The following is a 55,592-nucleotide window of genomic DNA, read 5'->3' as shown; positions in this document are numbered from 1 at the left end:
GTAGCCAGAAAGGTGCAGAAGCCGATAAGCACTGCCCATAGCGGAGCAATTTTGTGCAGTGAGAACCCGCCGTGACTTAAGAACAGGCACAGCGCCTGATAAAAGAGGTTGGCTATCGTCATGGCCAGCGTGAACTTCAGCGCATAGCGCCAGCGGGTGGTGAAGCGGAAACACCATGTGAAGGCCATAAACGCCAGTACCCAGAAGAGAAAACCGAGCGGATGGCCGGGCAAATCGTTTTTGTAGGGCGCATCCGACGAAGCATACCAGGTGAGCGGCGGAGTGGGCTGCTGTAATAGCGCCGCCTGTAATACGTCCAGCGCGGTATTGAGTCCCTGGAACCACAGACTATTCTGCCAGTAGGCGAGGGTGTGATTCTCAATGATTAAGGCCGCGTGACTGTCCCGTAGGCGTGACTGTGCTTTCGGGTCGCCAATCAGTTCAATCTGGCGGCTGTCGGTAGTGATAATCAGCAGAAGGAAGCCCTGATTTTCGTCAGCCAGTCGTTTTGCCGATTGCAGGAGTTGTGCTTTTTTCGCCAGCAAAAGGGTTTCTTGCGTGGTTAACAGAATAAACGGCGCGATCCCCGTTTGCTTTTTGAAAAGCTCAGCGCGCTGGATAATGTCGCTCTTACTGGAGACCGTATTGGTAGTATCCGTAAAGTATCCTTCGATGTCAGGCGTTGACGCTGCGAAACCAGGATGAAATATCGAAAGACAGAACAATAGGGTAATTAACTTCCTCACTGGACTACCCTCCGTTTCTTTTTAGAGGAAGGGCGAATAAGCTGGCTACCCGCAGTAAAAATGATGCCAATAAGACCTAAAAAACCCCATTTAAAAAAATTCATCCATGGGCTATGGATTCTGGCCTGATGCGGTTGTCCAGGAGGGTAAATAACGTCGACGGTTTCTCCTTCACTGTTTTCATAAAGGGAATTTCCGCTCTTTGATTTAAAAATGAGCGTGTAATCCGGCGTCGGGCGGAAGGCGACAACGGGACGCCAGGTGGCTTTGTTGCGTTTTGTCCCTTTGGCGTTGGGGTTGCTTCTGCGCAATTCGGTATCAACGATAATACCGGTAGTATGGATAACGTTGCTGGTAGAGCGATATTGATAATAAAAAATAGCGGCGGAGATGAGCATCATCACGATGCCAATGCTGAGGAAGATATAATAAAGGACTTTACTGTCTTGTTTCATGTGTACTTATCCTTGTAACACATTAATACCCGTCATATTTCAAGCCGCATCTTTGTTGGCTGCCTGCACTTACCCCGGTCACGTACTGTTTGTACGCTCCCGGGGATGCGTTTAGTTGCCGCCGTGATGCAACTCGAACTATTTTGGGTATTAAACTTAACCGAAGCCCGGCAGGCTGGAGCGATTAACGACCCGCTTTCAGCTTTTGATAATACTCTTCATACAAGGTGCTGGCGCCGCCGACGTCGTTCTGCCACTCGCCTTTTTGAATCGTCTCGGCGTCCGGGTAGAGGGATTTATCGTTAGCGACTTCCGGGCTCAGCATCTTACGCGCGGCGAGATTTGGCGTCGGGTAGCCGATAGTTTCCGCCACCTGTTTGGCCACTTCCGGGCGCAGCAGGAAGTTGATCAGCTTCAGCGCGCCGTCGACGTTTTTGGCGTTTGCCGGGATCGACAGGCTATCCATCCAGAAGATGCCGCCTTCTTTCGGCCATACCACTTCCAGCGGCGTACCGGCCTGGCGCGCCACCCATGCAGAGCCGTTCCACACCATGCCGAGATTTACTTCGCCTTCCATATACGGGTTCGCCGGGTTATCGGAGTTGAACGCCGCCACGTTAGGCATCAGTTTTTTCAGCTCGTTATACGCCGCTTCAATCTCTTTCGGATCGGTGGTATTGCCGGAGTAGCCCAGTTTACGCAACGCGACCTGGAACACTTCGCGCGCGTCGTCGGTCAGCAGAAGGCTGCTTTTATACTCGGGCTTCCACAAATCAGCCCAACTGGTGACGGTCTTTGGATCGATTTCGTCGCTATTGATGCCAATCGCCGTCGCGCCCCAGATGTAGGGGATCGAGTAGTCGTTATTTGGATCGAACGGTTTGTTCAGCATTTCAGGATCGAGATTGCCGAAGTTGGTCAGCTTGCTTTTGTCGATCTTCTGTAGCATGCCCTCTTTGCGCATTTTATCGACGAAATAGGTGGACGGCACCACTAGGTCATAAGCGCCGTCTTTATAGGTTTTGAGCTTGGCGTACATGGTCTCGTTCGACTCGTAGGTCGAATAGATAACCTTGATGCCGGTCTCTTTGGTGAACTGCTCCAGCAGGCCCGGTGGAACATACTCGGTCCAGTTATAGAAGTAGAGCGTTTTGCTATCGTCCGCGTGCGCGGCGCTCATACCTACTGCCAGAGCCCCCGCAGCGAGCAGGTGGCGTGACCATTTTTTCATTTTAACGTCCCCTGAGTTTTATCACGTGCAATTAACTGGCTGGCAATCACCATCACCAGCGACAGAACCAACAAAATGGTCGCCAGCGCATTGACCTCTGGCGATACTCCAACTTTGACCATCGAATAAATTTTCAGCGGCAGGATTTCATAACCTGGACCGGTAACGAACGAAGAGACCACCACGTCATCCATCGACAGAGTAAAGCTCAGCAGCCAGCCTGCTGCCACTGCGGGCAACGCCAGCGGCAGAATAATCTTGCGCAGAATGGTTATTTCACTGGCACCGAGATCTTTTGCCGCTTCCAGCATCCGCACGTCGAAGCCCTTCAGGCGCGAGAATACCGTGACGACCACAAAGGGCAGGCAGAAAGTGATATGCGAAAACAGCAGCGACCAGAAGCCGAGCTGAATACCGATCAGCATAAACAGCACCAGCAGCGAAATCGCCATCACGATATCTGGCGACATCATCACCACAAACAGCATCCCGCTGACAAACGGCTTACCGCGAAAGCGATAGCGATACAGCGCCACGGCGGTCAGCGAGCCGATAAGCGTGGCGAAAGTCGCCGACAACACCGCCATGGTCAGTGAGTGCTGCGCCGCCTGCAGCAGGCTGTCGTTGTTCATCAACAGGCTATACCACTTGGTAGTGAAGCCTTGCCAGTTAATGCCGAAGCGTGAACTGTTAAACGAGTTGACGATCAGAATAATAATGGGGATATAGAGGTACGCGTAAATGGCGGTCATAAAGCCGCCGCGCAGCAGTCGACCGATCATTCCAGCTCCACCTTTTTATTCAGTAAACGTGCCGCGCGCCAGTAAATCAGCAGCATCAGGCCCATCACCAACGTGAGCGTAATGCTCGTCGCTGCGCCGAATGGCCAGTCGCGAATGTTGAGGAACTGGCTCTTAATCACGTTACCGATAAGCAGGTTTTTCGCGCCGCCCATCAGGTCAGAAACGTAGAACAGCCCCATCGCCGGGAGCATCACCAACAGGCAGCCAGCAATAATGCCCGGCATGGTCAGCGGAATGATGATGCGGATAAAGGTTTGCAGCTTGTTGGCACCCAGATCTTTCGCTGCTTCCAGCAGCGGGCGGTCGAGTTTCTCGATGCTGGAGTAGAGCGGCATTACCATAAACGGCAGCAGAATATAGACCAGGCCGATAATCACCGCCGAGGGAGTGTACATGATGCGCAGCGGCGTATCGATAACGCCTGACCACAGCAGAAACTCGTTGAGATAACCTTTGGTGCTGAGAAAGATCTTCAGTCCGTAGATACGAATCAGTGAATTGGTCCAGAAAGGCACGATCAGCAAAAACAATAGCAGCGGACGCACTTTCTCGGGCAATCTCGCCAGAAACCAGGCAAAGGGATAGCCGAGCGCCAGACAGGCCAGCGTTGCCAGCAGCGCCATATTCAGCGAGTGCAGAAGCACATCGTAGTAGAGCGGGTCGAGCAGGCGCGCGTAGTTATCCAGCGTAAAGACCAGCTTGACGAAATTGGTATCGTCGCGGGTCAGGAAGCTGGTGCCAATAATCATCAGGTTGGGCAGAAAGACAAACAGCACAAGCCAGCCCACGATGGTGGCAATCACCACATTTTGGAATCTACTTGTGTTCTTCATCGGCCAGCACAACCTCCCAGCTTTCTACCCAGTTAATGGCCATTTTCTGGTCGAGAGAGTGGTCAAAGTCAGGATCGTCTTCATTAAAGAATTCACTGACCATCACCATCTTGCCGTTTTCCAGCTCAACCACCGACTCCAGCGTCATGCCTTTATAGTTGCGTTCACGGATATAGCCTATCAGGCCATCTGCCTCGTTACTGTGGTGAATCTCATCGACGCGTAGATCTTCCGGGCGCAGTAACACATTGAGCTTCTGGCCATTTTCGACGGCAAAGTTGACATAGATATTGCATTCACGACCTTCAACGCTAGCACGCACTCGCTGTTCGTCGATACGTTCGATGACCGTGGCATTGAAGAGGTTGATTTCGCCGATAAAGCTGGCGACAAACAGGTTTTTCGGCTCTTCGTAGATTTCACGCGGCGTGCCGTCCTGCTCGATTTTTCCGTCGCGCATCACCACGATGCGATCGGACATGGTTAGCGCTTCTTCCTGATCGTGAGTGACGAACACGAAAGTAATACCGAGCTTACGCTGGAGGGCTTTCAACTCGTTCTGCATCTGCTTGCGCAGTTTGTAGTCCAGCGCGGAGAGGGATTCATCAAGCAGCAGCAGACGCGGTTTATTAACCACTGCTCGGGCAATCGCTACGCGCTGCTGTTGCCCACCGGAAAGCTGATGCGGTTTACGCTGGGCAAACTCTTCAAGCTGGACCATGCGCAAAGCGTCATGGACGCGGGGGGTAATTTCCGCCGCCGGGGTTTTTTGCATGCGCAGGCCAAAGGCGACGTTCTCAAATACCGTCATGTGCGGAAAGAGCGCATAGCTTTGAAAAACGGTGTTAACGTGACGGTTTTCCGCCGGGATATGGGTGATGTCGTGATCTTCGAGATGGATATGGCCGCTATCGACGTTTTCCAGTCCGGCGATAAGACGAAGAACGGTTGTTTTACCGCAGCCAGAGGGGCCAAGCAGGGTGAGAAACTCACCGTTGTTGATGGTCAGATTGAGGTCGGATATTACCGTTTTACCATCAAAGCTTTTGCGAACTCCCGCCAGTTGAACCAGCGGCGAACGCGAACGCGGTTGTATATTCAATTTTTGACTCTGTCCCATGTAGACGCAGCGGAAAGCTTACCGATGCGGGGTTTGTGGTTAACCACCTTTGGGTTTGCACATGAAATAATAAGGGCAAGCATTCTACGGCAAACGATTGTAATCGCCAATGATTGATGCGCCACGATGAACTACCTTTACAACATTATCGTTCGAAATGTATTAAATTCTCATTTGCCGGGCTAAAAATGACCTGACGCAATATTTGTCTTTTCCGGCTTATCAATAATGTTGTCACAAAAGAAGAGGGTGGCTACATGGATAAATTGCTTGAGCGTTTTTTGCAGTACGTTTCTTTGGACACGCAATCGAAGCCTGGTGTGCGTCAGGTTCCGAGCACCGAAGGGCAGTGGAAGCTGTTACGCCTGCTCCAGGCGCAGCTGGAAGAAATGGGACTCGTCAATGTGACGCTAAGTGAGAAAGGGACAGTCATGGGCACCCTGCCGGCTAACGTCGCGGGCGATATTCCGGCCATTGGCTTTATTTCTCACGTTGATACGTCGCCAGACTTCAGCGGCAAGAACGTCAATCCGCAGATTGTTGAAAACTACCGCGGCGGCGATATTGCTCTTGGTATTGGTGACGAGGTGCTTTCTCCGGTGATGTTTCCGGTGCTGCACCAGTTGCTTGGACAGACGTTAATTACCACTGATGGTAAAACTCTGCTCGGCGCTGATGATAAAGCGGGTATTGCCGAGATTATGACCGCACTGGCAACGCTAAAGGCGAAGAACATTCCCCACGGCGATATTCGCGTGGCCTTTACCCCGGATGAAGAGGTCGGAAAAGGGGCGAAGCATTTTGACGTCGCCGCGTTTGACGCCCGCTGGGCCTATACCGTCGATGGCGGCGGTGTGGGTGAGCTGGAGTTTGAAAACTTTAACGCCGCATCGGTGACGATTAAGATCGTCGGCAATAACGTGCATCCCGGCACCGCAAAGGGCGTGATGGTCAATGCGCTGTCGCTGGCGGCACGCATTCATGCCGAAGTGCCCGCCGATGAAGCACCGGAAACCACCGAAGGCTACGAGGGCTTCTACCATCTGGCCAGTATCAAAGGTACGGTCGATCGCGCAGATATGCACTATATCATCCGCGATTTTGACCGTAAGCAGTTTGAAGCCCGCAAACGCAAAATGATGGAGATCGCCAAGAAGGTTGGCAAAGGGCTGCACCCGGATTGCTATATTGAGCTGATCATTGAGGACAGCTATTACAATATGCATGAGAAGGTGATGGCGCACCCGCACGTGGTCGAGATTGCTCGTCAGGCGATGGTTGATTGCCATATTGAGCCGGAAATGAAGCCGATTCGTGGCGGCACCGACGGCGCGCAGCTCTCTTTTATGGACTTACCGTGCCCGAACCTGTTTACCGGCGGCTATAACTACCACGGCAAGCATGAGTTCGTAACTCTCGAAGGTATGGAAAAAGCGGTGCAGGTGATTGTGCGTATCGCCGAGTTGACGGCAAAGCGGTAAACCGGAGCTCGGCCGTAGGCCCGGTAAGGCGTTAGCCGCCACCGGGCAAACTGGGGGATCAGTCCTCGAAGAACCAGTAACCGCTGTTGACCAGCGCCGCCAGCAGGGCGAGGAATGATGGGTCTTCCAGCGCATCGCCGAAATGGTCTGCCTTGAGCGAAAGGTGCGTTGCCATGGCATCCAGCGCCGGGCGGTGCGGGGAGTTAATTTGTTCGCCGTTGACGAACACTTCGCCATCGATACGCAGCACGCGCAGGCCACCGAGGCGCGCCAGCTTATCCCCCTGCTGCAGAGCGTCGTAAATCTCATCGGGCTGATACGGCGGCTCCGGCGGCGCGACGTCCAGCTCGTGACGGGACTGAGTAATAAACTCGCCAAACCACTGCTTAAAATGCTCCGGCTGGTTAATCAGCCCGAGCATCATTTCGCGCAGGCGATCCAGCTCGGCAGGCAAAATATCCGCCGGATGATCCCGCGACGGCACGTCCGGATCGGCGTAACGCTGGCTACCTAACTCGCGCTGTAAAACATAATCAGCAAAGCCGCTGAACAGCTCGCGGGCGTTAGGGGCGCGATAGCCAACGGAATAGTTCAGCGAGTTTTCCAGCGAATAACCCTCATGCGGGAATCCCGGTGGAATATAGAGAATATCGCCTGGCTCCATCTCTTCATCAATAATCGCGTCAAACGGATCAACCTGCAGCAGATCCGGGTGCGGGCAGTGCTGCTTCATCGGCACCTTTTCGCCCACACGCCAGCGGCGACGACCGGTGCCCTGAATGATAAATACGTCGTATTGATCGAGATGGGGACCGACGCCGCCGCCAGGGACGGAAAATGAGATCATGAGATCGTCGATGCGCCAGTCGGGCAGGGCGCGGAACGGAGCCATCAGCGCCGCTGATGGCTCGTGCCAGTTGTTTACCGCCTGTACCAACAGCGACCAGTTATTCTCGCTCAGGTGATCGTAGCTCTCAAACGGACCGTGGCTGACCTGCCATTTGCCGTCCTGGTGGCTAACCAGGCGGCTGTCGACTTCGCTCTCCATGGCCAGCCCAGCCAGCTCATCCGGGCTTAAAGGATCGACGAAATTAGCAAAGCCACGTTTCAGTACTACCGGGCGTTTTTGCCAGTAGCGCTCGATAAAGTCGGGCCAGTTCAGCGTTAATTGATAATCCATAATTATATTCCACAGCAGGTGTTTGTTAGGGATTATAACGGATGCGGCACCTGCATGATGCAGGCGCCGTTAAAAAACTGATTGTTTTAGCTTTCTTTATCGTCAGGGAGCTGGTGACCAAAAATGACTTCCATGCAGGCTCCGCCGAGTAAGCTGTCCTCGGTCAGGATGCGGCCATCATACTGTTCAACAATATCGCGGGCGACGGCGAGGCCTACGCCTTGTCCGGGGCGCAGGGTATCGGCGCGCTGACCGCGATCGAACACCGCGTTACGCAGGCTCTGGGGGATCCCTGGACCATCATCTTCAACCAGAATATGCAGGTGGTTGTCGTTGGACTGACGCACGGAGACTTCCACAAACTCCAGGCAATACTTGCAGGCGTTGTCGAGCACGTTGCCCATGACTTCCATAAAATCATTCTGTTCGCCGACGAAGCTGATTTCCGGTGAAATATCGAGGGTGATATTCACGCCTTTACGCTGATAGACCTTGTTTAGCGCCGAGGTCAGGCTATCAAGCAGTGGGGCGATTGGGTGAAGTTCGCGACTGAGGAGAGAACCGCCGCTGCGCATGCTGGCGCGATGGAGATAGTAACCAATCTGCTGCGAGATACGACTAATTTGTTCCAGCATCACCGGTTCGGCTTCATTGACGTTGAGCTTCCCGCCGCGCATCGAGCGCAGGGTGCTTTGCATCACCGCCAGCGGCGTTTTCAGGCTATGGGTCAGGTCGGTCAGGGTGGTGCGGTATTTGTCGTAGCGCTCGCGTTCACTTTTCAGCAGGCGGTTGAGGTTACTGACCAGCCGGGTGAGCTCGCGAGTGGTGTTCGGGTTGAGCATCTCACGGTGATGCTCTTCCAGTTCACGCACCTCTTTTGCCAGCGACTCGATAGGTCGCAGGCTCCACCATGCTGCTACCCATAGTAACGGGATCACCAGCAGCAGGTTGGCCGCCAGCACGTAGATAAACCAGCTCCACACCATATAGGAACGCTTAAGTTCCACCGGAATGGTATCGACGACCACGATACTCAACTGCGGCATCGTGCTGGTGGCGGGGTAAAGATTGATCGCCACCGAGTGGGTCATCTCGGAGTCGTCATCCTCTTCACGGATAGCGTCCAGCTGTTGCTGCACTTCCAGGTTATTGTGTTGCAGCATGCTACTGCTGTCGACATCGGCCTCAATCTCATGAAAACCGTTGTTTTTCAGCCACTCCGGCTGAATGCGTTTGGTGAGCCACGGCACGTCGTGCTGTGCCCATAAGAGTTTGCCGTTGGCGTCGTAAATCAGCGTCACTGTGGGGCTTTGCATATTGAGGTTTTCGGGAATATCGACCTCAATTGTGTTGTTTTCCCACTTTGCCAGCATATAGAACAGGTTACTCTCGCCACGTAGCAGGCGAAAAGTGGTTTTATCGAAGCTTACGCTATAGCCGACCAGAGCCACCATTCCGTAAGACAGCGACAGCACCAGCACCACAGCGGCTGTCGCCAGCAGAAAGCGGACGCGAAGCGACAGCGGCAGAATATGCCGTAGCACGCCTTTCATCCGCGAAGTTCGAACAGATAGCCCTGGCCGCGGACCGTCGTAATCACATCCTGCGGATGCTCGGCCTGGATTTTCTTGCGCAGTCTTCCCATAAGTACATCAATGGTGTGGCTTTCGCGCAGTTCGGCGTCGGGATAGAGTTGCAGCATCAGCGAGTCTTTACTGACCACTTTGCCCCGGTTACGGATCAGCGTTTCCATAATGGTGTATTCGAAAGCGGTAAGCTTGATCGGCTGGTCGTTGACCGACAGCTCGCGACGCGACAAATCAACCTGGAAAGGCGGGATGGAGATAACCTGTGAGGCCAGGCCGCTGTTACGCCGCAGCAGAGCCTGCATGCGGGCGGCGACCTCTTCGATATGAAACGGTTTGGTGACGTAGTCATCGGCCCCGGCGCTGAGAACTTCGACCTTGTCCTGCCACCCTTCACGCGCGGTGAGCACCAGAATCGGCACCGAAACGTCGTGACCGCGCCAGCGGCGGATGAGCGACAGACCGTCTTCATCCGGCAGGCCAAGATCAACAATAGCGATGTCCGGAACGTGTTCACCCAGATAGTAATCTGCTTCCTTCGCATCTTCTGCCGCATCTACTTGATGGCCCAATTCCTGCAACTGAACTTTCAGGTGATGGCGCAGCAGAGCGTTGTCCTCAACCACGAGTACGCGCATGCCAGTTCTCCATTTTATTTATGATTTGAATAGTTTAGCTCTAATTATACACCTTTAATATAAACAGCTGTTAAATAACGAGTTTTATTTAATTTTTTGGACCTCTGTTTCATGAGGCGTTAGCGGCATTCCATCCTGGGCGACCGGCATCATCAGGGGAAGCGCGTGCTGCGTTCGTTTATCGATCAGTACTGAATGACGCTCGCTGTCGGCGAAGAGATATTGTTCTCCCCACTGGCGTAACGCGACGACGATGGGGAACAGGCGCTCTCCTTTTTCCGTCAGTACGTATTCTTGATAGGCCGTACCATCTGAAGCAGCCTGAGTGGTCAGAATACCGGCATCCATCAGCTTGTGCAGACGATCGGAGAGAATATTACGGGCCATTCCGAGGCTGCGCTGGAAATCGCTGAAGCGGCGCATGCCATCAAAGGCGTCGCGAACAATCATCAACGACCAGCGGTCACCGATAATATCCACACTGCGCGCCACGGGGCAGGTCTCATTTCTCAACTTTTCACGCGACGACATTCGCTCTCCTGACATTTGGCTAATCTGGTTGCATTTTAAAACTACATCATCTAGCCTTCAACTGGTTTTGTTTTGAAACCAGAATAGTAAGGTGGAATCATGAAAGCGTCATTAGTATCGCCATCATTAATGGACCCGGTTGCAGTGATGCCACGCAGTCTGGTCTGGTTATTTGCCATCGCCAGCGGCTTGAGTGTGGCAAATGTGTATTACGCGCAACCGTTGCTCGACGCGTTAGCACGGAATTTTGCTATTAGCCATGCTGCCGTCGGGGGCGTGATTACGGCGACCCAGATTGGCTGCGCGCTGGCGTTGTTATTGCTGGTGCCGCTTGGTGACCGGGTGGATCGCCGCCGCCTGATGGCGATACAATTGATACTACTGATTGCCGCGCTCGCTGCGGTAAGCATGGCATCTTCTGCCCTGATGTTGTTGGGCAGCATGCTTGCCGTTGGCCTTTTGGGGACCGCGATGACTCAGGGATTAATTGCCTACGCAGCCAGCGCCGCTTTGCCCCATGAGCAGGGGCGCGTTGTCGGTGCCGCGCAAAGCGGAGTGTTTATCGGACTGCTGCTGGCGCGGGTATTTTCCGGAGGCATCAGCGATCTGCTCGGCTGGCGCGGAGTTTACATCTTTGCTGCTTTGCTGATGCTGAGCATCGCGCTGCCGTTATGGCGTCGGCTGCCAGTATTAACGGCGGTGCCAAATACCCTGAGCTACCCGCAACTGCTGACATCAATGTTGACGCTGCTGCGCGAGGAAAGAGTGCTTCAGATTCGCGGTGTGCTGGCGTTGCTGATGTTCGCTGCGTTTAATATTTTTTGGTGTGCGTTGGTGCTACCGCTAAGCGCACCGCCTTTTAGCTTTCCCCACACCGAGATTGGCGCGTTAGGCCTGGTGGGGGTTATTGGGGCGCTGGCGGCGGGCCGTGCCGGGAAATGGGCCGACAGGGGATATGGCCAGCGTACCAGTGCTGCGGCTTTGGTGATTCTGCTCCTCGCCTGGTGGCCGTTATCGCTGATGGTGTGGTCACCGGCGGCGTTGTTAATGGGCATTGTGCTGTTGGATCTCGGGGGCCAGGCGCTGCATGTCACTAACCAGAGTATGATTTTCCGCACTCGTCCCGAGGCGCACAGCAGGTTGGTCGGACTCTATATGCTGTTTTATGCCGTTGGCAGTGGTCTGGGGGCTATAAGTACAACTGCGGTGTATGCAAACGGAGGATGGCAGGGTGTTTGCCTGCTGGGGGCGTTGGTCAGCCTGTTGGCGCTGGTATTCTGGTTTGCAACCCGGGGCCAGATGGCAGGCAAATGACGGGGCGAAAATCCCCCTCTTTCCTGCAGGAAAGAGGGGCGAAGGGCTTATTTCAGTTCGTCAACCATGGTGGTCGCGCGGCCGATATAGTTGGCCGGAGTCATCGCTTTCAGGCGAACTTTCTCATCTTCCGGCAGCGCCAGGCTGTCGATGAACTGCTGCATGCCTTCAGCGTCAACGCGCTTGCCGCGGGTCAGTTCTTTCAGCTTCTCGTACGGCTTCTCGATGCCGTAGCGACGCATCACGGTCTGAATCGGTTCGGCCAGAACTTCCCAGTTGTGGTCCAGCTCGTCCAGAAGACGGTCCTGATTCAGCTCCAGCTTGCTCACGCCTTTTAAGGTGGACTGATAGGCGATCAGCGCGTAGCCGATACCCACGCCGAGGTTACGCAACACGGTGGAGTCGGTCAGGTCGCGCTGCCAGCGGGAAACCGGTAGCTTGCTCGCCAGGTGCTGCATCATCGCATTAGCCAGACCGAGGTTGCCTTCAGAGTTCTCGAAGTCAATCGGGTTCACTTTATGCGGCATGGTTGAAGAGCCGATTTCGCCAGCAATGGTTTTCTGCTTGAAATGGTTGAGCGCGATATAGCCCCACACGTCGCGATCGAAATCGATCAGGATGGTGTTGAAGCGTGCCATGCAGTCGAACAGCTCGGCGATGTAGTCATGTGGCTCAATCTGGGTGGTATACGGGTTCCACTGGATGCCCAACGAGGTCACAAACTCTTCGCTGAACTGGTGCCAGTCCACTTCGGGGTAGGCGACAATGTGGGCGTTGTAGTTACCGACCGCGCCGTTGATTTTACCGAGGATTTCAACCTGGTTTAGCTGACGATACTGGCGTTCCATACGGTAAGCGACGTTTGCCATCTCTTTACCCATGGTGGACGGCGTGGCCGGCTGACCGTGGGTACGGGAGAGCAGCGGGATATCGCGATACTGTACCGCGAGGTCTTTAACCGCGTCGATAAGCTTACGCCAGTAGGGCAGGATCACTTCGTCGCGCGCGGTTTTCAGCATCAGCGCGTGGGACAGATTGTTGATGTCCTCAGAGGTGCAGGCGAAGTGGATAAACTCGGAAACTGCGTGCAGCTCGGCCACATTAGCGACCTTTTCCTTGAGGAAATACTCAACCGCTTTAACGTCGTGGTTGGTGGTGCGCTCGATAGTTTTGATGCGCTCTGCATCTTCGACGCTGAAATCGGTGACAATTTTATCAAGGTAACCGATTGCGTCGGCAGCAAAAGCAGGAACTTCCTTGATCGCTGCGTGCGTGGCCAGTTTTTGCAGCCAACGAACTTCTACCTGAACACGGAATTTCAGCAAACCGAATTCGCTGAAGATACCGCGCAGCGCGCTGACTTTATCGCCGTAGCGTCCGTCGACTGGGGAAACGGCGGTCAGTGAGGATAATTCCATAGATCATAACTCCGGGGTTAAATGAGCAAGAATTTGTTTTGCCTGGTTAACCAGACGATTACGAGAAAACATTAGCTGCAGCCGTCCGCCGCCTACCTGGTGCCAGAGCACGGCGGCGCGAATGCCCGCCAGCAGGGTAGAGCGAACTTTGGCCTGTACCTGTGGGCTTTGCAGCACGGCAGGGGAGCCGGTTACCTGAATCCGCGGGCCCAGCGGGCTAATCACATCAACGTAGATGCCCGCCATCGCGCTGAGCAGGGTTTCAGATTGCAGATCGAAATGTTCCAGCTGACGGCGCAGGCCGCCAATGCGGTCACCGAGGGTATTCATCGCCCCTTTGCTGGCAGCAAGCTTACGCTCCAGCACCATCAGGCTTAAAGTATAGCGGGTGAGTTCGGCATTCAGTCCCTGACGGCTGCTGGTGTTCAGCACGCCGATGAGGGTTTCCAGCCCGAGGCGAAGATTGGCTTCACTGCCACCGAACACCGCCAGAGTCGAATCCGGGTCGAGATCGATGATGCTGTTCAGCGACACATGCAGGGCATCGCCATCGCAATGCCCCTGGTGCGCCAGTTCCTGAACCAGACGCGCGGCCTGGCAAACTCCGGCCAGCGCCAGCGTAATGTCATAATAATTCTTCGCCACACATTCTCCTTGTAAACCGCCGGACGCCCGATTGGTACATCCAGCGGCAAAAACGTCTGTCAGGCCTGCAGCGGCAAGCGTTGTTCAATAATACCGCCACCGAGGCAGATTTCGCCGCTGTAGAAGACCGCTGACTGGCCAGGCGTAACGGCCGCGACCGGTTCGTCAAAGATAACTTCGATACGTTCGTCATCCAGCGCCTTCACGGTGCAGGGGATATCGGTCTGGCGATAGCGGGTTTTTACCGTGCAGCGCAGGGTGCCCGTTACCGGCTCGCGGTCGACCCAGTGCAGCTGTTGGGCAATCAGGCCAACTGACATCAGACGCGGATGCTCGTGGCCCTGGGCCACGATAAGAATATTATTCTCGACATCTTTATCGACCACGTACCACGGGTCTTCGCCACCGTCTTTGATGCCGCCAATACCCAGGCCTTTACGTTGCCCTAGCGTGTGGTACATCAAACCCTGATGCTCGCCGACTTCATCACCGTCAACGGTGATGATTTTACCCGGCTGAGCAGGCAGGTAGCGGCCAAGGAACTCGCGGAATTTACGTTCGCCGATAAAGCAGATGCCGGTGGAGTCTTTTTTCTTCGCGGTGATTAAATCCAGTTCTTCAGCGATTTTGCGCACCTGCGGTTTTTCCAGCTCACCCACCGGGAACAGGCTTTGCGCGATCTGCTCGTGACCCAGAGTATAAAGGAAGTAGCTCTGGTCTTTATTGCCGTCGAGGCCGCGCAGCAGCTGACTCTTACCGTTGACATCGGCGCGACGCACGTAATGACCGGTGGCGATGTAGTCAGCACCGAGGTCTTCAGCGGCAAATTCGAGGAAGGCTTTAAATTTAATTTCTTTGTTACACAGAATATCCGGGTTCGGCGTGCGTCCGGCTTTATATTCTTCAAGGAACAGTTCGAACACGTTGTCCCAATATTCTGCGGCAAAGTTAACGGTGTGAAGCTCAATGCCGAGCTTATCGCAGACGGCTTGCGCGTCCGCCAGATCTGCTGCTGCGGTGCAATATTCCTCGCCGTCGTCTTCTTCCCAGTTCTTCATGAACAGGCCTTCCACCTTATAACCTTGCTGGAGAAGCAGGTAAGCGGAAACTGAGGAATCAACCCCGCCGGACATGCCGACGATCACTTTTTTCTGGCTTTCTGACATTGGAATACTCACTACATTGAACTTCGAGGCGGCGTATTCTAGCACGCGTCTCCCGTTCAGGCACCCCCTGTGAACGGCCAGTTAAATTCGCCAATTAACGACAGAGGGTGACGTGGATCTTGCTGATAGCTGCGGATGCTCTCGGCAACTAATTGAGAACGCAGGTTTGCCGCGTTAAGGATTTCCTCAGCACTAAGCCACAGGCAGCGGTCAATATCGCTGTCATGAGGTTCAGTGGCGCACGTATCGTTAAGCTCAATGGCGAACAAAAAACGCAAAAACGGCGTGCGATCCGGGGCTATCCACTGATGCATGCGGATAAAATGCTGTGGTGTCGCGCGGATGCCGGTCTCTTCCCACAGTTCGCGTTCTGCGGCCTGCACCAGCGTTTCATCGGCCTCCAGATGCCCCGCAGGCTGGTTCCATAACGCTTTGCCATTGATCGTTTCTTCAACAACCAAAAATTTGCCTTTCGCGTGAACTACGCAGGCGACGGTGACGTGCGGTTTAAACATATTGCGTCCTTATTATGGTTCGAACCCTTCTGCGACATCCGGCCAGCGAATTTCGCCGCTGAGTTTATTAAGGCTAATGTAAGCGATAACAGGCGATGTTTCCGGGTCGCCTGCGCCGCGACACTGCGGGGACTGGTGATCTTCACGCACCATCATTTGAATCTGTTTTTCCGCATTCCAGCTTTCATAAAATATACAGCTATAGTCGTGACGTAAATTAAGCGTTACCAGGCGTGATGCTTTGTCCGTTGATAAGGGATTGATATCCTCACGGTAGCTATCGCCACGGTTTAGGGGCGTGAGCCGGGATTTTTTCAACCAGCCGCGCACGATATGGCGAGCGGCGGTGTAATAAACGGCCTCGATAAAATCATCGTTGGATTGTTCCTGGACGGAAACAGTATCCCCGGGCAGGAGGAAAACGCTGCTGCTGCGACACTGTTCGTTCGGCACGGAGTAGAACCACGCCCGGCCGGATCCTTGTATTTGATAGTGGTTATCCTGAGCCGGAGCGAGACTTTCGCGCTGTCGCATCGTTTTTTTTGCCCATTTCTGACACTGGCTGCTGACGGGTAGGGGATTATTCTCCGGTGCCAATCCGGCAGCATTTACCCAGCCGGCGGCGAATTGTCCTTTGGCATCGCGAAAACGTACGTATTGATACTGCTGATCCGCAGAGTCACCCAGCGCAATACTGCGGAGTATCTCGACGTTGTCGCCAGCAATCAGAAACGCCGGGAGCGAACATTTGGCTGCGGGAGCCGAGTAGAAATGCAATCGCCCCCCGGTTTTTACCTGGGCTGAATCATAGAGGTAATTGGCCTCTCCGGCGGCGATACCGGCAAGGGCGTCGCAATTATCCTCTGCAAAACAAAGTGATGAGATGCAGCAGAGACTCAATGTACCAAGAAGGGCTAAACGCATATTTTTTCTTCCCTGAAATGACCTTATGCTGCTTTGGATTGAATTATTCGACCTTTCGCCATTCGCCGTTGGTCAGTCCATCCAGCGTATAGCCGCCCATCGCATAACGAATCAAGCGCAGCGTGGGATAGCCGACGTGTGCGGTCATTCTGCGAACCTGACGGTTGCGCCCCTCATAAAGCGTGATTTTTAGCCAGCTGGTGGGGATTGACTTGCGCTCGCGGATTGGTGGATTTCGCGGCCATAGCCACACGGGTTCCGCAACCAGCTCAACGCCGGCGGGCAGGGTCGGGCCATCATTTAATGTGACGCCGTCTCGCAGGGCGACCAGTGCCTCCTGCGTCGGCTCACCTTCAATCTGAACATAATATATCTTGCCGGTGCGTTTGCCTGGCTGAGTCAGCGCCGCCTGTAGCGCGCCGTCGTTGGTTAGTACCAGCAGGCCTTCGCTATCCCGGTCCAGCCGACCAGCAGCATAGACTCCAGCAACCGGAATAAAATCTTTTAGCGTGCTGCGCCCGGATTCATCAGTAAATTGTGGCAACACATCATATGGTTTATTGAACAAGATCACAGTTTTTGGTTGGTGTTCTTTACGTTGTCTGGTGACTTGTTGCTTGCTGAATCGCTCAACGCGATGTTTTCTAAATGAAGTTTTTTGCATGGTATTTTCAGACTCTATCAATTGCCGCATTATAGCCTAATTACGAATGCCTTTCATGGACGCAAACATTCAGGTAGTATTGACATGCTCATTACAACTTATTAACAAAAAGGTTGCTCAAACCGATTCGCATTACAGGAAGGCGACACGGACGCGAAATCTCCGGTTAGCGGGATATTCCGATGACGGGAGTGGGCGATTAAAGCCAACGCCCGGCTAGCGTGAAGAGGGAAGAGCAGAACCAGAAGCGCTCGAAGGAGAGGTTAATGGAAAGCAAAGTAGTAGTTCCGGCGGAAGGTCAAAAAATCACCCTGCAAAACGGCAAACTGAACGTCCCTCATAACCCGATTATCCCGTTCATCGAAGGCGATGGTATCGGTGTTGACGTAACCCCAGCAATGCTGAAAGTGGTTGATGCTGCCGTTGAGAAAGCCTATAAGGGCGAGCGTAAAATTTCTTGGATGGAAGTTTACACTGGCGAAAAATCGACCCAGGTTTATGGCCAGGATGTCTGGCTGCCTGCCGAAACTCTTGATCTGATTCGTGATTATCGTGTTGCTATCAAAGGCCCTCTGACCACGCCAGTTGGCGGCGGTATTCGTTCTCTGAACGTCGCATTGCGTCAGGAACTGGACCTCTACGTTTGCCTGCGCCCGGTACGTTACTACCAGGGTACGCCGAGCCCGGTTAAACATCCTGAACTGACCGACATGGTTATCTTCCGCGAAAACTCAGAAGACATCTATGCAGGTATCGAGTGGAAAGCTGACTCAGCAGAAGCCGATAAAGTGATCAAATTCCTGCGTGATGAAATGGGCGTGAAGAAAATTCGCTTCCCGGAACATTGCGGTATTGGTATCAAGCCATGCTCTGAAGAAGGCACCAAACGCCTGGTTCGCGCCGCTCTCGAATACGCTATCACTAACGATCGCGACTCGCTGACCCTGGTGCACAAGGGCAACATCATGAAATTCACCGAAGGCGCGTTTAAAGACTGGGGCTACCAGCTGGCACGCGAAGAGTTCGGCGGTGAACTGATTGACGGCGGCCCGTGGCTGAAGATCAAAAACCCGAACACCGGGAAAGAGATCGTAGTTAAAGACGTGATCGCCGACGCCTTCCTGCAGCAGATCCTGCTGCGTCCGGCGGAATACGACGTTATCGCGTGTATGAACCTGAACGGTGACTACATCTCTGACGCCCTGGCGGCGCAGGTTGGCGGTATCGGTATCGCTCCGGGCGCGAACATTGGCGACGAGTGTGCACTGTTCGAAGCGACCCACGGTACTGCACCGAAATATGCAGGCCAGGATAAAGTAAACCCAGGTTCTATTATTCTGTCCGCTGAGATGATGCTGCGCCACATGCAGTGGTTCGAAGCCGCAGACTTAATCGTTAAGGGTACTGAAGGCGCAATCGCTGCCAAGACTGTGACCTATGACTTTGAACGTCTGATGGAAGGCGCTAAGCTGCTGAAATGTTCAGAGTTTGGCGACGCGATCATCGCGAACATGTAATCCAGATTTTGGGTTAAATAAGAACGGGAGCCGATGGGCTCCCGTTTTGTATCAGTAATAAAAAGGCTGAGCAACCTGCGGCCTTCACGTCAGTTTCTTGCTATTTAGTTTGCCACATTCGATATTGTCCCCATGCTCCCTGCTCTGTTACATACTCCTGAGGCGTTCCATCGGCAACAATATCCAGTGTTTTACGCATTCCCATACTCAGCGTAGTGCACTCATTACTCACTTTTAATTTATGCGGCCCATTATTAAGATATGCGCTCACGAACTGGTTTTGGCGCAAGAGCGCGACATCTTTACCATCAATAGAGATTAAAAACTTACATGTACCGCCGCTAGCGCTGGCAATAAATTGTTTATTTCTTGTTATTGTCACTTTTGTTTGCGGATGAGCGCTATTCGGCTTTACGACTTCCTGGTTTAGTATTTTTTCTGCCGGGCCATATGGTCTTGCGCATCCGGTAAGACCAATAATCGCGAGTGCCAAAACTATTTTTTTCATATCCCTATTCCCATAAGTAAAAAATCAAGCCAATCCTATCAAGAGTGAGCAAAGCAAAAAATGATTAAACAGGCAATAATTGAGACTGTTCATCGGTAATGACAAAAATCCTGAAGGGGATAGCGATTTGCGACAATCCTAATTGAGTTACAGCATAGTGTGGCAGGTTTAGTTGGTCAGTTGCCAAAAATATGTTCTTAAAGGGGGGGGCCGAATTTCTGAGTCTGGTTCCCAGAAGTATCTTTTCATGAATAGTGTACTTTCTTTGCTCATAACAGACAAAGCTATACTGTCACCAAGCCCTTGAGGACCATGAAATTTTCTCAATAGCTCTCTATTTCTGATTCATAGCAGAAGTTTCTTTTAGCGATCTATATTGAGTATAATTCGATTCCAGGACTTTCTGATAACGGCCGTGGCTACTGATATGAATCTCAATCGCTTCTGTTATTTACTCCTGGTCATCGCGGCGGTTGGAAGCCTATTTACCCCGCATTCCTGTGCCATATGGCTTCTGCTCGTCAACATCCTGACGCTGGTCGTTTACGGCGTGGATAAAATGGCGGCACGCAAGGCCTGGCGCAGAGTGCCGGAACTCACCTTGCTGGTATTTGGGGTTGTGGGAGGGTGGCCTGGCGCGATAGTGGGTCAACAACTCTTTCGCCATAAAACGCAAAAGCAGCCATTTAAAACCTACTTTATCATCAGCGTGATATTGAATATCTCAGCGATGGTGGCGGTTTACCAGTTTGATCTGTTTTCTCCTTTTTCCGCTCCCTGAATATTCACAGAGTTTTCTTTCACAGCGGTAGCCGCATGATAAATGTTTCAGATATTCCCGGTTATCTCAGGCAGTAATTGTTCGATCGCACTAATAATGCTTCTGACTCTCTGGGGGATAAAGCGGGCATCGGGATAGACGGCATAGAGGAAACGGTCAGGTAACCGCCAGGCGGGTAATACAGGAACCAACGTACCCGATCGTAAAGCCCTGGCCGCGAGCGGTCGCTGCATGCCGCCGATACCGATGCCTGACTCCAGTGCCTGTAACAGCGCTTCACTGGTGTTGGCACGGAAAACGGTATTGACCTTCACATCGATAGTCTCATCAGCAGAAATTAAGCGTAGCGGTGCCTCCTGCGCGATGCCGCTGAACCGTACATAAGGAAGTCCAGTCAACTTGCTCACAGCATCCACGGGTTTAAAGCCGGGGGCAGCAAAAAGCGCCGTTTCAATGCGTGCCAGCACGCGCGCTGCGTGTGTCTGCGGGGGCTCACTGCTGAGGCGCAGCGCGACATCAACCCCTTCAGTCACAAGGTCAACAACGCGGTCATCAAGTGAAAGCGTAAGATGCAGCTCTGGATTCGTGGTCTGAAGCGCCAGCAGATGTGGCAAAAAGATCTGGCCCAGACCGCTCGGCAACTGCATATGTACCTTGCCTTGCCATAGATGGTCGGGGTTCAGTCGCCTCTCGGCTTCCCGCATGGCCTCCAACAAAAGCTGCATATCACGTCGATAGATTTCTCCCTGTTCAGTCAGCGCCATTACTCGCGTTGTTCGATGCAGCAATACCACGCCGAGCTCCTCCTCAAGCGCGGCAATCTGCTGGCTGACCGCCGATTGTTTGATACCGCTCTGTCGGGCGGCCGCAGAAAAGGAGCCTGCTTCAGCCACGCGCAAGAAGGTGGCAATCGCATTGAGCTTATTGTTCATTTAATGATTTTTCTTATAAGTGTCATCAGTTTCATGGGATATGTGTGAAAAAAATAATATATCACACTGTATCTGTCACCTTCTCTGGGGAAGCACCATGAATAAGATGCAGCAACAAAAGGTCGCGCTGGTTGCCGGCGCCAGCGGGATTGTGGGTAGGCAACTTGTCAAAACGCTCCTGCACAATAAGTGGGAGGTTATCGGCTTGAGCCGCCAGGCGTCATCCCACCCTGATGGCATTCCGATAATCAACGTCGACTTATTGGATGCACAGCACAGCGCCCAGAGACTGCAATCCCTCTGCGGCATCACCCATATTTTTTACAGCGCCTGGATGAATGCCGCGAACTGGACAGAAATGGTTGAACCTAATGTCACCATGCTGCGCAACCTGGTGAGTAACATTGAGAAAACGGCCCCGCTACAGACCGTAAGCCTGATGCAGGGCTACAAAGTCTACGGCGCGCATCTTGGGCCATTCAAAACCCCAGCGCGCGAAAGCGATCCTGGCGTACCCGGCGCGGAATTTAACGCTGCTCAACTCGCATGGCTTAGCGATTTTCAGCATGGAAAAACGTGGCACTGGAATGCCATCAGGCCGGGCGTGGTGGGTAGCGCAGTGCCCGGTAATGTTATGAACCTCGCTTTGAGCATCGCACTGTATGCGTCTTTGTGTAAGGCGCAGAATTTACCTTTGCGCTTTCCCGGCTCGGAACAAACCTGGCACAGCATCGTTGATCATACTGATGCCGGATTGTTGGCGGAGGCGACGCTGTGGGCAGCAACCTCGCCGATGGCAGAGAATCAGGCATTTAACGTGAATAACGGTGACGTCTGGCGCTGGAGCGAGTTGTGGCCGCATATCGCGCGCTGGTTTGAGCTGGAATGCGCCCCGCCGGTCAGACTGTCATTTCACCAGTTATTTAAGGACTATCGCGCACAATGGCGCGAACTTGCCGGGAGCAGGCTGGTGGAAGCGGACATCTTGCAGCTAAACGACGGGAAGTTTGCCGATTTTGTGTTTAGCTGGAATTACGACATGTTTGGTGACGGTAGCAAATTGCGTCGGGCAGGCTTTACTCGCATGCAGGCAACCGACGACATGTTTTTCAGCCTGTTCGCGCAATTGAGATCCGCGTGTATTATCCCCTGACAAGGTATTACGCAGCAGATTGCAGCTAATGCAGGCCCTCGCTGATATGAGGGCCTGAATGTGCCCGGACGGCGCAGTGAGGGGCTAGAAAATGACAATAAGAATGTTAAAGGAAGCGTGATGGATACAGACAAGTTAAGTTTCTGGTTGAATCGTTGGGATCTCATCGCGGACGGCAACCCATTTATCACGCATACCTCAAAGCTACTCCCGGTTAAAACAGCAGCACATGGTATTAAGGCCATGCTGAAAGTGACTGATGATGCGGATGAGCAAACCGGGAACGCACTCATGACATGGTGGGAAGGTAACGGTGCAGCAAAGGTTATTGCGCATGAAAACGAAGCAATTCTACTCGCCCGGGCGACAGGCTCTGCGTCACTGGCAACGATGTCGAGAAAAGGTCAGGATAATGAAGCCTGTCGCATTTTGTGCGCCACGGCTAACAGGCTTCATCGCCCCTCCACGAGACCCTTGCCCCGGTTAACAACTCTGCATGAGTGGTTTTCTGCACTAAAACCAGCAGCTCTGAAATATGGTGGCACCCTGACAATTTGTGCGGAGACCTCAGAAGAATTGCTTTCGTCTCCACGCGATATCGTTGTGTTACATGGTGACTTACACCACGGTAATGTGCTTGATTTTGAGACGTCTGGCTGGTTGGCCATCGATCCAAAAGGGCTCATAGGTGAACGAGGGTTCGACTTTGCCAATATTTTCACTAATCCGGATCTTGATAATCCAGTGCCGCGTGTAGCGACTGTTCCGGAGATATTTAAACAACGACTAAGTATCGTTACCGAGACGGCGGGCCTGGACAGAGAGCGCCTTCTCAAATGGATCATTTCATGGTGCGGGCTATCAGCAGCATGGTCCCTCGAAAGTAACGGCGATGTATCGACAACATTAAAAGTCGCTGAGTTGGCAATTATTGCACTTGAGCAGTGAGCAGAAGCTCAACCTGACCTGCATTCGGCGCGCAAAAACTGCCAGCGACTGATATCCCTGGCACGTTACAATCATAACCCCTCTTCAGAGAGCATCAGTCCATTGCTGAAACTCCACTCATCGGCGGTATTGAACTGAATGATCACCATGACATCATCCGGATTAATACCCAGCGCCGTATGCAGCTGCTCACATAGCGTGCGGCAGAGGTTTTTCTTCTGCTCGAATGCGCGAGGTTTACCTGCCGTGATATGGAACTGAATGAAATTGTCGCTGCGGCCACCGCTTTTATATTGGCGGTCGAACACATGCAGGTTCGCAGGTAGCCTTTCGAAAACCTGAAAGCGATCATGAGGCGGAACGGCAAATTCTCTCTCAAGGCTTTGTTGCAGAATGTCGGAAATCTGCGTTATTTGCGCGTCGCTATAACCCTGATTCAGAGTGATACGAGTGAAAGGCATCTCGTTAATCCTCTTCCAGGCATTCAAAGGCGGAAACCGCTGCAGGCCAGCCCGCGTAGAATGCCAGATGGGTGAAAACCTCAACGATTTCTTCACGGGTCACGCCATTTTGCTGGGCGAAGCGGATATGCCAGGGTAACTGATGAACGCGGCCAAGTGCGGTCAGGGCTCCCAGCGTCACTAAGCTGCGCTCGCGTGGGGAAAGCGGTTCTCGTTTCCAGATATCATTAAAAAGTACATCCCGGCTCAATTCAGCCAGCTTTGGTGCGACGCGGGCCAGGGTTTCACGATCAAGGGATTTCGTCATCGTTCTCTCTCCGTATTGACAGTGAAGTCATTCTGGCGCGATATTTCGATCCTGAAAATTGAATTATCCGCGACTATCTATCCCGTATTTCAGGACGATAATGAATAAGCTTCCTCTTACGCTCGACCTCGACGCACTGCGCAGTTTTGTAACTGGCATTGAGTGCGGCAGCTTTGCGCAGGCAGCAAATCGCCTCTGCCGTTCAACCTCGGCGGTCAGTGCACAGCTGAAAAAACTGGAGCAACAGTGCGGCACCGAACTGGTGGTAAAGAAAGGTCGCCACCTGGAGCTGACCCATCATGGCGAGATAATCATGGGGTATGCCCGTCGTCTGCTGGTGCTAAATGATGAAGCGCTGCGGGCCCTGAATGGCGAACTGTTACAGGGTGAAATACGTATTGGTATGCAGGAAGATTTTGGCGAATCGCTTATGCCCGGAATACTTGGCGAGTTCAAGCGCCACCATCCGGGGATGCGAATGATTGCCCGCGTTGACCGCAACCGGGCGCTGCTCGAGGCGCTCAATAACAACGCGCTTGATATGGCGTTGCTCTGGCAGCCGGAGAGCGCACAACGTGACGGCAAGTTGATTGCTCAGTGTCCGCTGGAGTGGATAACGCACCCGCAACTGGACATCGGCACGCTGCTGGCGCAGGGCAAGCCGTTGCCGCTGGTGATGCTGGAAAGCCCGTGCCTGATGCGTTCCCGTGCCATTGATTGTCTCGACCGTGCCAACATCGCCTGGCAAGTGGTGTTTGTCAGCCACAGCCTGAGCGGTATTTGGGCAGCTTTGCAGGCGGGGCTTGGCATTACCGTGCGTACCCGTATCGGAATGCCCGGCAACTTGCGTGTGGCGGGAAGTATGCTGCCATCGCCGGGGAATCTGGGGATTACCCTGGAGCAGGGGCCGGGAAACGATGCCATTCATGGAGCAAGGGCGCTGCTGGGGCAACTGATGGAAGAGACGCTATTAAATGCGATGTAAGCGCTATTCGACAGCGTCTCTGCCGCCCCGGTTGCGCAGCATTAGCGAAAGGAGAGGGGGCTAAGAACGCCACTCACTCCGTTTTCAACATCCCAAAGCTCACAATCCTTGAACGCCCCAGCTCTTTTGCCCGGTAAAGCGCCGCATCCGCCGCGCGCAGCAGGCTATCGCTTTGGGTATGCTGCGGGTAGCTGGCGATGCCGATGGAGACATCAACCTGACCCATCTCAGCCAGTCCATAGCGTAAGGTCAGCAGATGTACGCTGTTATAAATATCGGTAGCACAGGCCATAGCGGCCTCTTCGTTGGTTCCGGCCAGCAGCACCAGGAACTCTTCGCCGCCGTAGCGGAAGGCCATCCCGATATCACGCACTGCACGCTGGATGATCGCGGCGACGCTTTTAATCACCAGATCGCCCGCCTCGTGGCCGTAATTATCATTGATTGCCTTGAAGTGATCGATATCGATCATCAAACAGCTTAGCGGTGTGCCGTTGCGCACGGCCAGATTCATTTGCGTGTGCAGAGCATCGTCAAGATGATGGCGGTTACGCAGTCCAGTGAGCGAATCGAACAGCGCTTTTTCCAGTAGCGCGTTACGTAAACGCTGGTTAGCCAACGCCAGCCCCAGCGCTTCCGCCATCAGTTCGAGATAGGCGCGAGAAGGGGCTGTGGAAGGGGTTACGTTGCGGAATGAAAGCAGGCCAATGGCTTCGCCCTGGGCAATGAGCGGCACGCACAGCGATTGGTTAGCCTGCGCTTGCGGCAGGTGGTAGCAGGCAATGTCTGGTTCGCCATTTACCGGTGGGTGGCTCAGCCCGCGCCGAACGGCCCAGCAGTTGTCGGGATGGAAAACAAGAGGTTCATCCGGCGGCGACAGCCACTGCGCGACGCAGCGCATCTGCCAGGGATCGGTATCGAGGATATAGAGTCGGCCGGGGATCTCAGGGGCGATATTCGGCGCGAACAGCTCAGCAACCTTAATGACATCCTCGAACGACTCGCAGCCTTGTAGCCGCTGGGTCATCCGCGCCAGCAGTTCCCGAATTGCCCAGTCGGCATCGCGCTCTTGCTCAAGTCGCTGCCGCGCAAGACCGTTTTCGCGGAAGATACGAATCGCCTGGGCCATATCGCCAATTTCATCTATCTGGGTAAACTGCGGCGTTTCGACGGCGTAGTCCTGGGAAGCCAGCCGCTGCACGACATCGCTCAAGCGCACGACAGGATATAACACCCGGCGTTTGAGAAGAAAACCCAGTACAAACAGGAACATCAGCGCCGTCAGCCCCACCATCACCTCGGAAAGGGTTCGCCAGATGCGCGATTTCTCCGTGGCCTCGGAAATGGTTTTATTCACCCGGCCTTCAAGCATCAGGCGAAAATGGTCAAGCTGCGTCTGCACCTGCTCAAGTTCTTGCTCGTAGGGAACGCCGTACAGTAAGTTTACCGCCTCTTTCTCTTCCCCTCGATCGGCATGCGCCAGGGCCGTTTGCTGTTCATCCTGCAATTCATCGGCTTTCTGCAAACCATCACGCAATAGCGCCAGTTCTTCAAGCGTCGCGCCATTGTCCCTGAGCTTTTCCAGCCGATGTTCAATCGCAGTTATTGCCTGAGCCTGTTGCCGATACTCCCGTAAAACATCCGGATTTTTTCTGATGATATACAGCCGGGCGAGGTCTGAAAGCTCCCAGGCTCCGTTCTCAACTTCTTCACTAAGTTGATCGAACTGTTGACGCTGTTCAACGGCGCGACGTTCGGCATTGTCCGCGCTGGAGGCCATCAGCATTGCGATGCCTGAAGCGAGGGTCAGGGCGACGGTGATCCCGTAGGCCCAGTTGGTCATGGTGGCGATTCTCACCGGATATATCCTTGCGTGCAGATGAATTAATTATATTTTTTTATAACTGCACCCTTGGTTTACCCGTACAGGCCCGACTCTCAAGAGTGCAGTGTGTTAGTAATAATAGCGTGGAGCGCTTTGGCATGCTGGTGCAAAACGCGATACACGTCTTTATCCAACGCACCATTTATAACATCAGCCTCTATCAGCTGTAATGCTTGCTGAAGGCTCATTCCGTGGCGATAGGGGCGGTCTTCGGTGAGGGCGGTAAAAATATCGGCGATGGCGATAATTCGGTCCGGGAGCTGCAGATAATCCTCATTAAGATGGAGAGGATAACCGCTGCCATCCAGTTTTTCATGATGATTGGCAGCCCAGTTAATGATCTCGCCAAGTTCGCTAAAGGCGCTAAGCAATTTACCGGTCATGTAGCTATGCTCACGAACCTGAAGTAGCTCTTCGTCATCCAGTTCACCCTGTTTTTCCAGAATCGCCAACGGGATATAGATTTTGCCAATATCATGTAAATAGCCGGCGATTTCGATTTTTTGGCACTCTAATTCCGGCAGATTTATGTAGGTTGCCAGCATTCGGGATATTTTCCCGACCATCAGACTGTGGCTGGCGGTAAAGCTGCTGTAGGTGTCTACAATTTTGGCGATCAATAAACAGATGTCTTTCAGGCCATCGATATCGATGTAAATAGCGTTAATTGGGCCGATAATCTCCAGCATCCGCTGAATATGCCCGGGGTTAAGATGCAGCCAAAAATGCTCCTTTTGGGCGAGCTGGCATAAGGTCTGGCACAGCTGCGGGTCGATCTCCTGATATAGCGCACGAAATTTATCAATGACAATGTCGGTTTGATAGGTGGTGGCAGTTTTATCGCTGGATAACAGGCGCTCAAAGACGTCGGCAAAATAAACAATATGCTGTTCGAGGCTGCCTCTGTGGCTCGGGCTAAAATGGTGGTCGCGGATAATCGGCAGAATGGGGGCCAGAGTGGCTAACCCATCTAGCATTTCGGCTCCCCGATGCTGATGCGGGTCGTCGAGATTATCTATCGCGTTGAGTGAAGCGATAACCCTTTTGTCGCCCAGCACGCCGATATCGTGCAGCAGAGCGGCGCAAAAAATGGTCTGCTGCTGCTGACGAGACAAACCGGCCGCGAGCGCAAGCTCCAGCGCAATCAGCGCCGTTCTTTGCATATGAAGATGTAATTCAGGGTTAATGATTTGTATGACGCGGGTGGCAAGCATCAATGCTGATTTTAAGGCGATACGCATCGTTTTTCTCCATCGCGTTACCCGAATTGTTTTGGTTCATTTCGCTCATCACAATGCCGATTATGTAACCATCACGCGCTTTATGCCTGTATTACAGAATTCGTTGAATAAGTTGATTCTGATTCAGAATTTTATAGCGCCTATTTTTAGCGCGTCTCTGCACCAAAGTAGCGCCAAGGGTGAATAAAAAATCCTTTTTTGTCTGATAGTTAATCATTTTTATGTTTAAAACAAAAATAAATCCTGGCAAGCCGTTTGCATTAACGCTGTGCGTGTTTGATTAATATCTATTTTGGGATGAGTAATTATGAATTTTAGAGCATTACTGGCCATTGCGTTACTGACAGTGAGTACTTTTGCATTAAGTGAGACGCGCCTGCCGCACATTGTGATCCTGGCGACCGGAGGAACCATTGCCGGCTCGGCGGCCAGCAACACCCAAACGACCGGGTATAAAGCCGGCGCGATTGGCGTACAGACGCTGATTAATGCCGTGCCTGAGATGAGCAAGGTCGCGCGCGTTGACGGTGAGCAGGTAGCCAATATTGGCAGCGAAAATATGACCAGCGATATTATTCTCAAGTTGTCAAAACGCGTTAATGAGCTGCTGGCCCGCGATGACGTAGACGGCGTCGTGATTACTCATGGAACCGATACGCTGGATGAAACGCCTTATTTCCTCAACCTGACGGTAAAAAGCAATAAGCCAGTGGTCTTCACCGCGGCAATGCGTCCGGCAACGGCCATCAGCGCCGATGGTCCGATGAATCTGCTGGAGGCGGTGACCGTGGCGGCTGATCCGCAAGCGAAAGGTCGTGGCGTGATGGTGGTTCTTAATGATCGTATCGGTGCTGCACGTTTCGTGACCAAAACGAATGCGACGACGCTGGATACCTTCAAGGCGCCCGAAGAGGGCTACCTGGGTGTTATCGTCAGCGGCAAGCCGCAGTTTGAAACCCGGGTGGATAAAATTCACACCGTGCGTTCTGTTTTTGACGTGCGTAACCTTAACGCACTGCCAAAAGTGGTCATTATTTATGGCTATCAGGACGATCCGGAATATATGTATGAGTGCGACATGAAGTCGTTCGAAGAATTGCTTTACCCGCAAGTATCGCGGTGATAAAGCCCGCTGTTCCGTCAGCGGTAGCCTACTGATCCAGGCTCGATGGGTAACTGTTGGGTCTGAAGCGATCGGGACAATGTAGCAGGGGCTGCAAGTACCAATGCGGCTCAGGCGCTAGGCTTGATGGTACGGTTAACACAAGTGAACTGCTGATAAACGTCGTCAACATTAAGCAGCTAAAGGTACTGAAAGGCTGTAGCCAAAAGGCACAGTAGCTGGATATTCCTTTTTATACTGGGGATACGCGGACAACAGAGCTACCGGCGGAGAAGCAGAACCTAACCCATCGTGTTCTTCGAACGGAACATGGTAAATCCGTATTGCCGCCCGGTTGGGCAGGGGCCTCGTAAGGGAAACCGTTGGCGGTGCGGATAGAGGAGGACTGAGAAAGCGAAGGCCATTCTGTAATGGAATGGATAGAGGTTGCGTCGATAGGCAACATTACCTCACGCGAAAGCGGGCAAACTTCAGTCTGGTCTTTCATCACGAGAGAGTCTGGCGAACCTTTAAAGGAGGGAAAGCAAATGACGGCGCAGCTAAATAGCTCTGGTGCACTCTCCGATCAGGCGACGCACTGGCACAGTATTGACTGGGCAAGATGCCACCGCGAGGTCAGAAGGCTTCAGGCACGTATCGTGAAGGCAACGCAGGAAGGCAGACATGGCAGAGTGAAAGCCCTGCAATGGCTGCTCACCCACTCGTTCAGCGGCAAAGCTCTCGCCGTTAAGCGAGTGACAGAGAATCGCGGCAAACGAACTTCTGGCGTGGATGGGATTACGTGGTCTACGCCGAAGATCAAGCTCAAAGCAGTATTATCACTCAGGCGAAGGGGCTATCGTCCTCAGCCACTGAGGCGGATTTACATCCCAAAAGCCAACGGGAAGCAGCGGGCACTGGGCATTCCCTGCATGATCGACCGGGCGCAGCAGGCATTGCATTTGCTCGCTTTGGAACCGATAGCCGAAACAACCGCAGACCCGAACTCATATGGGTTCAGGTCTGCCCGATCAACGGCTGATGCAATTGAACAGTGCTTCAAGGCTCTTTCACACACCGATTGTGCGGAATGGATCCTTGAAGCTGACATCCGTAGCTGCTTTGACGAAATATCGCACGACTGGCTGGTCACCAATATCCCGATGGACAAGGCGATCTTGCGAATGTGGCTGAAAGCTGGCTACTTTCACCATAGTGTCCTTTATCCAACAGCGGCGGGCACACCCCAAGGGGGGATCATATCGCCAACGTTGATGAATATGACTCTTGATGGATTAGAACACTTGCTGCGACTTAAATATCGCAGGAGTACCCGCAATCCGTCAAAGGTCAATATTGTTCGATATGCAGACGACTTCATCATAACCGGTGTGACACGTGAAATGCTGGCAGAAGAAGTTATCCCTATGGTCGAGCAGTTTTTGGCGGAGCGAGGTCTCTCGATGTCACCAGAAAAGACCAGGATCACACATATCAGCGATGGATTCGACTTCCTCGGCATGAACGTACGCAAATATGGGGGCAAACTGTTAATCAAGCCAGCTCCTGTAAGTGTCCAACGTTTCCTGCGCAAAGTAAGGGGAGTGATTAAGGGTAATGCAATGGTGCGACACGATACACTGATAAAGAAACTCAACCCGATGTTACGTGGATGGGCAAATTACTATCGGCATGTTGTGGCGAAACAAACATTAAGTAAGGTCAGTTGCGCGATATGGCATAGCCTGTGGCGCTGGGTAAAACGTCGGCATCCCCACAAGGGAACTGGGTGGATTAGGAGGAAGTACTTCCGAATCATTGGATCCCGGCACTGGGTCTTTGCCACGGAAACCGGCAGGATACTCCAAACTGGAGTCCCCGAGCTTCTGGAGCTTTACAACATTGACAGTACGCCGATCAGGCGGCACAGGAAAATCCGTTCTGATGCCAATCCATTTGATCCTAAATGGGAAATCTACTTCGAAGAGCGATTGGCCCTTGCAATGCAGAGGTCAATCAAGGGACGAACCCGGCTGATTCGAATATGGTTGGCTCAGGAACGACATTGCCCTGTCTGCCAACAGATGATCGGAGAATCTACTGGGTGGCGTCTCTTCCACGTGAAACGAACGATCGACGGTGGGCGAGATACCAACAGTAATCTGATAATGTTACATCCAGACTGCTACCAGATAGCCCGCGCACGCCGATTCAAAGTGGTGAAACCGGCTCCTCCAGTGGGGCTTTGAAAGGCTTGAGCCGTGTGCGGGGAAACTCGCAAGCACGGTTCTTAGGGGAGGATGCGGTGGTAACACCGTGTCCTTACCCGACCGCGGCGATTGCGCACCATGCCGACGGCATTATCTATGCGGGTACCGGAGCGGGTTCTGTTTCCGTACGTAGTGCGGCAGGGATCGAAAAAGCGGAAAAAGCCGGTATTGTGGTGGTTCGCGCCTCGCGTACCGGTAGCGGTGTGGTACCGGTTGATGACGGCCAGCCGGGGCTGGTATCCGATTCGCTCAATCCGGCTAAAGCGCGCATTCTGCTGATGACGGCGCTGACGCAAACTAAAAATCCGCAGGTGATTCAGCAATATTTCCACACTTACTGATTATCCTCAGGTATGGCGCGTTCTGCGCCATACCTCGTATTATTTCACCACGCACATCGGGCGCTGCGATACCGGCTCCGGATGAATCTCTGCCTCCAGACTGAAGACCTCGCGCAGCATTTCTGGCGTCAGCACCGTTTCCGCTGGGCCCTGAGCCTGCACCTGGCCCCCAGCAAGTACCACCAAATGATCGCAGTAGCGGCTGGCCTGATTAAGATCGTGCAGCACAGTGACCACGGTTTTTCCCATTAGCTGTAGCTCGCGCATCAGCTTCATTAACTCCACCTGATGATTGATATCCAGCCAGGTTGTTGGCTCATCAAGCAGCACCAGCGGCGTATCCTGAGCCAGCAGTAGCGCCAGAAATGCCCGCTGCCGCTGGCCGCCGGAAAGGGCGCTTAGTGGCTGCTCCGCCAGCCCAGCGATGCCTGTTCGTTCAAGCGCGCGCTCAATGCTCTCTCTATCCTGTGTCGAAAGCCGCCCCCACATTGGCAACCACGGGCTGCGGCCATAGCCGACCAGCTCGCGCACGGTCACGCCTTCCGGTACGTGATGCTGCTGTGGAAGGAGCGCCAGCCGCCGCGCCAGTTGACGAGTCGAGATACCATTTAAGGTCTGATTACCAAGCCAAATCTCCCCAGCGTCCGGCGTCAGAAGGCGAGAAAAGCACTTCAGCAGAGTGGATTTACCGCAGCCGTTCGGCCCCAGCAGCGCGGTGATTTTCCCGCCCGGTAACGTCAGGTTGAGATTGTTAATAATGCGCTTGCCGTCATAGCCAGCGGTCAGGTTTTCCGTTCGCAGTTCCATTTAACGCATTCTCACAAGTAGCCAGATAAACCAGGGCGCGCCAATAATCGCTGTCAGTACGCCTGCCGGAAGCTCCATCGGCGGGTTGAGCGTTCGCGCCAGCAGATCGGCGAGCAGCAGAACCAGCCCGCCCATCAGCGCCGAAACCGGCAGTAAATAACGATGACGTCCACCGAACAGGCGGCGAACAAGATGCGGCACGACGAGACTGATAAAAGCGATAGGGCCGCAGACCGCGACGCTGACCGAGGCGAGGGCCACCGCCAGGGTCAACGCGTAGCCGTTAAGCCAGCGAATATTGACGCCCAAGGTCCCGGCGCGATCGTGGCCCAACGCCAGCAGGTCGAGATCGCGGCTGAGAGCGAAACTCAGCGGTAGCAGCACGGTGAGCAAGGGCAGAGCGACAATCACAAACGAGCCATCTCTGGCCCACAGGCTACCGGTTAGCCACAGCAGCGCGTTATTGATTTCCTGAGGGCGCGACAGTAAAAGATAATCGGTCACGCTGGCCCAGCAGGCCGACAGCGCCACGCCGGTCAGCGCCAGGCGCATTGGGCGGGAAAAACCGGCAAGGGCAATCAGGATGACCATCGCCGACATCCCGCCGATAAAGGCCAGCAGCGGTAGCCACAGCAGGGACAGGGACGGCATAAACCACAATGCGCTTACCGACGCCAGGCTTGCCGCATGGTTAATGCCCAGAATATCCGGCGAGGCCAGCGGATTGCGTACAATTCCCTGAACCAGCACGCCGGAAACCGCCAGCGCGGCGCCGATTATCAGCGCCAGCACCACGCGCGGCAGGCGATATTGCATCAGGACGTAGTGATGTTCGCTACCCGGATGCCAGCCATCAAGCAGCGCCCGCCACGGCAGCGGGACTGCGCCCATACGCAACGAAAGCACGGTTAACAGCGCCAGAACGAGCAGTAAAAAGCTGACGCGGCGGAGTCTCATCCGCGCCTCCTGACCAGCCAGACGAAACAGGGTGCACCGACCAGAGCCAGCACCGCGCCCGCCGGGAGCTCTCCCGGCCAGGCCAGCGCTCTGGCGAGAATATCCGCTAATAGCATAAATAAAGCGCCCAGCGTGGCGCTCATAGGCAGAAGCGTACGATGATCGTAACCGGCCCAAAGCCGTGCCAGATGCGGGATCAGCAGACCGATAAAGGCGACCGGCCCGGCGACGCTGACGCAGGCCCCGGTGAGTAACAAAGCGGCGGCGTTAATCAGCAGGCGCAGACGGGGCAAGTTCACTCCCAGTGAATGGGCGGCGCTATCGCTGACGTTCAGCAAATTAAGCGCATTGGCCAACAGAAAGACACCGGGAATAATCAATACCGTAAAAGGCAGAAGCTGCCAGAACTCTGCCCAGCGCACGTGGGAAACGCCGCCAGCCAGCCAGGTGAGAATACCGTATGCGTGATCTTCCGCCAGCAGCAGAGTTATGCGGGTCAGCGCCATGCATAGCGCCGAGAGGGCAATCCCGGCGAGGATCAGCCGATTGCGATCCAGCTCCTGACGCCAGCCGCCGCCAGCGGTCATCACCAGCATCCAGCTGATTCCACCGCCGCAGGCGGCAATCAACGCCAACGAAAGCCCGGTCAGCGGTGCCGGGCTGAAGGCGCTGGTCAGCGCCATTGCCAGCGCCGCGCCGCTATTGATGCCCAGCAAAGAGGGAGAGGCCAGCGGGTTATGGGTCAGGGTTTGCAGCAGCGTGCCTGAAACAGCGAGGCTGGCCCCGAGCATCATCGCCACCAGGCTGCGGGGCAGGCGCAGATTAAGCACTAACGCCTGCGCAAGGGGAGGCGTTTTCGGCGCGAGCAAGGCGTGCAGGGCATTTAGCGGCGAAATCGGGATTGCCGAATAGCAAAACAGGCTCAGCTAGAACAGACCGATGAGCGTCAGCAGCGGCAATCCCCAGATAAAAAACGATCGACGGAACGGTCTCATGGTGCGCTATCAACCGCCTGGTGGTGGACGATTTTCACCATATCGCCAGCGATACGCTCGGCGGCAAAGATCCCGCGCATTCTTGCCCAGCTGTTGCTATCGACGGCGGCAATCTGCTGCTTTTGTTGGGCCTGTAATATTTGCCAGAGCGCGTCCTGCTGCCATTTTTTAACGATGCTTTCGGCCCGATAATGGGCCACCAGCAACCATTGCGGATTAATCGCCAGCAGCTGTTCGAGATTGATCGCCGCCATCGGCGCGCCGTTGATCGGCTGCGGAACCTTCAGGCCAAGCGCCGCCAGCACGCTGCCGGTATACGATTGCGTCGAATGAAGATTGAACTGCTGCTCGCGCGAGGTGCCAAATAGCACGCTGGCACCGGCTGGTAGCTGGCGGGCAAACGCTGCCATAGTTTGCCGATGCTGCGCCAGGCGCTGCCGCATCTCTGCCTCTTTGCCAACCGCTTTGCCAATAATTCCCGCCGACTGCAGATTTTCCTCCCAGGTTTCATTGCGTGATTTCAACAACAGTACCGGGGCAATCTGTTGCAGGGAGGCGTAAATGCCGCTATGGCGGCTGCTATCGGCAATAATCAGGTCAGGATGCAGGGCGCTGATGGCTTCCAGTGAGGGCTGGGCGCGGGTACCTACCGACTGCCAGGGTTTCAGGCGCGCACGTACGTCCGGCAGAATTCGCGATGGGTCGTTATCATCGGCCACGCCCACCGGGCTGACGTCAATCGCCGCCAGCGCGTCAACAAAGGAGAGTTCGAGCACCACGATCCGCTGCGGTGTCTTATCAAGAGTTAAAGTGCCGTGCTCATCCTGCACGGTGACGGCGAATGCGGGGCCTGTCAGGAATAGCAGGCCAAAAATAAACATGCGAACAATGCTAAACATAGTCAACTCCAGCTTGCCGGACAGGGCGCTTGCGCCGCTATCCGGCAACAAACCATCATCAGAATTTCATCGATCCTTGCAGATACAGCGTGCGCGGCTGACCGGCGTAAAGGCCTTTGTTGTTATCGTCGTAAGAGCGGGTGTAATACTCATGATCGAAGATGTTTTTCACCCCCAGCGCGAGGTTGAGGTTGGCCATTTGCGGGCCAAAATCATAGGCCACTCGCGCGCCCCACAGCATATAGCCAGGAATACGCCCGGTGCTGCCGTCGGCGCTCTCCTCCACGGTGTTGGCGTTATCCGCAAACTGGCTGGACTGGAAGTCGCTATTGAGGTTAAACGTCCAGCTGCCGGGCTTGTAATCGACGCCAAAGGTGCCTTTGTGTTTTGGCGAGAAGGGAACCTGGTTGCCGTAGGTATCACCTTTTTCGCGGATTTCGGCGTTGACATAGGCATAGCTGGCGTAGACCGAGAGGTTATCCAGGGTGGGGGAAAGTTCGCCAAGGTCGTAACGGGTTTGCGCTTCCAGGCCGCTATGACGGGTTTTACCGCGTGCGGTAACCGTGTCGTTAGTCTGGTTGGAGTCGTACTGATTATTAAAGTTAATCAGGAATAGTCCCATCTCGGCGCTCAGCGCGCCGTCGTCGTAGCGGGTGCCGACTTCCCAGGTGCGTGCTTTTTCCGGTTCCACATTGCCGCTTTGCACAGCCTTGCCAATTTGGCTGTACTGTACGGTGCCGAATGAGCCTTCTGTGTTGGCATAGATATTCCAGCTGTCGGTGAGGTGATAAAGAACGTTTAGCGCCGGGAGCGGCGCGTTATAGCTGACCTGCTCGCGGGTGCCTTTTATATTGTTGTCCTGATACGACTCGATGTGCTCAAAGCGCATGCCCGGCGTAATCGTCCAGTTGCCGATATCAATACGGTCGTCGATATACCAGGCGTGGGCTTCGGTGCCGGAGCGGGTATCGCGATCGTACGGGCTGGCGGTGCTGGGCAGCTCGCCGCTGGTGGTCGCGGTGTAATAACGCATCTCGTGGGTCGATTCATTCACATAGCGGTAGCCGACGCCGACTTCATGCGCCGATGGGCCCATCATAAAGCTCTGGCTGTAGCGTGGTTCAATGCCGCGAACCCAATATTCACGCGGCGAGAGTGTAATACGCTTGCCCTGTTCCAGATAACCGCTGCGCAGGGTGTGGGTATAGAACCCCTGAATATTAAATTTATGCTGCGCGTCCGGTTGATATTGGTAGCCAAGACTGGCGAGCTGGCGGCGTCCCCAGAAGCGGTCGTAAGGGCGGGTGGATTGCCAGCGATCGGCGTTATAGTCGGCGCGGGAGAGGCCGCCGGGCATATCGGCTTCGCCGTCGTAGTATTGCAGCAGGCTGTTAAAGGTATGCACTTCGTTGGGCGCATATTTGCTTTTCAGCATCACATCGTCGATGCGTGTCGCGCTGTGTTCGCGCCAGTCGCTGCCGCGGGTGCCGGAGTAGAGCAGGGCGGAGCCGAAACCGTTATCCGCCGTGCCGCCGATCATTAAGTTATGCGTTTCTTTCGGATTGTTTTGCGAAGAGGTAGGGCTGAGTTGCCCCTCAATGCCGCCCTCTATACCGAAATCCTGAGGAATGGCGCGGGTCACGAAGTTCACCACGCCGCCAACGCTTTGCGGCCCATAGCGCACCGCACCGGCACCGCGTACCACATCCACCGCATCCATATTACCGAGCGAGACCGGTGCCAGCGAAAGCTGCGGCTGGCCGTAAGGCGCAAAAGGCACTGGGATGCCGTCCATCAATACCGTGGAACGGCTGGCAAGGCGCGGATTGAGGCCGCGAATACCAAAGTTCATCGCCAGATCGTGACTGCCGGTACCGGTATTTTCCGGTGCATTCACGCCGGGAATTCGGTTCAGAACTTCGCGCATGGTGGTCGCGCCGGTTTTGGCGAAATCTTCCCGGCGGATAACATCACGGGCACCTGCGTGCTCAAAGACATCGTTTTCCCGGGCGTCGCTGAGCCAGTCGCCCACTACGGTTAAGGTAGATTCGCTACTGACGGGCGCGGGTTCCAGCGTCCAGACGTTATTACCCAGCGCTTTTAGCTGTAATCCGCTGCCGTCCAGCAGCGTGTGTAATCCCTGCTCGGTTTCAAAACTGCCGTGCAGGCCGGGGCTGAGCTTACCGCGCGTCAGGCTGGCATCGGCGGAGAGCGTGATGCCGCTGCGGGCGGCATATTGGTTAAGTACGTTGTCCAAATCCCCGGCTGCAATATCAAACTGCGTGGCGGCAAATACCGGCACGGCAGTCAGCCCCACTAACGGCAGCAGACTGATACGGATTGCCATCACCAGAGGCAGCGGTTTGCGTAAAACGCGTAAAGGCGTCATGAGTTCTCCATGATCGTTTTTGGTTGTATTCACCTAATAAGTCGAACGAGCAGGGGAAAAGGGACAATGGAGAATGAGAATTTTTTTGATTTTTTTTCTCAAGCCGGAATCACGGTGATCCAATAGCGGGTGACAAACTGCAATTTTATCGGCAGGGTTTGTGCGATGACCTTAAGGATGGCGTCAGGATCCCCTAACGGGAAGGTTCCGCTGAGGCGTAAATCAGCCACGGCGGGATCGCAGCGCAGTACGCCGGAGCGATAGCGGGCTACGCTGGCGACCACCTCGCTCAGTGGGGTATCACGGAAGGTTAATATTCCTTGCGTCCAGCTATCTTCACCGCCGTTAAGTGCGACCAGGGCGGCGAAGCGATCGCGGGTGAACCACAGGCTTTCTCCGGCGTTGACTCTTTGCTTGCTGCCCGAAGGCAAAACCGCTTCGACGGCGTGCTGCTGCACGGCAAGTTGTGTTCCGCCCGCGAACTGGCGCACGGTGAATTCGGTTCCGAGCGCGGTTAGCAAGCCATCACGAGTCCGTACCCGGAACGGTCGCTGTTGGTTGTCGTGCGCGGTCTTAATGGCGATTTCGCCATAGCGCAGATGGACGAGGCGCTGATGAGCGTCAAAACGGACATCAGCAGCGCTTTCGGTGTTAAGTGTGAGCAGCGTGCCATCGGCAAGCCGCTGCTGGCGCGGCAGGCCCTTTGCCGTGCGGTAGTCGGCGCGTAGCCCATCAGCCAGTTCGGAATCCCATAGCTGCCAGCCGCCACCGGCAACCAGCAAAAGCAGCAGCCCTTTCAGCACCTGGCGGCGAGCCAGACGGCTATCGTGCAGCGCCCGGCTGGCCAGTCCGCCGGGCAATTGCCCCATCTGCTGACGCAGGTTTTCCACCTGTTGCCAGGCCCACTGGTGATCATTGTTCTGCTCATACCACTGTTGCCAGCGGGCTTCCTGCGTTGGGCTGACGTGACCTTCGCTCAGAACGGCGTACCAGTGCGAAGCCGAACGCAACGCCTGACGACGGGAGTCGCTCAACGCCGGGTTCACAGGCCGTTCTCCAGGCGAAAAAGCAGGCAGTGCTCGGTAGCTCTCGCCATATATTTTTTGACAGAGCTGACGGATACCGACAGACGGTTGGCGATTTCGGCGTAGGTCAGGCCTTCGAGCTGCGAGAGTAAAAATGCCTCCCGGGTTTTTACATTGAGCCCATCCAGCATGGCGTCAATTTGCTGTAACAGTTCAAGCTGGCTTTGCCGCAGCTCGGGCGAGGGGACCAGCTCTTCCGGTAGCTGCGAGAGCATGTCCAGCCATGCGCGCTCCAGTGCATTGCGGCGGAACAGGTCGATCATCACCCGTTTGGCAATAGTGCAAAGGAAAGACTTTGGATCGCGAATCGTTGCCAGCGGCTCGCCGCCCATAATTCGCACGAAGGTATCCTGCGCGACGTCATCGGCGTCAAAGGAAGATTGCAGCTTATGGGTAAGCCAGTTTTTCAGCCAGCCGTGATGGTCGCTATACAGCGAGGCAAGCGTCAACGGTGCAGCGGTAGCGGAAGGCTGGGACATGAGCGGGTTCAGAAAAATTCATCAGTGTGCCGTATGTTAATATGAGAATGGTTATCATTTCAATTAAAACGCAATCCGCTTATCAATCATGAAGTGAATAGTTGCTATAAGTAACTGTTAAATATTGAATAGATTTTTTTACCGCAATTACCCCTGCCATTAATGCAAATAAAATTCATTATCATTATTCCCTCGGTAATCATAATGATGTATTTATAATGCATGTTATAGGTAAGGAGATTCTGATGAACGCAAGCGACAAAGCAGGGCATACCTTTTTGGCAAGTTTGGGGAAAACTCGTCTGCGCCCCGGCGGCGTGGAGGCGACGGAGTGGTTGTTTCAGCAAGCGGGATTGACTCCTGACAGCAAAGTGCTGGAGGTTGCCTGTAATATGGGCACCACTTCGATAGAGCTGGCGCAGCGTTTTCGCTGTAGCGTCTACGCAATTGATATGGATAAAGACGCGCTGGCGATAGCGCGGCAAAACATCGTCCGTGAAGGCGTGGATAATCGGGTATTAGTGATGGAGGCTAATGCTAATCGACTGCCTTTTCCTGATGGTACCTTTGATGTAGTGATTAATGAGGCGATGCTGACGATGTATGGTGATAAAGCTAAGGAGAGGCTGGTGGCGGAATATTTTCGCGTGCTCAAACCCGGCGGCCGTTTGCTGACCCACGATATTATGTACACGCAAGAGGCGCTGGAAGAGGGGGCTCGGATGCAGTTGCAGGGCGTAGTGAAATCCAACGTGAGCCCGTTGAGCGCCGAAGGCTGGCAGGCGCTTTTTGAGCGGACAGGTTTCGATTACGTTCGTTATCACCACGGGCGGATGTCGCTAATGTCGCCCAAAGGGCTTATCAAAGATGAAGGATTCAAACAGGCGCTGAAGATTGCCTGTAATGGTTTACTGAAGCGCGAGAATCGTCCGAGATTTTTATCGATGATGCGCTTTTTCCAAAGTCAAAAGCACCGTCTGAACTTTATCGCCTGCTGTTCAGTTAAAGGTGTAAAGGTCCAGGTGGAGAGTGAAAAATAACGCAAGGAATATGAATAACTGTCGATAAACATTATTTACTGTCAGCGGTGTAAAATAAGGTGATTCTTATTTCAGAGTGAATATCGAAAATATTTCACCTTGCATCTCTTTTTTGGCGGGTAATTCTGATTGACGGCCGTGGGGTTTTGTATTTTGGCCAGTAATGATTAGCGTGGTATTTATTGCTTATAAGGTCCAGGGAAGGGGCCGAACTTAACCTCCAGTGGTTCCCTTCTACACCGCATGGCTTCTGAGGCAGCCCATGATTTTCTGCATGCATGGCATCGAAGTTCAATGGTGCTCTGATGAATGATTAGCCTGGAAAACATTCTTTTTATAGATATTCGTAATGATTTGTTCATTTTTATTTTACATTTTGTTACAGGTGTGCTTGTATTGTGTTTTTTTATGCTGGCGTGGTTTTTTACTTGCCGGAGTGAATTTACCAGTATTATTATTGTCAGTAATGCTATACGTATCGCCTAATGACTCGATGAAGGGACTCGTTTTTTCCTTAAGCGTTACCTCATGTTTGAATGTTTACAGGAAAAACCATGTCTTGCGCTTTTAATAAAAGTCTCCTCCATCCCCGTAATTGGGGGACCTGGTTTGGCCTTGCCATACTCTGGCTCATCGTTCAATTACCCTATCCCGTTTTACATACCATCGGTACCAGCGCTGGCCGGGCATCGCGACGTTTTCTAAAACGCCGTGAACGTATCGCCCGACGTAACCTCGAACTCTGTTTTCCGGATATGTCGCCAGCGGAGCGAGACAAGCTTATTGAACAGAACTTCATGTCGCTAGGGATGGGTCTTATCGAGACCGGTATGGCATGGTTCTGGAGCGATGAGCGAGTGAGAAAATGGTTTGACGTTGAAGGCCTGGATAACCTCAACAACGCGATGAGTGCGGGAAAAGGGGTGATGGCTGTCGGCGTGCACTTTATGTCACTTGAATTAGGTGGTCGCACTATGGGGCTGTGTCGCCCGATGATGGCAACTTATCGCCCACACAACAGCCCGCTGATGGAGTGGGTGCAGACTCGCGGCCGTTTACGTTCCAACAAAGCGATGATTGACCGCCGCAATTTGTCTGGTCTGGTCCATGCATTGAAATCTGGCGAGGCCGTTTGGTTCGCCCCGGATCAGGATTACGGCCCCAAGGGAAGCGTGTTTGCTCCGTTCTTCTCTGTGGAACACGCAGCAACGACCAACGGTACCTACGTGCTATCTCGCCTGTCTGGTGCGAAAATGCTGACTATCAGCATGGTACGCAAGCCAGACCGCAAAGGTTACCGCCTCTATATCAGTGATGTGATGAGCGATTATCCAGGCGAAGATAAGCAGGATGCGGCCAGCTATATCAATAAAGTCATTGAGAGAGAGATCCTGCGTGCGCCGGAGCAATATTTGTGGGTTCACCGCCGCTTTAAAACCCGTCCGCAGGGCGAAACTTCGCTGTATTAAGACATCCGCACTCACAGCGCTTTCAAAATGGTCTCCGTTGCGTTAACGTGCGCGGGATCATATTTTTTGTTGTAAGCGAAGGAGTGCGTTGTGTTCGCTGAGTTTGGTGTTTTGAATTACCTGACCTATCTGGTTGGGGCTATCTTTATTATCCTGGTGCCCGGCCCAAATACCTTTTTTGTCCTCAAGACTGGCGTTGCTCACGGCGTTAAAAAAGGCTATCTGGCGGCGGCTGGCGTGTTTATCGGCGATGCGGTGCTGATGTTTCTCGCTTTTGCGGGTGTCGCGACGCTTATCAAAACCACGCCGGTACTGTTCAATATTGTCCGTTACCTGGGGGCGATTTATCTACTGTGGATGGGCGGTAAGATGCTCTACGCGGTGTTAACCCAGCGCGATGGTCATTCTGCGTCTGATTCCGAACCAGGGAGCGCGATTCTTAAGCGTTCGCTGACTCTCAGCCTGACGAATCCGAAAGCCATTCTGTTTTATGTCTCTTTTTTCGTGCAGTTTATCGACGTTAATGCCAAAACCCCAGGCCTCGCGTTCTTTATTCTGGCGCTGACTCTGGAAATCATTAGCTTCTGCTACATGAGCTTCCTGATCGTCTCCGGCTCTTTTGTGACGCGCTATGTCAAAACGAAAAAGAAACTGGCGAAAATCGGCAACAGCCTTATTGGCTTAGTCTTTGTCGGTTTCGCCGCCCGTCTGGCAACCCTGCAGTCATAGTCATCAGGCCGGTACGTGCGACCGGCCCGATAGCGACTATCACTGTTTCGTAACAAAATCCCTTCAATTTTTATTGCATTGGTGTTACATATACAGCCGATTATCGCTCAGAAAAAAGGGAACCCGGATGATTCTGCAGAAACTCACCAGCAACAAAAACAGCAAGAAGTTTTTCCTGTCGATAGGGGCAGTGTTTGCCATCGCGCTTTTCGTGGTTGGCCGTGCGACCTTTGGGGGCGTGGTGAGCGAGTATAATATGCCGTACTCAGAGTGGACGACGTCAATGTTCTTCCTGCAAGGGGCGATGGTCACGGTTTATAGCATTGTGTTCACGCTGCTGTTCTCTATTCCGCTGGGTTTCCTGTTTTTAGGTTCCGATCGTCAGGACTAGCGTAATGCAATAAGGCGAACCGAAGTTCGCCTTATTCAGCGTTCTGCCACCCGCCTTACCACCACCCGAACTGCGTACCCGCTACAGCCACAATGGCAATGATAAGCATAATAATAGTGCTTTTTTTCATTATGCCCCGCCCGGTGCCGCATAACCGCCGACAAAAAACCAGCCCAGAAAAACAACGGCGACGATAAATATAGCCACCGGAAATAGAATGCCCAGTCTCATTGTTTTATCCCTGTAGGTGCGAAATATGCCTGACATCATACGGGATATTGACGCGTTGTATTAGTCTATATGAAAGAAAGTCCCCTGGCGGCGTGACTTCTTATCCTGATACATCGCATCGTCGGCGGCACGTAGCGCCTGTTCAACGCCCATATTCTGAGGGTTGACGTCAATAACGCCAAAACTGGCGCCGGGGTAGTGAATACGGTTTCCGGCAAGAAAATAGGTCCCCGTTAGCTCATGGCGTAACGCGGCGATATACTCTAGCTGTTCTGCTAATTTAAGGCCCGGGCCGACAATTAAAAATTCATCTCCACCAAGGCGACCGACAATATCGCCGCTACGTACACGGGCATTGAGACGCTCGCCAATCTGAATGAGAAAACTGTCGCCACACGGGTGACCGAATCGATCGTTTATCGCTTTAAAATCATCAAGGTCGATAAAAATCATCAGCACATTGCGCTGCTGCTCACATGCGCGCGGGAATTGAGCGGAAAGGTGCTTAAACAGCGAACGACGGTTGGGCAAACCGGTCAATTCATCGGTATAAGAGTGCATTTCAAGCGCGACGTTAGCCGTACGCAACTGTTGCACCAGCGTCTCTTTCTCAACGTAATGGGAGATGAGTTTGGCAAACAGGTTCATGACCTGCTCACCCTCAAGGTTATAGGGCTGTCTTTCGCGGCTGGTTGCACACAGCGTACCGAAAAGCGAGCCATCGGTCAGACGCACCGGAATGCTGAAGAAGGTGGCGATGCCCAAGTCCTGCGCCGCAATGCACGAACGCCAGCGCTCGGCCACGTCGTTGCTGAACAGGCAGCGATCGTCCAGCGCACGCTTGCACAGCGAGTCGTTCCATGGGACGGAAAAACCTTCGGGGATCTGCATTTCGCTGCTGTTGTGCGCATACATAATCAGCTGTCGCTGCGCTTCAAAGTCGATACGCGTCAGGTAGGTGGATTCCATTCGAGTGACAAGCTCCAGCATCTCAAGTAACTGCCGCACCAATGCTTCCAGAGAGTGTTCATTGGCGAGAGTTTGTGAGACGCGGGCAAGAATAAAGTCGGACATGAATGATACGGCTCCCGAACGCTAATCGTGACTACCAGCAAATTATGCTAAAAACGACCATCAGCGCAGAGTAAACAGAGATACATAAAATTTAACACATCTGTTGGGAGAATACCTGTATCGGCACCAGGAAAAAAAGCCCCGTCGGGGGCGACGGGGAAAAACTCATTGATTATGGAATGATCTGTTCTCTGGTCAGTTCGAGAACAGGGGCTACTCTACGAGGTAAAAGTGTAGTTAAAATGGAGAAACCGTGGAGATTCAGGGCGAAAGACCGATTTGATCAATTAAGGAGTAGAAATGAAGTGGATGACAATCATGCTGCCTCTGGCGCTCGCCGGATGCGCTCAGTCTCAACAGACTCAGCCCACGCATCCGGTGGGCATGGCTAACCCAGCGTCGGTTTACTGCGAACAGCTGGGAGGCACTCAGGTGCCTGTACAAAGCCCGCAGGGCGTGCGCACGGACTGTAAGCTGCCGGGTGGCGAAACGATTGACGAATGGGACCTCTGGCGTCGCGATCATCCGGCTAAGTCGTAGCGCTTATTCCAGCGCTTCCAGCCAGGCGGCAAGCACCTGAGCATGATTTTGTCGGGTGTTTTTCGCCCCATAGAGTAGCGTTAGCTGCTGCTGACGGCCCAGGGCGGCGAGGCGCGCGCCTTCATCGCGGTGGGCATCCAGTTCCTGACGATAGAGCTGACTGAAGTGAGCAAAATCGATAGTTTCGCTGTGGAAAGCCTTGCGTAAATCAGCCGACGGGGTCAGCGTTTTACACCACTCATCGTAGTTCAGCGCCTCTTTTTTAATGCCACGCGGCCACAGACGATCAACCAGCACGCGATAGCCATCGCTCTCTTCTTGTGGGTCATAAACGCGTTTACATTGAATCATCGTCACTCTCCCTTTGTTCCATCCAGTTGAGCAGTTGCGGGATCTGCCCGTCGGAAAATACCGTAATGCCGTGTTCGCGAAGCAGCGCGGCAGCAACGCCAGAGCCAGGTTTGCGCTGCCCGTTAAAGGTACCATCATAGATAAACTGGCTACCGCAGGTTGGGCTACCATCGGTCAACAATGCGGCGGCACAGCCTTCTTCTTGCGCTGCTTTCAGCGCCAGCCAGGCGGCCAGTTGATAGTGCGCAGTAACATCCTGACCATCACTTTCAACGATTTGCGCGCGGTTTTGCATTACATCAGCGCCCTGAGCATTGAGGATTTCTGCCGGGAGTCGGGGGACCGGCAAACCGGCTGCCAGCTCCGGGCAGTGGATGACCAGCCGTCCCTCTTGCTGCCAGCGCGATAGCGCGTCGGCCAGCTGCGCCTTGTTGCTGCCGTTATAGCGAACCTGAAAGCCCATCAGACAGGCGCTGACCAGAATTTTGCTCTTCATCTCGTATCCGTAGCCATTCCTTTGCTTTATACCATACCGCCTGTCAGGCAAAATTGCGCGGGACCTGGCGTGTAAAAAATAAGGATTGTGTTCCGCCGCCGGGATCGCTAACCTGAGGCTCCTTGTGTTGCCTGATAATCGCTCTGACATAAGGATCCTGCTATGAACTCCTCCCCCTTGCGTATTGCCCTGGTTGGTGACTACAACCCTGATGTAATTGCCCATAAAGCGATTCCGCTGGCGATTGATGATGCCGCTGCCGTAATGGAGCTTGCGTTGCGCTACGACTGGCTGGCAACCAGCGAGATAAGCTCCGCCGACGATCTGGCCGACTACGATGCTATCTGGGTCGTTCCCGCCAGTCCTTATAAAAACGCCGAAGGCGCGTTTATCGCCATTCGCCACGCGCGTGAAAACAGCATTCCGTTCCTCGGTACCTGCGGCGGTTTCCAGCACGCGATCGTTGAATACGCGCGTAATGTGATGGGCTGGCAGGATGCTGCGCATGCCGAAACCGATACTGAAGGCAGGATGGTGATTGCACCGCTGAGCTGCTCGCTGGTGGAAAAGACAGATGGCATTGAACTGCGTGCCAATACCCTGATCGCTCGCGCCTATGGGCGTGACAACATTGAAGAGGGTTACCACTGCAACTATGGGATTGCAGAAGACTTTGCTCGCGAGCTGGAGCAGGGCGATCTGCGGGTGACCGGCTGGGATGATGATGGCGAGATTCGGGCGGTGGAGCTGATAACGCATCCGTTCTTTGTCGCCACGCTATTCCAGCACGAGCGCAATGCGCTGGAAGGGCGCCCATCGCCGCTGGTGCACGCGTTTTTGCACGCGGCAAGCCAATAAGTAAACGCCCGGCAGCGAAAATTGCCGGGCGCTGGTGTTGCTAGCTGTTGATCTCCCGATCGCGACCGGCCAGCGCACCAAATACCGCCATTGCGATTGAAATCAGCGCCACGGCGATCAGCGGAATATGCCAGTCGCCGTTGGCATCATGAATTTTCCCCATCACCGGCGGCCCGCATGCGGCCAGCAGATAGCCAACGGCCTGCGCCATTCCCGATAGCGCGGCGGCCTGATGTGCCGAATTAGCGCGCAGGCCAATAAAGGTCAGCCCCAGAATCATGGTTGCGCCGGATCCAAAGCCGAATATCAGCGTCCATATCACCGCCTGAGCGGGCAAAAACCATAATCCGAGTGCGCTAACGGCGCACATCAGGGCGACCAGAACCGCAATACCGCGCTGATCTTTCAGCCGATGGAGAATCAACGGAATCGCCAGCCCTGGTGCAGCGGTTGCTAACTGAAGCAGTCCGTGCAGAGATCCCGCCTGCGCCTCGCTGTAGCCAATGCTTTGCAAAATAGCGGGCAGCCAGCCGATGATGACGTAATAGACCAGCGAGTTAATGCCGAGAAATAGCGTGACCTGCCAGGCCAGCGCCGAGCGCCAGATCCCGCGGTTGTGGACCGCGCCCGAATTCGTTAGCGGCGCAGAGGCCTGCTGACGCGACTGCGGTAGCCAGACAAACAGCGCCAGCAGCGGGAAAACCATCAGCATCAGCAGCGCCCCGCGCCAGCCGAGTCCGGCAAGCGCCAACGGGACCACCATCGCCGACCCCAGCGCAGCGGCACCGCCCATCGTCAGGGAGTAGGCACCGGTCATTTTGGCAACATGCTGCGAGAAATCGCGTTTGATTAATCCGGGCAGCAGGACGTTCCCCAGCGCAATACCGCAGCCGATAATCGTGGTGCCAATAAACAATAATGCCACGGAAGGTAGCGAGCGCAGACCGATACCCAGGCAAATCAGGATCATCGCCAGCAGCAGGCTGCGTTCAATGCCGAATCGGCGTGCGATGCCCGCAGCCAGCGGTGAGACCAGGCCGAAGGCCAGCAGCGGCAGGGTCGTCAACAGGCCGGTTTGCGCGGTGGTGAGGCCATATTCGCTGCGAATTGCGTCCAGCAGCGGTGCGGCGCCGGTAAATGCAACGCGTAAGGTGGTCGCAATCAGCAAGATACCGGCAATCAATAAAAGATTACGGCGGCCGGTAGAAGATGAAACAGAATTCATGGCTATCTCAGACAAGAAAAACGAGGCGTTAACAATAGCCTGTTTGCGACCCGTTTAAATCAAGCTAAAATGACAGAATATCGCTAATATCGGACAATCTTATGATCGGACTCGGCCTGGATGGCTATGACCCGGACAGCGGCCATGAAGCAGCGCTGGCATTTCGTATTCAGGTTGTCGCGGACGAGCAGCATATTCCGCGTCATCAGCACCGCAAAGGTCAGTTGATCCTGGCGCTGCACGGAGCACTAACCTGCGAAGTGGAAAATGCCATGTTGATGGTGCCGCCGCAGTATGCGGTGTGGGTCCCTGGGCAGATACCCCATAGCAACCGTGCGACGCCGGGAGCGCAGATCTGCTTTTTGTTTATTGAACCCGGTGCGGCCCCGATGCCGAATTTCTGCTGTACGTTAAAGATTTCATCGCTGGTGCGCGAGCTTATTTTGACCATGGCCCAGCGCGGCAGGGCAGAATTGGAATCAGCGGCGATGCACCGCCTGGTGCAGGTGCTGTTTGACGAGCTACCCCAGCAGCCGCAGGAGCATCTGCAACTGCCGGTATCCGGACATCCGAAAATTCGCCAGATGGCGGAGGTCATGGCCGATGATCCCGCTCGTTGGCAAACGCTGGCGCAGTGGGCGGCGGAGTTCGCCATGAGCGAGCGTAATCTGGCGCGGCTGGTAGTGCGCGAAACGGGCCTGAGCTTTCGCCGCTGGCGGCATCAGCTGCAGCTGATCCTCGCTTTGCAAATGCTGATCCGCGGGCAAAGCGTGCAGCAGACAGCGCAGAGTCTGGGTTATGACTCCACCACCGCCTTTATCACCATGTTTAAAAAAGGGCTGGGCCAAACGCCGGGACGTTATCTCGCCAGCCTGACTACGACTTCCCTATAAACAGCGAAATGATCCCGGCGGCGATAAGCGGACCTACCGGTACCCCGCGGAAGAGAGCAACGCCGAGTACGGTGCCGACCAGCAGCCCGGCCACCAGCTGCGGCTGCGAGCCCATCAACGCCACGCCGCGCCCGCCGAGCCATGAGACGCCGACGCCGACGGCAATCGCCAGCAGTGATTTCCAGTTAACGAACGAATGGAGCAACGTTGAGGGCGGAAGAGTACCGCTGGCGATAGGCGCCATCACGCCGATAGTCAGGATGATAATCCCGATGGTCAGCCCCTGCTTTTCAATCCACGGGAAGAAAGTATTAAGCGGGGTGACGCGGACGATAATTAAAACCAGTATTGAAATTGCAACGGTCGTGTTATGGCTAATAAAGCCGAGCGCCGCCAGGCCCAGCAGAATTAACAGGGTGGTGTCGAGCATGTGCAGAGGTCCTTGCCAAAATACAAAAAAAGAGAAGCCCGTTTACTCTACGCATAATTGCGTGAGTAGACAGGCTTTTTTTAGCGCATGCTCGCTATTTCAGGCATCTGCCTGATTTATTTCACCAGCAGCGAAACCAGCGGGCTGCCTTCGCGAATAAACAACGGAATAGTCTCCAGCCCGGCGGGAACTGAAATACGCTGCCCTCCCTGATAGCGCTCGCCCTGTAAATCGACCCATTGATGTTCACCCGGCAGCCAGACCTCGCGCTGACGCTGGCCTGCGTGCATGACCGGAGCGACCAGCAAATCCTGGCCAAACAGGTATTGGTCTTCGACCTGCCAGCTTTGCGCATCGTCGGGATAGTGCCAGAAGAGCGGGCGCATGAGCGGGTCGCCGTGGCGATGTGCATTGGCGTACAGCTCATCAATATAGGGACGTAACGCCTCACGGACGCCCAGCCAGCGTTGCATGATGGCGAAATTACCCTCGCCGTAGCTCCACAGCTCATTTGGCGAACCGCTGTCGCATTGAGGAATACCGTGGCGATAGCTTTCCGGTGGTTGGATCCGCGGCTCGCGATAGCCGTGCATGCGCAGAACCGGGCAGAATACGGCCCACTGGAACCAGCGGATCAATAGTTCGTGAAATGCCGGATCGTGGATATTGCCGCCTTGGAAACCACCGATATCGGTCGTCCACCATGGAATGCCCGCCAGCCCCATGTTGAGCCCGGCAGCCAACTGATTGCGAAACGAATGGAAGGAGGAGTGAACGTCGCCGGACCACGCCAGCACGCCGTAGCGCTGGCTGCCTGCCCAACTGCAGCGCACCAGATTGACAATCTCTTCTTCACCTTGCGCGCGCAGGCCATCGTAGAAGCCCTGGGCGAAATCGCGCGGGTAGCGGTTGCCCACTTCCAGCACCGGTCCGGCGTGATAGCGATAGTTATCGAAGTCATAGGCGCGATACTCCGGCTCGGCTTCATCCAGCCAGAACAGCTTGATCCCGTAGTCAAAATAGTTTTTCTTTACCGTATCCCAGACAAACTGCCGTGCCTGAGGATGGGTGGCGTCAAAGAAGGTGGTATTGCCCATAAAATCCAGGTTGACCTGTACGCCGCGATCGCTGGTCACCAGCCACCCTTTAGCCTTCATCTGTGGGAACAGCGGGCTGCGGGCTTCAACGGTCGGCCAGACTGAAACCATCAGCTTGATGCCCATTGATTCGAGCTCTTCTACCATCGCCTTCGGATCCGGCCAGTCGGTAGGGTCGAAACACCAGGTACCCTGATTCGGCCAGTGGAAGAAATCGATAACCATCACCGAGAGCGGCAGGCTACGGCGGCGGTATTCGCGAGCCACCTCCAGCACCTCCTGCTGGGTACGATAGCGCAATTTACACTGCCACAGGCCGCTAATGAATTCTGGTGCGGCGGGGGGCGTACCGGTGGCTTTAGCGTACTGGCGGGTTATCTCCATTACGCTGTCACCGGCGGTTATCCAGTAGTCCATCTCCTGGGTGACGCGGGCAGTCCACTGGCTGTGGTTTTTGGCAAAGCTGGCTTCGCCAATCGCTGGATTATTCCACAGCAGGCCGTAGCCGAGGCTGGATTGCACAAACGGCACGCTGGCCTGTGAGTTACGTTGCGCCAGCTCAAGAGAACAACCCTTCAGATCCAGCCACGGCTGCTGGTACTGGCCCATGCCGTACAGTCTCTCTTCATGGCGGGCTTCAAAACGAACCGTTAGCTGATATTTGCCCCCAGGAAGTGGTTTAAATTCGCGGCCGTCCAGTTTCAGGGCGCTGACGTATTTGTCCTGGCTCTTTTCGCTGGCGCCGATACCGACGGTGGAACGTTGCCGCCACATCTCTTCGAGTAGCAGCTCGCCGTGCTGATTGTAAAATGCTAGCTGGCCCTTGAGGTTCAACACCGCGCTGATATTGCCGTTACGCAGGGTCAGCGTTTCCGCATCCCGGGAGATTTCGGCCTGGCATGATTCTGGTGTCAGTAGCGCCTGAAGCTCCGAATTAAACTCCGGCGCGCAGGTGGCGCGTACCCGCAGGCTGTTTTCGCCCCAGGGCTCAAGGCGTAAAATCTGCCGTTCGAAGCGCCATTCGATGGCGTTAGCATGCTGTATTAATTCGCTCATGGTGAGATCATCCTTTCACAAGAGGTTGCGTTTTAGCCAAATTGATTTCCTGCATGGTCTGGTCATCAAGCTTGTACCAGCGCAGCGTGGCGAAGGCCGCCAGCGAGAGTAGGCCGGGAACAACGGTAAACAGGGCGACGATGCAGCTCATTGCAAGTGATGTTTGTTCCGGCGCGTTGGCGACGTAGCCGCTAAAGCCCAGAGTCCAGCCGACGATAGCGCCGCTGAGGGCCATTCCCAGCTTGAGAACCGCGAGGAAGGTGGAGAATATGACGCCATCCATACGTTTACCCTGTCGCCATTCGCCGTAGTCGGCGACATCGGCCATCATTACCCACATCAGCGTGGTGGTGGCCTGATAAAGCGTGGAGATAATGAACGTCAGCGGGACCAGCACGAAAACGGATTTCGGCGCGAAGAATAGAGCGATGCTCAGCACCCCCGCCAGCACAGCGCAGTAGCCGAACATTTGAACTTTGTTGAAATTACGGGTCAGTCGTTTGGCCAGCAAGCTACCTGCGGCCTTGCCAAGAATATGCGCGCCTAGCATCCACATAAAGTAGCTGGCGCTGCTGAGGTAGTAGGTGACGAAGTACATCATCGCCCCGAGACGGATTACACCAAAGCCAATGTTGGTCATCACCAGCACCGCGACGACCCGCCACTGATCGTTGCGCAGGAGGTCGCGCAGTTCAGCAAGATAGTTGTTGTGAGTGGCTGGCGCTTTAATACGTTCACGGGTGTTGGCAAAGCAGATCCAGAACATAATCACTGCTGCGCTGGCCATAATCGCCATCGCCCAACGATAGCCCGCCAGTTTATCCGCGCCGCCGAGGTACTCCGCCAGCGGCATCATGAAAAACGTCGACATCGCGCCGCCGAGCGTGGCAAGGAAGAAGCGCCAGGATTGCAGGGAGATACGTTCGTCATTATCGGGGGTGATCACCGCCCCCATCGAGCAGTAGGGAATATTGATGGCGGTATACATCAGCATCATGAAGGTGTAGCTGACGCTGGCGAAAATCATTTTGCCGGTCATATCCAGAGATTGCGGTACGGCGTAAGTCAGCAGGCAGCTCAGGCCAAATGGCAGGGCTAACCACAGCATCCACGGGCGGAATTTCCCCCAGCGCGAGCGAGTGCGGTCAGCCATATAGCCCATTGCCGGGTCAATGATGGCATCGGCGGTTCGGGCGAGCAGAAACATCGTGCCGACAAAGGCTGCCGGGAGGCCCACCACATCGGTATAGTAAAACGTCAGAAAAATAATCACGTTATCCAGGCCGATATGGCTGGCCATATCCCCAAGGCCATAACTGATCTTTTCTTTACGGGTAACTTTAGTCGTCATTGATGTCACCAGACTTAGTTAAGGTAAGGTTTCAGTAATCACGAGCTATAGTGTGGTTGAAGCTGGAGGGTTAACAATTGCGGGATTTGGTATCAGAATTACGTAAAATGCTTTTCGTGATACCGGTAACAAAGAATGCAAAATAAAATGCAACACTATCGGAAATGACTCAGATAACGTTGCAATAGAGGCAGGGAGGGGTCAGACCTCGCGGCGAAAGACCACCAGCTCGGGTTGGGCAATACGTAGATAGTCAGCGGTGTTGAGGATAATCGATTTGTCGAGCTGCCCGGCGTTGAAGGCGATTTCCGGGAAACGCTCAAATAGCAGCGGGTCGGCGACCAGACGCAGCGATGGGTGGAAACTGAAAGGTGGAATCGCGCCAAACACGCAGGCGGTGAGAGTATCGACCTCTGCGGGGCTGGCCAGTGAGGCTTTGCTGCCGCCGATATGTTCGGCCAGGCGGGCTAAATCGGCCTGTTGATCGGCGGCAAGAATCGCCAGTACGTGTTGATTCACCCCATGACCTTTGACTTTACATACCAGCGCTTTTGCACCCTGACCCAAGGCCGTACCGCGGATCTCGGATACCGCTTCACATTTCCCGACGGCTTCATGCTCAACAACCCGGAAACGAGCATCGGATCGGTTAAGCAATTCGAGCAACCGCTGGTGGGTGCTCTGTATTACAGGCGCATTCATGTCAGTCTGTCCTTGCGGGTTAAAGTATCCAGCTTAACCTTCTCGTGCCGGAAGTGGATGTTTTTTCTGTTTTTTATTTTCGTACAGCCGGGCATCGGCGATGTTCATCACGTCCACCAGATTATCTCCCGGCGCCATGCTGCTGGCTCCCCACGAGAAATTAACGCGTTTATTGATATCAACCGCCGTCAGGTGTTGGCGGATGCGCTCGGGAATATCCTGAGCATCTTCATTGGCGTAATCGATCAGAATCAGAAAGAACTCGTCTCCGCCCAGGCGAATACCGTAATCGCTTTTACGTATGGACGACGATATGGCCTGTGCGAGCATAACAATAGCCCGGTCGCCTTCGTTATGCCCCCAGGTATCATTAATGTATTTCAGTCGGTCGCAGTCGAGCGCCATAAACACGATGTTCACGCCCTGTTCCGTTAGCTTTTGCAGGCGGGACTCAAGGATCGGGGAGAGGATTTTACGGTTGAAAAGACCGGTTAATGAATCGCTGATGTTTTCTTTGAAAACATCGGTATACAAACGGAAGTGCATCCGTACAAGGTGCAGCAGTACGCCAGTAGATATCAGGTAAAACAGGAACAGCTTCCAGGAGCTAAGCAGGAAATACATCACGTCCAGCGACAGCGCGATCTGCATATTCTCTGCAACCTGATTGTTGTAGTGTGCATAGCCGAAAATATGCGTTTGGCTGCGGTGAACGATAATTTCGGTTGTTGAATCCGAGTCCGTTAAGGTGACGTCCAGATAGCGCCAGACTAAGGGACGGTCGGCGGTATAGAGGAGTTTCCCGAGATCTTTACGGGTAACATCAACCATGACGACCCCTTTAAGTTGCTCCTGATGATAGACCGGCGTTAAAAAAGATAAAATATTCTGCCCGGTCAAAGCGTCAGCGTAGATGCTGGAAATCAGCGTGCGTCCACGCAGTAAATTGTTAAAACTGGTTTGGGTTATGCCTAGCTTACTGTCATGGAGAAAATTCCAGTTATCTACCGGGCTGCTGTTTATCTCAAGTGGCGAATGAAAATATGCATATTTATTTTTTAAATCAATGTAATAACGAAAGCGTTGGTCTGATTTGGCAATGCCCGTTCTCTGCGCTGAGATGGCCTTGTTCTGGATAATCGCTGCGTCAAATGCCTGTAGTGCAGGGAGGTCATTAACCCACGGCTGACATGAAGATTGAGTGGTGCTGAGCGTACCGTGAAGCAGAGGAAACGAGCGTCCGGCAATATTTAACCCACTGACTTCTCCGTTGGTTTGTACGCCGTCGCAAGCTTGTTTTGCCATTTCCGCAGAGGGGGATGTATCCAGTTTGCGTGAGAGCTGGGAGATAATAAGCTGATTTTGATATTTATCGTACAAAAATGTGGCTTCGCCTTTTTCGACGATATATCGCATATATTCTGACATATCCCGATGGCTGGCGACTAATTCATACACCAGAAATGAAGAGGTCAGGACAACCACGCCCGCAGAAATAAAATGGCGGAGTAATTTATTCTTTAATTTCATGATGATAGTTCCGCCAAAGTTATTGCGCTGATTTTACCATGCCCAGACTGGGTATGTCATTCAAACGGCTTACCTCCGGTGAGCAAATATTGACCGGGGATGGGGGATAAGTAGCTTCTTAAGTATAAGGCAGCTATGAAAACTGGGTTGCCCGATGATATCCAGGCTAATTCCACAATTTACTCATTTTATCTTCAATCAGTTATGCTGGAATGACAAAAAGTATTACTATTCGTCCTGCGCCATAAACATAAGAATTTTATTTATCAAGCGAACTTTTCTTATTTTTATTAGTCCTTAGCAAGATCAGGAGAAGTACTGTTGATAGTGGTTACGAGGTTATGATGATGGAAAACACAGCGGTGCAGGTATCCCCCAGGAAGTTCAAAAAAATAAGAGAGCTGAACAGGCGCCGTAATTACTTTGTTAAGAAAGTACGCAATGTCTTGCGGGTTCATATCGCCAAAGCATTTTGGGATAATCGCAAACGCCATGATGTCGACTTGTCATCGGCTAAAACGGTTCTGATGATGCGTAATGAAGGGGCGATAGGCGATGTGGTTGTGGATTCGGCGCTGGTTAAATGCCTCCATGAGTCGGGGATGACCGTTGATTTCCTGCTGACAAAGTCAAACAGTCAGGTTATGCGGCACAATCCGCACATCCGTCGCATCTATGAAGCTGAAAATGTCGATTCCGCGGATTACCTGCGTAAATTCAAACACAATGTTCCTCAACCTGTAATTGATGAGCTTGCGAATAATAAGTACGATATTATTATTGACCCCTCGCTGTTTGATATCCCTGTACACAGAATGCTGCTGCTACGGCAAATAA

Annotated in this window: 56 protein-coding genes and 2 pseudogenes (2 of these 58 running past the window's edge); 18 read left to right on the top strand and 40 right to left on the bottom strand. The window is 53.8% G+C overall.

The genetic code is table 11. The annotated features are described in order from the left end of the window. The 6 genes from ACMYSL_RS17395 to potA form a co-directional block, all read right to left on the bottom strand. On the bottom strand, window positions 1-746 hold the 5' portion of the coding sequence (locus tag ACMYSL_RS17395; RefSeq protein ID WP_434659199.1) for a TPM domain-containing protein. It extends 28 nt beyond the left edge of the window; the window shows 746 of its 774 coding nt (coding positions 1-746); it begins with the start codon at window positions 744-746; its stop codon lies beyond the left edge, outside the window. Then, on the bottom strand, window positions 743-1,201 hold the full coding sequence (locus ACMYSL_RS17390; RefSeq protein WP_182237948.1) for a DUF3592 domain-containing protein: 459 nt from the start codon (window positions 1,199-1,201) through the stop codon (window positions 743-745). Before ACMYSL_RS17390 ends, ACMYSL_RS17395 begins: the two co-directional genes overlap by 4 nt. 184 nt (window positions 1,202-1,385) lie before the next feature. Further along, a complete protein-coding gene (potD, locus tag ACMYSL_RS17385) occupies window positions 1,386-2,432 on the bottom strand; it encodes a spermidine/putrescine ABC transporter substrate-binding protein PotD (RefSeq protein ID WP_434659198.1) in 1,047 nt (348 codons plus the stop codon). Then, the gene (gene potC, locus ACMYSL_RS17380; protein WP_181482658.1) at window positions 2,429-3,214 is read right to left on the bottom strand and encodes a spermidine/putrescine ABC transporter permease PotC; all 786 of its coding nucleotides are present in this window, start codon (window positions 3,212-3,214) and stop codon (window positions 2,429-2,431) included. Before potC ends, potD begins: the two co-directional genes overlap by 4 nt. Beyond that, window positions 3,211-4,068, bottom strand: coding sequence for a spermidine/putrescine ABC transporter permease PotB (potB, locus tag ACMYSL_RS17375; RefSeq protein ID WP_142514168.1), 858 nt, complete (start codon window positions 4,066-4,068; stop codon window positions 3,211-3,213). The genes potC and potB overlap by 4 nt, the downstream gene beginning before the upstream one ends. After that, entirely contained in the window at window positions 4,052-5,188 is a 1,137-nt protein-coding gene (gene potA / locus ACMYSL_RS17370; protein ID WP_434659197.1) for a spermidine/putrescine ABC transporter ATP-binding protein PotA, read from the bottom strand. The genes potB and potA overlap by 17 nt, the downstream gene beginning before the upstream one ends. Window positions 5,189-5,445: 257 nt before the next feature. On the opposite strand from potA, the gene pepT reads away from it, so the two are divergent. Next, window positions 5,446-6,669, top strand: a complete 1,224-nt coding sequence (pepT, locus tag ACMYSL_RS17365; RefSeq protein ID WP_434659196.1) for a peptidase T — start codon at window positions 5,446-5,448, stop codon at window positions 6,667-6,669. A 58-nt stretch (window positions 6,670-6,727) separates the two neighbouring features. On the opposite strand, the gene ACMYSL_RS17360 is transcribed toward pepT, so the two are convergent. The 4 genes from ACMYSL_RS17360 to ACMYSL_RS17345 all read right to left on the bottom strand — a co-directional run bounded on the left by ACMYSL_RS17360 (window position 6,728) and on the right by ACMYSL_RS17345 (window position 10,604). Further along, window positions 6,728-7,849 carry a cupin domain-containing protein gene (locus ACMYSL_RS17360; protein ID WP_110273634.1) on the bottom strand — a complete coding sequence of 374 codons (1,122 nt, stop codon included), beginning with the start codon at window positions 7,847-7,849 and terminating at the stop codon, window positions 6,728-6,730. Between the two features lie 86 nt (window positions 7,850-7,935). Beyond that, window positions 7,936-9,402 carry a two-component system sensor histidine kinase PhoQ gene (gene phoQ / locus ACMYSL_RS17355; RefSeq protein ID WP_304258212.1) on the bottom strand — a complete coding sequence of 489 codons (1,467 nt, stop codon included), beginning with the start codon at window positions 9,400-9,402 and terminating at the stop codon, window positions 7,936-7,938. Then, on the bottom strand, window positions 9,399-10,073 hold the full coding sequence (gene phoP / locus ACMYSL_RS17350; RefSeq protein ID WP_112216649.1) for a two-component system response regulator PhoP: 675 nt from the start codon (window positions 10,071-10,073) through the stop codon (window positions 9,399-9,401). Before phoP ends, phoQ begins: the two co-directional genes overlap by 4 nt. An 84-nt stretch (window positions 10,074-10,157) precedes the next feature. Next, window positions 10,158-10,604 (bottom strand): winged helix-turn-helix transcriptional regulator, encoded by a 447-nt coding sequence (locus ACMYSL_RS17345; RefSeq protein WP_304258215.1) that lies wholly within the window; start codon window positions 10,602-10,604, stop codon window positions 10,158-10,160. A gap of 99 nt (window positions 10,605-10,703) precedes the next feature. Here ACMYSL_RS17345 and ACMYSL_RS17340 point away from each other — a divergent pair, with 99 nt between their 5' ends. Next, window positions 10,704-11,918 (top strand): MFS transporter, encoded by a 1,215-nt coding sequence (locus ACMYSL_RS17340; RefSeq protein WP_434659195.1) that lies wholly within the window; start codon window positions 10,704-10,706, stop codon window positions 11,916-11,918. Between the two features lie 47 nt (window positions 11,919-11,965). Here the strand turns inward: ACMYSL_RS17340 and purB are convergent, their stop codons facing one another. Genes purB through rluE form a run of 6 tightly spaced genes read right to left on the bottom strand, consistent with a single transcriptional unit; the run spans window position 11,966 to window position 17,280 of the window. Then, the gene (purB, locus tag ACMYSL_RS17335; protein WP_434659194.1) at window positions 11,966-13,336 is read right to left on the bottom strand and encodes an adenylosuccinate lyase; all 1,371 of its coding nucleotides are present in this window, start codon (window positions 13,334-13,336) and stop codon (window positions 11,966-11,968) included. Between the two features lie 3 nt (window positions 13,337-13,339). After that, on the bottom strand, window positions 13,340-13,981 hold the full coding sequence (gene hflD, locus ACMYSL_RS17330) for a high frequency lysogenization protein HflD (RefSeq protein ID WP_110273628.1): 642 nt from the start codon (window positions 13,979-13,981) through the stop codon (window positions 13,340-13,342). A gap of 59 nt (window positions 13,982-14,040) precedes the next feature. Continuing rightward, on the bottom strand, window positions 14,041-15,147 hold the full coding sequence (mnmA, locus tag ACMYSL_RS17325) for a tRNA 2-thiouridine(34) synthase MnmA (protein ID WP_142515103.1): 1,107 nt from the start codon (window positions 15,145-15,147) through the stop codon (window positions 14,041-14,043). Between the two features lie 56 nt (window positions 15,148-15,203). Beyond that, a complete protein-coding gene (locus ACMYSL_RS17320; protein ID WP_434659193.1) occupies window positions 15,204-15,662 on the bottom strand; it encodes an NUDIX hydrolase in 459 nt (152 codons plus the stop codon). Window positions 15,663-15,674: 12 nt separating this feature from the next. After that, window positions 15,675-16,586: a hypothetical protein gene (locus ACMYSL_RS17315; protein WP_434659192.1), complete on the bottom strand. Its 912-nt coding sequence runs from the start codon at window positions 16,584-16,586 to the stop codon at window positions 15,675-15,677. A 43-nt stretch (window positions 16,587-16,629) separates the two neighbouring features. Next, window positions 16,630-17,280: a 23S rRNA pseudouridine(2457) synthase RluE gene (gene rluE, locus ACMYSL_RS17310; RefSeq protein WP_434659191.1), complete on the bottom strand. Its 651-nt coding sequence runs from the start codon at window positions 17,278-17,280 to the stop codon at window positions 16,630-16,632. Window positions 17,281-17,516: 236 nt separating this feature from the next. On the opposite strand from rluE, the gene icd reads away from it, so the two are divergent. Continuing rightward, entirely contained in the window at window positions 17,517-18,767 is a 1,251-nt protein-coding gene (gene icd, locus ACMYSL_RS17305; protein ID WP_110273623.1) for an NADP-dependent isocitrate dehydrogenase, read from the top strand. 100 nt (window positions 18,768-18,867) lie between these two features. Here the strand turns inward: icd and ACMYSL_RS17300 are convergent, their stop codons facing one another. Further along, window positions 18,868-19,275 carry a hypothetical protein gene (locus tag ACMYSL_RS17300; RefSeq protein ID WP_434659190.1) on the bottom strand — a complete coding sequence of 136 codons (408 nt, stop codon included), beginning with the start codon at window positions 19,273-19,275 and terminating at the stop codon, window positions 18,868-18,870. A gap of 427 nt (window positions 19,276-19,702) precedes the next feature. On the opposite strand from ACMYSL_RS17300, the gene ACMYSL_RS17295 reads away from it, so the two are divergent. Then, the gene (locus ACMYSL_RS17295) at window positions 19,703-20,056 is read left to right on the top strand and encodes a DUF1294 domain-containing protein (RefSeq protein WP_182237973.1); all 354 of its coding nucleotides are present in this window, start codon (window positions 19,703-19,705) and stop codon (window positions 20,054-20,056) included. A 47-nt stretch (window positions 20,057-20,103) separates the two neighbouring features. Here ACMYSL_RS17295 and ACMYSL_RS17290 read toward each other — a convergent pair whose 3' ends face one another. Then, the gene (locus ACMYSL_RS17290) at window positions 20,104-20,988 is read right to left on the bottom strand and encodes a LysR family transcriptional regulator (protein WP_434659189.1); all 885 of its coding nucleotides are present in this window, start codon (window positions 20,986-20,988) and stop codon (window positions 20,104-20,106) included. A gap of 97 nt (window positions 20,989-21,085) precedes the next feature. Here ACMYSL_RS17290 and ACMYSL_RS17285 point away from each other — a divergent pair, with 97 nt between their 5' ends. Continuing rightward, the gene (locus ACMYSL_RS17285) at window positions 21,086-22,141 is read left to right on the top strand and encodes an SDR family oxidoreductase (RefSeq protein WP_110273619.1); all 1,056 of its coding nucleotides are present in this window, start codon (window positions 21,086-21,088) and stop codon (window positions 22,139-22,141) included. A 120-nt stretch (window positions 22,142-22,261) separates the two neighbouring features. Then, window positions 22,262-23,089, top strand: coding sequence for an aminoglycoside phosphotransferase family protein (locus ACMYSL_RS17280; RefSeq protein WP_434659188.1), 828 nt, complete (start codon window positions 22,262-22,264; stop codon window positions 23,087-23,089). Between the two features lie 71 nt (window positions 23,090-23,160). Here ACMYSL_RS17280 and ACMYSL_RS17275 read toward each other — a convergent pair whose 3' ends face one another. Together ACMYSL_RS17275 and ACMYSL_RS17270 are read right to left on the bottom strand one after the other, a co-directional pair. Further along, a complete protein-coding gene (locus tag ACMYSL_RS17275; protein ID WP_110273617.1) occupies window positions 23,161-23,550 on the bottom strand; it encodes a tautomerase family protein in 390 nt (129 codons plus the stop codon). A gap of 4 nt (window positions 23,551-23,554) precedes the next feature. Further along, window positions 23,555-23,857, bottom strand: a complete 303-nt coding sequence (locus ACMYSL_RS17270) for a carboxymuconolactone decarboxylase family protein (protein ID WP_434659187.1) — start codon at window positions 23,855-23,857, stop codon at window positions 23,555-23,557. 100 nt (window positions 23,858-23,957) lie between these two features. On the opposite strand from ACMYSL_RS17270, the gene ACMYSL_RS17265 reads away from it, so the two are divergent. Next, window positions 23,958-24,842, top strand: coding sequence for a LysR substrate-binding domain-containing protein (locus ACMYSL_RS17265; RefSeq protein WP_434659186.1), 885 nt, complete (start codon window positions 23,958-23,960; stop codon window positions 24,840-24,842). Between the two features lie 73 nt (window positions 24,843-24,915). Here ACMYSL_RS17265 and ACMYSL_RS17260 read toward each other — a convergent pair whose 3' ends face one another. Then, entirely contained in the window at window positions 24,916-26,700 is a 1,785-nt protein-coding gene (locus ACMYSL_RS17260; protein ID WP_434659185.1) for a diguanylate cyclase, read from the bottom strand. A gap of 80 nt (window positions 26,701-26,780) precedes the next feature. Then, the gene (locus tag ACMYSL_RS17255) at window positions 26,781-27,968 is read right to left on the bottom strand and encodes an HD-GYP domain-containing protein (protein WP_182237983.1); all 1,188 of its coding nucleotides are present in this window, start codon (window positions 27,966-27,968) and stop codon (window positions 26,781-26,783) included. Between the two features lie 307 nt (window positions 27,969-28,275). Between ACMYSL_RS17255 and ACMYSL_RS17250 the strand changes: the two are divergent. From ACMYSL_RS17250 to fraE, 3 genes and pseudogenes are all read left to right on the top strand, one after another. Continuing rightward, window positions 28,276-29,040, top strand: a pseudogene (locus ACMYSL_RS17250) (type II asparaginase); the annotation flags it as partial. Between the two features lie 578 nt (window positions 29,041-29,618). Continuing rightward, window positions 29,619-31,319: a group II intron reverse transcriptase/maturase gene (gene ltrA, locus ACMYSL_RS17245; RefSeq protein WP_434659184.1), complete on the top strand. Its 1,701-nt coding sequence runs from the start codon at window positions 29,619-29,621 to the stop codon at window positions 31,317-31,319. Between the two features lie 83 nt (window positions 31,320-31,402). Continuing rightward, window positions 31,403-31,681: pseudogene (gene fraE / locus ACMYSL_RS17240) on the top strand (fructose-asparagine asparaginase); the annotation flags it as partial. Between the two features lie 39 nt (window positions 31,682-31,720). Here fraE and fecE read toward each other — a convergent pair. The 7 genes from fecE to fecI all read right to left on the bottom strand — a co-directional run bounded on the left by fecE (window position 31,721) and on the right by fecI (window position 39,292). Next, entirely contained in the window at window positions 31,721-32,488 is a 768-nt protein-coding gene (gene fecE, locus ACMYSL_RS17235; protein WP_434659183.1) for a Fe(3+) dicitrate ABC transporter ATP-binding protein FecE, read from the bottom strand. Continuing rightward, entirely contained in the window at window positions 32,489-33,445 is a 957-nt protein-coding gene (gene fecD / locus ACMYSL_RS17230; protein WP_434659182.1) for a Fe(3+) dicitrate ABC transporter permease subunit FecD, read from the bottom strand. Beyond that, complete coding sequence (gene fecC, locus ACMYSL_RS17225; protein WP_434664131.1) at window positions 33,442-34,371, bottom strand: iron-dicitrate ABC transporter permease FecC; 930 nt, start codon at window positions 34,369-34,371, stop codon at window positions 33,442-33,444. Before fecC ends, fecD begins: the two co-directional genes overlap by 4 nt. 65 nt (window positions 34,372-34,436) lie before the next feature. Then, the gene (locus tag ACMYSL_RS17220; RefSeq protein WP_434659181.1) at window positions 34,437-35,339 is read right to left on the bottom strand and encodes a Fe(3+) dicitrate ABC transporter substrate-binding protein FecB; all 903 of its coding nucleotides are present in this window, start codon (window positions 35,337-35,339) and stop codon (window positions 34,437-34,439) included. 58 nt (window positions 35,340-35,397) lie between these two features. After that, window positions 35,398-37,728 carry a TonB-dependent Fe(3+) dicitrate receptor FecA gene (gene fecA / locus ACMYSL_RS17215; RefSeq protein WP_304258243.1) on the bottom strand — a complete coding sequence of 777 codons (2,331 nt, stop codon included), beginning with the start codon at window positions 37,726-37,728 and terminating at the stop codon, window positions 35,398-35,400. Between the two features lie 98 nt (window positions 37,729-37,826). Continuing rightward, entirely contained in the window at window positions 37,827-38,774 is a 948-nt protein-coding gene (fecR, locus tag ACMYSL_RS17210; protein WP_304258245.1) for a ferric citrate uptake sigma factor regulator FecR, read from the bottom strand. Then, entirely contained in the window at window positions 38,771-39,292 is a 522-nt protein-coding gene (gene fecI, locus ACMYSL_RS17205; protein WP_182237997.1) for a ferric citrate uptake sigma factor FecI, read from the bottom strand. The genes fecR and fecI overlap by 4 nt, the downstream gene beginning before the upstream one ends. Window positions 39,293-39,537: 245 nt before the next feature. On the opposite strand from fecI, the gene ACMYSL_RS17200 reads away from it, so the two are divergent. From ACMYSL_RS17200 to ACMYSL_RS17185, 4 genes are all read left to right on the top strand, one after another. Further along, a complete protein-coding gene (locus ACMYSL_RS17200; protein ID WP_434659180.1) occupies window positions 39,538-40,332 on the top strand; it encodes an SAM-dependent methyltransferase in 795 nt (264 codons plus the stop codon). A gap of 554 nt (window positions 40,333-40,886) precedes the next feature. Beyond that, window positions 40,887-41,801 carry a kdo(2)-lipid IV(A) palmitoleoyltransferase gene (gene lpxP / locus ACMYSL_RS17195; protein WP_434659179.1) on the top strand — a complete coding sequence of 305 codons (915 nt, stop codon included), beginning with the start codon at window positions 40,887-40,889 and terminating at the stop codon, window positions 41,799-41,801. Window positions 41,802-41,891: 90 nt separating this feature from the next. Then, a complete protein-coding gene (gene leuE, locus ACMYSL_RS17190) occupies window positions 41,892-42,530 on the top strand; it encodes a leucine efflux protein LeuE (protein WP_110273603.1) in 639 nt (212 codons plus the stop codon). Window positions 42,531-42,657: 127 nt separating this feature from the next. After that, window positions 42,658-42,921: a DUF2534 family protein gene (locus tag ACMYSL_RS17185; protein WP_110273602.1), complete on the top strand. Its 264-nt coding sequence runs from the start codon at window positions 42,658-42,660 to the stop codon at window positions 42,919-42,921. Window positions 42,922-42,976: 55 nt separating this feature from the next. Here ACMYSL_RS17185 and ACMYSL_RS17180 read toward each other — a convergent pair whose 3' ends face one another. The 3 genes from ACMYSL_RS17180 to ACMYSL_RS17170 are packed head-to-tail and all read right to left on the bottom strand — an operon-like array spanning window position 42,977 to window position 44,226. Beyond that, on the bottom strand, window positions 42,977-43,030 hold the full coding sequence (locus ACMYSL_RS17180; protein WP_407657800.1) for a hypothetical protein: 54 nt from the start codon (window positions 43,028-43,030) through the stop codon (window positions 42,977-42,979). Window positions 43,031-43,050: 20 nt separating this feature from the next. Then, complete coding sequence (locus tag ACMYSL_RS17175; RefSeq protein WP_004101234.1) at window positions 43,051-43,152, bottom strand: YoaK family small membrane protein; 102 nt, start codon at window positions 43,150-43,152, stop codon at window positions 43,051-43,053. Between the two features lie 60 nt (window positions 43,153-43,212). After that, on the bottom strand, window positions 43,213-44,226 hold the full coding sequence (locus ACMYSL_RS17170; RefSeq protein ID WP_434659178.1) for a diguanylate cyclase: 1,014 nt from the start codon (window positions 44,224-44,226) through the stop codon (window positions 43,213-43,215). 300 nt (window positions 44,227-44,526) lie between these two features. On the opposite strand from ACMYSL_RS17170, the gene ACMYSL_RS17165 reads away from it, so the two are divergent. After that, window positions 44,527-44,766 (top strand): putative hemolysin, encoded by a 240-nt coding sequence (locus tag ACMYSL_RS17165; RefSeq protein WP_434659177.1) that lies wholly within the window; start codon window positions 44,527-44,529, stop codon window positions 44,764-44,766. A gap of 3 nt (window positions 44,767-44,769) precedes the next feature. On the opposite strand, the gene ACMYSL_RS17160 is transcribed toward ACMYSL_RS17165, so the two are convergent. Beyond that, a complete protein-coding gene (locus ACMYSL_RS17160) occupies window positions 44,770-45,117 on the bottom strand; it encodes a DUF488 domain-containing protein (RefSeq protein WP_182238003.1) in 348 nt (115 codons plus the stop codon). After that, a complete protein-coding gene (locus tag ACMYSL_RS17155; protein ID WP_434659176.1) occupies window positions 45,104-45,613 on the bottom strand; it encodes a DUF523 domain-containing protein in 510 nt (169 codons plus the stop codon). The genes ACMYSL_RS17160 and ACMYSL_RS17155 overlap by 14 nt, the downstream gene beginning before the upstream one ends. Window positions 45,614-45,775: 162 nt before the next feature. On the opposite strand from ACMYSL_RS17155, the gene ACMYSL_RS17150 reads away from it, so the two are divergent. After that, window positions 45,776-46,471: a CTP synthase C-terminal region-related (seleno)protein gene (locus ACMYSL_RS17150; RefSeq protein ID WP_434659174.1), complete on the top strand. Its 696-nt coding sequence runs from the start codon at window positions 45,776-45,778 to the stop codon at window positions 46,469-46,471. 40 nt (window positions 46,472-46,511) lie between these two features. On the opposite strand, the gene ACMYSL_RS17145 is transcribed toward ACMYSL_RS17150, so the two are convergent. Next, entirely contained in the window at window positions 46,512-47,696 is a 1,185-nt protein-coding gene (locus ACMYSL_RS17145) for a CynX/NimT family MFS transporter (protein ID WP_434659173.1), read from the bottom strand. 101 nt (window positions 47,697-47,797) lie between these two features. Here ACMYSL_RS17145 and ACMYSL_RS17140 point away from each other — a divergent pair, with 101 nt between their 5' ends. Then, window positions 47,798-48,589, top strand: coding sequence for an AraC family transcriptional regulator (locus tag ACMYSL_RS17140; protein WP_182238012.1), 792 nt, complete (start codon window positions 47,798-47,800; stop codon window positions 48,587-48,589). Here ACMYSL_RS17140 and ACMYSL_RS17135 read toward each other — a convergent pair. From ACMYSL_RS17135 to dgcJ, 5 genes are all read right to left on the bottom strand, one after another. Then, on the bottom strand, window positions 48,573-49,019 hold the full coding sequence (locus ACMYSL_RS17135) for a DUF441 domain-containing protein (RefSeq protein ID WP_110273595.1): 447 nt from the start codon (window positions 49,017-49,019) through the stop codon (window positions 48,573-48,575). The genes ACMYSL_RS17140 and ACMYSL_RS17135 overlap by 17 nt on opposite strands. Before the next feature lie 116 nt (window positions 49,020-49,135). After that, on the bottom strand, window positions 49,136-51,172 hold the full coding sequence (locus tag ACMYSL_RS17130; RefSeq protein ID WP_434659171.1) for a glycoside hydrolase family 31 protein: 2,037 nt from the start codon (window positions 51,170-51,172) through the stop codon (window positions 49,136-49,138). Between the two features lie 7 nt (window positions 51,173-51,179). Then, window positions 51,180-52,523: a glycoside-pentoside-hexuronide (GPH):cation symporter gene (locus ACMYSL_RS17125; RefSeq protein ID WP_434659170.1), complete on the bottom strand. Its 1,344-nt coding sequence runs from the start codon at window positions 52,521-52,523 to the stop codon at window positions 51,180-51,182. Between the two features lie 201 nt (window positions 52,524-52,724). After that, a complete protein-coding gene (locus ACMYSL_RS17120; protein ID WP_304258354.1) occupies window positions 52,725-53,225 on the bottom strand; it encodes a YbaK/prolyl-tRNA synthetase associated domain-containing protein in 501 nt (166 codons plus the stop codon). Window positions 53,226-53,258: 33 nt separating this feature from the next. After that, on the bottom strand, window positions 53,259-54,755 hold the full coding sequence (dgcJ, locus tag ACMYSL_RS17115; RefSeq protein WP_434659169.1) for a diguanylate cyclase DgcJ: 1,497 nt from the start codon (window positions 54,753-54,755) through the stop codon (window positions 53,259-53,261). 344 nt (window positions 54,756-55,099) lie between these two features. Here dgcJ and ACMYSL_RS17110 point away from each other — a divergent pair, with 344 nt between their 5' ends. Then, on the top strand, window positions 55,100-55,592 hold the 5' portion of the coding sequence (locus ACMYSL_RS17110; RefSeq protein ID WP_304260925.1) for a glycosyltransferase family 9 protein. The gene runs 677 nt beyond the window's last position; only the first 493 of its 1,170 coding nucleotides appear in the window; it begins with the start codon at window positions 55,100-55,102; the stop codon falls past the right edge of the window.

The organism is Klebsiella sp. MISC125 (assembly GCF_051131775.1).
Lineage (GTDB): Bacteria > Pseudomonadota > Gammaproteobacteria > Enterobacterales > Enterobacteriaceae > Klebsiella.
This window is presented reverse-complemented; position numbering and strand designations above follow the sequence as displayed.

Excerpts from the sequence above, each read along its gene's own strand:
- ACMYSL_RS17390 (WP_182237948.1), bottom strand. The coding sequence starts at position 1,201 with ATGAAACAAGACAGTAAAGTCCTTTATTATATCTTCCTCAGCATTGGC.
- potD (WP_434659198.1), bottom strand. The coding sequence starts at position 2,432 with ATGAAAAAATGGTCACGCCACCTGCTCGCTGCGGGGGCTCTGGCAGTA.
- potC (WP_181482658.1), bottom strand. The coding sequence starts at position 3,214 with ATGATCGGTCGACTGCTGCGCGGCGGCTTTATGACCGCCATTTACGCG.
- potB (WP_142514168.1), bottom strand. The coding sequence starts at position 4,068 with ATGAAGAACACAAGTAGATTCCAAAATGTGGTGATTGCCACCATCGTG.
- potA (WP_434659197.1), bottom strand. The coding sequence starts at position 5,188 with ATGGGACAGAGTCAAAAATTGAATATACAACCGCGTTCGCGTTCGCCG.
- pepT (WP_434659196.1), top strand. The coding sequence starts at position 5,446 with ATGGATAAATTGCTTGAGCGTTTTTTGCAGTACGTTTCTTTGGACACG.
- ACMYSL_RS17360 (WP_110273634.1), bottom strand. The coding sequence starts at position 7,849 with ATGGATTATCAATTAACGCTGAACTGGCCCGACTTTATCGAGCGCTAC.
- phoQ (WP_304258212.1), bottom strand. The coding sequence starts at position 9,402 with ATGAAAGGCGTGCTACGGCATATTCTGCCGCTGTCGCTTCGCGTCCGC.
- phoP (WP_112216649.1), bottom strand. The coding sequence starts at position 10,073 with ATGCGCGTACTCGTGGTTGAGGACAACGCTCTGCTGCGCCATCACCTG.
- ACMYSL_RS17345 (WP_304258215.1), bottom strand. The coding sequence starts at position 10,604 with ATGTCGTCGCGTGAAAAGTTGAGAAATGAGACCTGCCCCGTGGCGCGC.
- ACMYSL_RS17340 (WP_434659195.1), top strand. The coding sequence starts at position 10,704 with ATGAAAGCGTCATTAGTATCGCCATCATTAATGGACCCGGTTGCAGTG.
- purB (WP_434659194.1), bottom strand. The coding sequence starts at position 13,336 with ATGGAATTATCCTCACTGACCGCCGTTTCCCCAGTCGACGGACGCTAC.
- mnmA (WP_142515103.1), bottom strand. The coding sequence starts at position 15,147 with ATGTCAGAAAGCCAGAAAAAAGTGATCGTCGGCATGTCCGGCGGGGTT.
- ACMYSL_RS17320 (WP_434659193.1), bottom strand. The coding sequence starts at position 15,662 with ATGTTTAAACCGCACGTCACCGTCGCCTGCGTAGTTCACGCGAAAGGC.
- ACMYSL_RS17315 (WP_434659192.1), bottom strand. The coding sequence starts at position 16,586 with ATGCGTTTAGCCCTTCTTGGTACATTGAGTCTCTGCTGCATCTCATCA.
- rluE (WP_434659191.1), bottom strand. The coding sequence starts at position 17,280 with ATGCGGCAATTGATAGAGTCTGAAAATACCATGCAAAAAACTTCATTT.
- icd (WP_110273623.1), top strand. The coding sequence starts at position 17,517 with ATGGAAAGCAAAGTAGTAGTTCCGGCGGAAGGTCAAAAAATCACCCTG.
- ACMYSL_RS17300 (WP_434659190.1), bottom strand. The coding sequence starts at position 19,275 with ATGAAAAAAATAGTTTTGGCACTCGCGATTATTGGTCTTACCGGATGC.
- ACMYSL_RS17295 (WP_182237973.1), top strand. The coding sequence starts at position 19,703 with ATGAATCTCAATCGCTTCTGTTATTTACTCCTGGTCATCGCGGCGGTT.
- ACMYSL_RS17290 (WP_434659189.1), bottom strand. The coding sequence starts at position 20,988 with ATGAACAATAAGCTCAATGCGATTGCCACCTTCTTGCGCGTGGCTGAA.
- ACMYSL_RS17285 (WP_110273619.1), top strand. The coding sequence starts at position 21,086 with ATGAATAAGATGCAGCAACAAAAGGTCGCGCTGGTTGCCGGCGCCAGC.
- ACMYSL_RS17280 (WP_434659188.1), top strand. The coding sequence starts at position 22,262 with ATGGATACAGACAAGTTAAGTTTCTGGTTGAATCGTTGGGATCTCATC.
- ACMYSL_RS17275 (WP_110273617.1), bottom strand. The coding sequence starts at position 23,550 with ATGCCTTTCACTCGTATCACTCTGAATCAGGGTTATAGCGACGCGCAA.
- ACMYSL_RS17270 (WP_434659187.1), bottom strand. The coding sequence starts at position 23,857 with ATGACGAAATCCCTTGATCGTGAAACCCTGGCCCGCGTCGCACCAAAG.
- ACMYSL_RS17265 (WP_434659186.1), top strand. The coding sequence starts at position 23,958 with ATGAATAAGCTTCCTCTTACGCTCGACCTCGACGCACTGCGCAGTTTT.
- ACMYSL_RS17255 (WP_182237983.1), bottom strand. The coding sequence starts at position 27,968 with ATGCGTATCGCCTTAAAATCAGCATTGATGCTTGCCACCCGCGTCATA.
- ltrA (WP_434659184.1), top strand. The coding sequence starts at position 29,619 with ATGACGGCGCAGCTAAATAGCTCTGGTGCACTCTCCGATCAGGCGACG.
- fecE (WP_434659183.1), bottom strand. The coding sequence starts at position 32,488 with ATGGAACTGCGAACGGAAAACCTGACCGCTGGCTATGACGGCAAGCGC.
- fecD (WP_434659182.1), bottom strand. The coding sequence starts at position 33,445 with ATGAGACTCCGCCGCGTCAGCTTTTTACTGCTCGTTCTGGCGCTGTTA.
- ACMYSL_RS17220 (WP_434659181.1), bottom strand. The coding sequence starts at position 35,339 with ATGTTTAGCATTGTTCGCATGTTTATTTTTGGCCTGCTATTCCTGACA.
- fecA (WP_304258243.1), bottom strand. The coding sequence starts at position 37,728 with ATGACGCCTTTACGCGTTTTACGCAAACCGCTGCCTCTGGTGATGGCA.
- fecI (WP_182237997.1), bottom strand. The coding sequence starts at position 39,292 with ATGTCCCAGCCTTCCGCTACCGCTGCACCGTTGACGCTTGCCTCGCTG.
- ACMYSL_RS17200 (WP_434659180.1), top strand. The coding sequence starts at position 39,538 with ATGAACGCAAGCGACAAAGCAGGGCATACCTTTTTGGCAAGTTTGGGG.
- lpxP (WP_434659179.1), top strand. The coding sequence starts at position 40,887 with ATGTCTTGCGCTTTTAATAAAAGTCTCCTCCATCCCCGTAATTGGGGG.
- ACMYSL_RS17185 (WP_110273602.1), top strand. The coding sequence starts at position 42,658 with ATGATTCTGCAGAAACTCACCAGCAACAAAAACAGCAAGAAGTTTTTC.
- ACMYSL_RS17175 (WP_004101234.1), bottom strand. The coding sequence starts at position 43,152 with ATGAGACTGGGCATTCTATTTCCGGTGGCTATATTTATCGTCGCCGTT.
- ACMYSL_RS17170 (WP_434659178.1), bottom strand. The coding sequence starts at position 44,226 with ATGTCCGACTTTATTCTTGCCCGCGTCTCACAAACTCTCGCCAATGAA.
- ACMYSL_RS17165 (WP_434659177.1), top strand. The coding sequence starts at position 44,527 with ATGAAGTGGATGACAATCATGCTGCCTCTGGCGCTCGCCGGATGCGCT.
- ACMYSL_RS17160 (WP_182238003.1), bottom strand. The coding sequence starts at position 45,117 with ATGATTCAATGTAAACGCGTTTATGACCCACAAGAAGAGAGCGATGGC.
- ACMYSL_RS17155 (WP_434659176.1), bottom strand. The coding sequence starts at position 45,613 with ATGAAGAGCAAAATTCTGGTCAGCGCCTGTCTGATGGGCTTTCAGGTT.
- ACMYSL_RS17150 (WP_434659174.1), top strand. The coding sequence starts at position 45,776 with ATGAACTCCTCCCCCTTGCGTATTGCCCTGGTTGGTGACTACAACCCT.
- ACMYSL_RS17145 (WP_434659173.1), bottom strand. The coding sequence starts at position 47,696 with ATGAATTCTGTTTCATCTTCTACCGGCCGCCGTAATCTTTTATTGATT.
- ACMYSL_RS17140 (WP_182238012.1), top strand. The coding sequence starts at position 47,798 with ATGATCGGACTCGGCCTGGATGGCTATGACCCGGACAGCGGCCATGAA.
- ACMYSL_RS17135 (WP_110273595.1), bottom strand. The coding sequence starts at position 49,019 with ATGCTCGACACCACCCTGTTAATTCTGCTGGGCCTGGCGGCGCTCGGC.
- ACMYSL_RS17130 (WP_434659171.1), bottom strand. The coding sequence starts at position 51,172 with ATGAGCGAATTAATACAGCATGCTAACGCCATCGAATGGCGCTTCGAA.
- ACMYSL_RS17125 (WP_434659170.1), bottom strand. The coding sequence starts at position 52,523 with ATGACGACTAAAGTTACCCGTAAAGAAAAGATCAGTTATGGCCTTGGG.
- ACMYSL_RS17120 (WP_304258354.1), bottom strand. The coding sequence starts at position 53,225 with ATGAATGCGCCTGTAATACAGAGCACCCACCAGCGGTTGCTCGAATTG.
- dgcJ (WP_434659169.1), bottom strand. The coding sequence starts at position 54,755 with ATGAAATTAAAGAATAAATTACTCCGCCATTTTATTTCTGCGGGCGTG.